The organism is Streptomyces sp. NPDC058685 (assembly GCF_042714725.1).
Taxonomy (GTDB): Bacteria; Actinomycetota; Actinomycetes; order Streptomycetales; family Streptomycetaceae; genus Streptomyces.
On sequence record NZ_JBHXSL010000006.1, the window covers coordinates 215,581 to 263,985 of the forward strand.

At 71.4% G+C, this 48,405-nt stretch carries 49 protein-coding genes and 1 pseudogene; 19 read left to right on the plus strand and 31 right to left on the minus strand.

Going from position 1 to position 48,405, the window contains the following annotated elements; translation table 11 throughout:
* Nucleotides 1-767: 767 nt before the first annotated feature.
* Together ACFWU3_RS08100 and mshA are read right to left on the minus strand one after the other, a co-directional pair.
* Nucleotides 768-1,262, minus strand: coding sequence for a YbjN domain-containing protein (locus ACFWU3_RS08100; RefSeq protein WP_384432882.1), 495 nt, complete (start codon nt 1,260-1,262; stop codon nt 768-770).
* On the minus strand, nt 1,255-2,595 hold the full coding sequence (gene mshA, locus ACFWU3_RS08105) for a D-inositol-3-phosphate glycosyltransferase (protein ID WP_384432885.1): 1,341 nt from the start codon (nt 2,593-2,595) through the stop codon (nt 1,255-1,257). Before mshA ends, ACFWU3_RS08100 begins: the two co-directional genes overlap by 8 nt.
* Before the next feature lie 150 nt (nt 2,596-2,745).
* On the opposite strand from mshA, the gene ACFWU3_RS08110 reads away from it, so the two are divergent.
* The 3 genes from ACFWU3_RS08110 to ACFWU3_RS08120 all read left to right on the plus strand — a co-directional run bounded on the left by ACFWU3_RS08110 (nt 2,746) and on the right by ACFWU3_RS08120 (nt 6,368).
* A complete protein-coding gene (locus ACFWU3_RS08110) occupies nt 2,746-3,528 on the plus strand; it encodes a class I SAM-dependent methyltransferase (protein WP_384432888.1) in 783 nt (260 codons plus the stop codon).
* Between the two features lie 177 nt (nt 3,529-3,705).
* The gene (locus tag ACFWU3_RS08115; RefSeq protein ID WP_384432891.1) at nt 3,706-4,776 is read left to right on the plus strand and encodes an NlpC/P60 family protein; all 1,071 of its coding nucleotides are present in this window, start codon (nt 3,706-3,708) and stop codon (nt 4,774-4,776) included.
* A 269-nt stretch (nt 4,777-5,045) separates the two neighbouring features.
* On the plus strand, nt 5,046-6,368 hold the full coding sequence (locus ACFWU3_RS08120; RefSeq protein ID WP_384432894.1) for a PP2C family protein-serine/threonine phosphatase: 1,323 nt from the start codon (nt 5,046-5,048) through the stop codon (nt 6,366-6,368).
* 47 nt (nt 6,369-6,415) lie between these two features.
* Here the strand turns inward: ACFWU3_RS08120 and ACFWU3_RS08125 are convergent, their stop codons facing one another.
* From ACFWU3_RS08125 to ACFWU3_RS08135, 3 genes are all read right to left on the minus strand, one after another.
* Nucleotides 6,416-6,751 carry a DUF2516 family protein gene (locus ACFWU3_RS08125; protein ID WP_384433081.1) on the minus strand — a complete coding sequence of 112 codons (336 nt, stop codon included), beginning with the start codon at nt 6,749-6,751 and terminating at the stop codon, nt 6,416-6,418.
* Nucleotides 6,752-6,916: 165 nt separating this feature from the next.
* Complete coding sequence (locus ACFWU3_RS08130; RefSeq protein WP_384432897.1) at nt 6,917-7,495, minus strand: hypothetical protein; 579 nt, start codon at nt 7,493-7,495, stop codon at nt 6,917-6,919.
* Nucleotides 7,496-7,521: 26 nt separating this feature from the next.
* A complete protein-coding gene (locus ACFWU3_RS08135; protein ID WP_384432900.1) occupies nt 7,522-7,956 on the minus strand; it encodes a helix-turn-helix domain-containing protein in 435 nt (144 codons plus the stop codon).
* Nucleotides 7,957-8,295: 339 nt separating this feature from the next.
* Between ACFWU3_RS08135 and ACFWU3_RS08140 the strand changes: the two genes are divergently transcribed.
* On the plus strand, nt 8,296-8,802 hold the full coding sequence (locus ACFWU3_RS08140; protein ID WP_384432903.1) for a DinB family protein: 507 nt from the start codon (nt 8,296-8,298) through the stop codon (nt 8,800-8,802).
* A gap of 15 nt (nt 8,803-8,817) precedes the next feature.
* On the opposite strand, the gene ACFWU3_RS08145 is transcribed toward ACFWU3_RS08140, so the two are convergent.
* The 3 genes from ACFWU3_RS08145 to ACFWU3_RS08155 are packed head-to-tail and all read right to left on the minus strand — an operon-like array spanning nt 8,818 to nt 12,463.
* Nucleotides 8,818-10,896: a HelD family protein gene (locus ACFWU3_RS08145; protein WP_384432905.1), complete on the minus strand. Its 2,079-nt coding sequence runs from the start codon at nt 10,894-10,896 to the stop codon at nt 8,818-8,820.
* 43 nt (nt 10,897-10,939) lie between these two features.
* A complete protein-coding gene (locus ACFWU3_RS08150) occupies nt 10,940-11,644 on the minus strand; it encodes a TetR/AcrR family transcriptional regulator (RefSeq protein WP_384432908.1) in 705 nt (234 codons plus the stop codon).
* Between the two features lie 39 nt (nt 11,645-11,683).
* Nucleotides 11,684-12,463 carry a TetR/AcrR family transcriptional regulator gene (locus tag ACFWU3_RS08155; protein WP_384432910.1) on the minus strand — a complete coding sequence of 260 codons (780 nt, stop codon included), beginning with the start codon at nt 12,461-12,463 and terminating at the stop codon, nt 11,684-11,686.
* A 103-nt stretch (nt 12,464-12,566) separates the two neighbouring features.
* Here ACFWU3_RS08155 and ACFWU3_RS08160 point away from each other — a divergent pair, with 103 nt between their 5' ends.
* The gene (locus tag ACFWU3_RS08160; protein ID WP_384432913.1) at nt 12,567-13,511 is read left to right on the plus strand and encodes an ATP-binding cassette domain-containing protein; all 945 of its coding nucleotides are present in this window, start codon (nt 12,567-12,569) and stop codon (nt 13,509-13,511) included.
* A gap of 46 nt (nt 13,512-13,557) precedes the next feature.
* Nucleotides 13,558-14,283 carry an ABC transporter permease gene (locus tag ACFWU3_RS08165; RefSeq protein ID WP_384433084.1) on the plus strand — a complete coding sequence of 242 codons (726 nt, stop codon included), beginning with the start codon at nt 13,558-13,560 and terminating at the stop codon, nt 14,281-14,283.
* Here ACFWU3_RS08165 and ACFWU3_RS08170 read toward each other — a convergent pair.
* From ACFWU3_RS08170 to ACFWU3_RS08180, 3 genes are all read right to left on the minus strand, one after another.
* Nucleotides 14,251-15,345 (minus strand): phosphotransferase, encoded by a 1,095-nt coding sequence (locus tag ACFWU3_RS08170; protein ID WP_384432916.1) that lies wholly within the window; start codon nt 15,343-15,345, stop codon nt 14,251-14,253. The two genes, ACFWU3_RS08165 and ACFWU3_RS08170, sit on opposite strands and share 33 nt — an antisense overlap.
* Before the next feature lie 232 nt (nt 15,346-15,577).
* Complete coding sequence (locus ACFWU3_RS08175) at nt 15,578-16,306, minus strand: HAD family hydrolase (RefSeq protein WP_384432919.1); 729 nt, start codon at nt 16,304-16,306, stop codon at nt 15,578-15,580.
* A 148-nt stretch (nt 16,307-16,454) separates the two neighbouring features.
* Nucleotides 16,455-17,336: a winged helix-turn-helix domain-containing protein gene (locus tag ACFWU3_RS08180; protein ID WP_384432922.1), complete on the minus strand. Its 882-nt coding sequence runs from the start codon at nt 17,334-17,336 to the stop codon at nt 16,455-16,457.
* A gap of 228 nt (nt 17,337-17,564) precedes the next feature.
* On the opposite strand from ACFWU3_RS08180, the gene ACFWU3_RS08185 reads away from it, so the two are divergent.
* Nucleotides 17,565-17,732, plus strand: a complete 168-nt coding sequence (locus ACFWU3_RS08185) for a hypothetical protein (protein ID WP_384432924.1) — start codon at nt 17,565-17,567, stop codon at nt 17,730-17,732.
* Between the two features lie 220 nt (nt 17,733-17,952).
* On the opposite strand, the gene ACFWU3_RS08190 is transcribed toward ACFWU3_RS08185, so the two are convergent.
* The 3 genes from ACFWU3_RS08190 to ACFWU3_RS08200 are packed head-to-tail and all read right to left on the minus strand — an operon-like array spanning nt 17,953 to nt 20,830.
* A complete protein-coding gene (locus tag ACFWU3_RS08190; protein WP_384432927.1) occupies nt 17,953-19,197 on the minus strand; it encodes a GNAT family N-acetyltransferase in 1,245 nt (414 codons plus the stop codon).
* 24 nt (nt 19,198-19,221) lie between these two features.
* Nucleotides 19,222-20,187 (minus strand): asparaginase, encoded by a 966-nt coding sequence (locus tag ACFWU3_RS08195; protein ID WP_384432930.1) that lies wholly within the window; start codon nt 20,185-20,187, stop codon nt 19,222-19,224.
* A gap of 43 nt (nt 20,188-20,230) precedes the next feature.
* The gene (locus tag ACFWU3_RS08200; protein WP_384432933.1) at nt 20,231-20,830 is read right to left on the minus strand and encodes an ABC transporter substrate-binding protein; all 600 of its coding nucleotides are present in this window, start codon (nt 20,828-20,830) and stop codon (nt 20,231-20,233) included.
* Nucleotides 20,831-20,979: 149 nt separating this feature from the next.
* Between ACFWU3_RS08200 and dtd the strand changes: the two genes are divergently transcribed.
* Nucleotides 20,980-21,417: a D-aminoacyl-tRNA deacylase gene (dtd, locus tag ACFWU3_RS08205; RefSeq protein WP_352210225.1), complete on the plus strand. Its 438-nt coding sequence runs from the start codon at nt 20,980-20,982 to the stop codon at nt 21,415-21,417.
* A 48-nt stretch (nt 21,418-21,465) separates the two neighbouring features.
* Here the strand turns inward: dtd and ACFWU3_RS08210 are convergent, their stop codons facing one another.
* From ACFWU3_RS08210 to ACFWU3_RS08240, 7 genes are all read right to left on the minus strand, one after another.
* A complete protein-coding gene (locus tag ACFWU3_RS08210; protein ID WP_384432937.1) occupies nt 21,466-22,449 on the minus strand; it encodes a YgfZ/GcvT domain-containing protein in 984 nt (327 codons plus the stop codon).
* Nucleotides 22,450-22,459: 10 nt separating this feature from the next.
* Nucleotides 22,460-22,897, minus strand: a complete 438-nt coding sequence (locus ACFWU3_RS08215) for a Fur family transcriptional regulator (RefSeq protein ID WP_384432940.1) — start codon at nt 22,895-22,897, stop codon at nt 22,460-22,462.
* On the minus strand, nt 22,891-23,406 hold the full coding sequence (locus ACFWU3_RS08220) for a response regulator transcription factor (protein WP_384432943.1): 516 nt from the start codon (nt 23,404-23,406) through the stop codon (nt 22,891-22,893). Before ACFWU3_RS08220 ends, ACFWU3_RS08215 begins: the two co-directional genes overlap by 7 nt.
* Nucleotides 23,407-23,496: 90 nt before the next feature.
* On the minus strand, nt 23,497-24,069 hold the full coding sequence (locus tag ACFWU3_RS08225; RefSeq protein WP_384432946.1) for an FABP family protein: 573 nt from the start codon (nt 24,067-24,069) through the stop codon (nt 23,497-23,499).
* Nucleotides 24,070-24,316: 247 nt separating this feature from the next.
* Nucleotides 24,317-25,330 carry a hypothetical protein gene (locus tag ACFWU3_RS08230; RefSeq protein ID WP_384432949.1) on the minus strand — a complete coding sequence of 338 codons (1,014 nt, stop codon included), beginning with the start codon at nt 25,328-25,330 and terminating at the stop codon, nt 24,317-24,319.
* On the minus strand, nt 25,327-26,112 hold the full coding sequence (locus ACFWU3_RS08235) for a hypothetical protein (RefSeq protein ID WP_384432951.1): 786 nt from the start codon (nt 26,110-26,112) through the stop codon (nt 25,327-25,329). Before ACFWU3_RS08235 ends, ACFWU3_RS08230 begins: the two co-directional genes overlap by 4 nt.
* Before the next feature lie 122 nt (nt 26,113-26,234).
* Nucleotides 26,235-26,981 carry a hypothetical protein gene (locus ACFWU3_RS08240; RefSeq protein WP_384432954.1) on the minus strand — a complete coding sequence of 249 codons (747 nt, stop codon included), beginning with the start codon at nt 26,979-26,981 and terminating at the stop codon, nt 26,235-26,237.
* A gap of 98 nt (nt 26,982-27,079) precedes the next feature.
* On the opposite strand from ACFWU3_RS08240, the gene ACFWU3_RS08245 reads away from it, so the two are divergent.
* Nucleotides 27,080-27,442 (plus strand): DsrE family protein, encoded by a 363-nt coding sequence (locus ACFWU3_RS08245; protein WP_313945539.1) that lies wholly within the window; start codon nt 27,080-27,082, stop codon nt 27,440-27,442.
* A 59-nt stretch (nt 27,443-27,501) separates the two neighbouring features.
* On the opposite strand, the gene ACFWU3_RS08250 is transcribed toward ACFWU3_RS08245, so the two are convergent.
* The 8 genes and pseudogenes from ACFWU3_RS08250 to ACFWU3_RS08285 form a co-directional block, all read right to left on the minus strand.
* The gene (locus tag ACFWU3_RS08250; protein WP_384432957.1) at nt 27,502-27,762 is read right to left on the minus strand and encodes a DUF3099 domain-containing protein; all 261 of its coding nucleotides are present in this window, start codon (nt 27,760-27,762) and stop codon (nt 27,502-27,504) included.
* A 97-nt stretch (nt 27,763-27,859) separates the two neighbouring features.
* Complete coding sequence (locus tag ACFWU3_RS08255; RefSeq protein WP_352210233.1) at nt 27,860-28,147, minus strand: DUF1416 domain-containing protein; 288 nt, start codon at nt 28,145-28,147, stop codon at nt 27,860-27,862.
* Nucleotides 28,148-28,175: 28 nt separating this feature from the next.
* Nucleotides 28,176-29,015: a sulfurtransferase gene (locus tag ACFWU3_RS08260; protein ID WP_384432960.1), complete on the minus strand. Its 840-nt coding sequence runs from the start codon at nt 29,013-29,015 to the stop codon at nt 28,176-28,178.
* A gap of 147 nt (nt 29,016-29,162) precedes the next feature.
* Nucleotides 29,163-29,246, minus strand: a complete 84-nt coding sequence (locus ACFWU3_RS08265) for a putative leader peptide (protein ID WP_350807544.1) — start codon at nt 29,244-29,246, stop codon at nt 29,163-29,165.
* Nucleotides 29,247-29,439: 193 nt separating this feature from the next.
* A complete protein-coding gene (locus tag ACFWU3_RS08270) occupies nt 29,440-30,189 on the minus strand; it encodes a DUF2993 domain-containing protein (protein ID WP_384432963.1) in 750 nt (249 codons plus the stop codon).
* Nucleotides 30,190-30,382: 193 nt separating this feature from the next.
* Nucleotides 30,383-31,639: a hypothetical protein gene (locus ACFWU3_RS08275; protein WP_384432966.1), complete on the minus strand. Its 1,257-nt coding sequence runs from the start codon at nt 31,637-31,639 to the stop codon at nt 30,383-30,385.
* A 10-nt stretch (nt 31,640-31,649) separates the two neighbouring features.
* Nucleotides 31,650-31,934 carry a MoaD/ThiS family protein gene (locus ACFWU3_RS08280; protein ID WP_328863412.1) on the minus strand — a complete coding sequence of 95 codons (285 nt, stop codon included), beginning with the start codon at nt 31,932-31,934 and terminating at the stop codon, nt 31,650-31,652.
* Nucleotides 31,935-31,940: 6 nt separating this feature from the next.
* Nucleotides 31,941-32,714: pseudogene (locus ACFWU3_RS08285) on the minus strand (alpha/beta hydrolase); the annotation flags it as partial.
* A gap of 264 nt (nt 32,715-32,978) precedes the next feature.
* On the opposite strand from ACFWU3_RS08285, the gene ACFWU3_RS08290 reads away from it, so the two are divergent.
* From ACFWU3_RS08290 to ACFWU3_RS08310, 5 genes are all read left to right on the plus strand, one after another.
* Nucleotides 32,979-33,758: a response regulator transcription factor gene (locus ACFWU3_RS08290; protein WP_384432969.1), complete on the plus strand. Its 780-nt coding sequence runs from the start codon at nt 32,979-32,981 to the stop codon at nt 33,756-33,758.
* A gap of 24 nt (nt 33,759-33,782) precedes the next feature.
* Nucleotides 33,783-34,805 (plus strand): LacI family DNA-binding transcriptional regulator, encoded by a 1,023-nt coding sequence (locus tag ACFWU3_RS08295; protein WP_313945532.1) that lies wholly within the window; start codon nt 33,783-33,785, stop codon nt 34,803-34,805.
* Between the two features lie 126 nt (nt 34,806-34,931).
* Nucleotides 34,932-35,993 carry a S1C family serine protease gene (locus tag ACFWU3_RS08300; RefSeq protein WP_384432972.1) on the plus strand — a complete coding sequence of 354 codons (1,062 nt, stop codon included), beginning with the start codon at nt 34,932-34,934 and terminating at the stop codon, nt 35,991-35,993.
* A gap of 20 nt (nt 35,994-36,013) precedes the next feature.
* The gene (locus ACFWU3_RS08305; protein ID WP_384432975.1) at nt 36,014-36,739 is read left to right on the plus strand and encodes a response regulator transcription factor; all 726 of its coding nucleotides are present in this window, start codon (nt 36,014-36,016) and stop codon (nt 36,737-36,739) included.
* Nucleotides 36,736-38,145 carry a sensor histidine kinase gene (locus tag ACFWU3_RS08310; protein ID WP_384432978.1) on the plus strand — a complete coding sequence of 470 codons (1,410 nt, stop codon included), beginning with the start codon at nt 36,736-36,738 and terminating at the stop codon, nt 38,143-38,145. The genes ACFWU3_RS08305 and ACFWU3_RS08310 overlap by 4 nt, the downstream gene beginning before the upstream one ends.
* Before the next feature lie 71 nt (nt 38,146-38,216).
* Here the strand turns inward: ACFWU3_RS08310 and ACFWU3_RS08315 are convergent, their stop codons facing one another.
* A complete protein-coding gene (locus tag ACFWU3_RS08315) occupies nt 38,217-39,083 on the minus strand; it encodes a phosphatidylinositol-specific phospholipase C (RefSeq protein WP_313945528.1) in 867 nt (288 codons plus the stop codon).
* A 251-nt stretch (nt 39,084-39,334) separates the two neighbouring features.
* Nucleotides 39,335-41,122: a bifunctional metallophosphatase/5'-nucleotidase gene (locus ACFWU3_RS08320; protein ID WP_384432981.1), complete on the minus strand. Its 1,788-nt coding sequence runs from the start codon at nt 41,120-41,122 to the stop codon at nt 39,335-39,337.
* 181 nt (nt 41,123-41,303) lie between these two features.
* On the opposite strand from ACFWU3_RS08320, the gene mshD reads away from it, so the two are divergent.
* The 5 genes from mshD (at nt 41,304) to pstS (ending at nt 48,303) form a co-directional block, all read left to right on the plus strand.
* Nucleotides 41,304-42,227: a mycothiol synthase gene (gene mshD / locus ACFWU3_RS08325; protein WP_384432984.1), complete on the plus strand. Its 924-nt coding sequence runs from the start codon at nt 41,304-41,306 to the stop codon at nt 42,225-42,227.
* A 716-nt stretch (nt 42,228-42,943) separates the two neighbouring features.
* On the plus strand, nt 42,944-45,172 hold the full coding sequence (locus ACFWU3_RS08330; RefSeq protein ID WP_384432987.1) for an RNA degradosome polyphosphate kinase: 2,229 nt from the start codon (nt 42,944-42,946) through the stop codon (nt 45,170-45,172).
* A complete protein-coding gene (locus ACFWU3_RS08335) occupies nt 45,159-46,238 on the plus strand; it encodes a CHAD domain-containing protein (RefSeq protein ID WP_384432990.1) in 1,080 nt (359 codons plus the stop codon). Before ACFWU3_RS08330 ends, ACFWU3_RS08335 begins: the two co-directional genes overlap by 14 nt.
* Before the next feature lie 71 nt (nt 46,239-46,309).
* Entirely contained in the window at nt 46,310-46,753 is a 444-nt protein-coding gene (locus ACFWU3_RS08340; RefSeq protein WP_384432993.1) for an NUDIX hydrolase, read from the plus strand.
* Nucleotides 46,754-47,169: 416 nt separating this feature from the next.
* Nucleotides 47,170-48,303 carry a phosphate ABC transporter substrate-binding protein PstS gene (gene pstS / locus ACFWU3_RS08345; protein ID WP_384432996.1) on the plus strand — a complete coding sequence of 378 codons (1,134 nt, stop codon included), beginning with the start codon at nt 47,170-47,172 and terminating at the stop codon, nt 48,301-48,303.
* The last annotated feature ends 102 nt before the right edge of the window (nt 48,304-48,405 follow it).

Sequence of the window (48,405 nt, forward strand, 5' to 3'; positions counted from 1 at the left end):
GTCCGGGTGCGGCCCGGGGGCGTCGGGTCCTTGTCCCGCGGCGGGTCCGGGGGCCCTCCGGGCTCGACTCCTCGGGGTCGGCGGCGTACAGGTCCCTTGCATCGAGCACCCAGGCTTTGCCGCCGATCCCCTGCGGGGCCGACCCTGCACGCCCCCTGCCAGGGGCCGAACATCATCACCCGCCGGTGTCACCCCGGAAGCGAACACGAGCCCGTTCGGGGCAACAGGTGGGATGCGGCGCGAAGCTGCCGCAGGCGGCGGGCGCTTGGGCGTCGGGGCCTTGTTCCGCGGCGGGTCCGGGGGCCCTCCGGGCTCGACTCCTCGGGGTCGGCGGCGTACAGGTCCCCTGTATCGAGCACCCAGGCTTTGCCGCCGATCCCCTGCGGGGCCGACCCTGCACGCCCCCTACCAGGGGCCGAACATCATCACCCGCCGGTGTCACCCCGGAACAGCAGGTGGGATGCGGCGCGAAGCTGCCGCAGGCGGCGGGCGCTTGGGCGTCGGGGCCTTGTCCCGCGGCGGGTCCGGGGGCCCTCCGGGCTCGACTCCTCGAGGTCGGCGGCGTACAGGTCACTTGCATCGAGCACCCAGGCTTTGCCGCCGATCCCCTGCGGGGCCGACCCTGCACGCCCCCTACCAGGGGCCGAACATCATGACCCGCCGGTGTCACCCCGGGACAGCAGGTGGGATGCGGCGCGAAGCTGCCGCCAGGGGCGTGGGGCGGCAGACCCACAACCCTTTCCGGACAGGCGGCGCTCAGCGAAGAGCTACCCCTTGCCGGTCAGGTTGGTGAACGCGTCCAGGTTCCGCGTCGACTCTCCCCGCGAGACCCTCCACGCGTACTCCTTGCGGATCGCGCTCGCGAAGCCCAGTTCCAGCAGTGTGTTGAACGCGCCGTCCGACGCCTCCAGGACCGTGCCGAGGAGGCGGTCCAGTTCGTCCGGGGTGATCACGGAGAGCGGGAGCGTGCCCGTGAGGTAGATGTCGCCGAGGGTGTCGATCGCGTAGCTCACCCCGTACAGCTTCAGGTTCCGTTCGAGCAGCCAGCGGTGGACCGCCGCATCGTTCTCGTCGGGGTGGCGGATCACGAACGCGTTCACCGACAGGGCGTGCTTGCCGACCCGCAGGGAGCAGGTCGTCGACAGCTTGCGGGTGCCGGGGAGTTGGACCACGTAGGTGCCGGGTGACGGGTTCTCCCACGCGAGGTCCGCGTCGCCCAGGGTCTTCTCGATGATCTCCGCGGCCTGCCGTAGGTCAGCCATGGTGCGAGCGTACCCGCCGGCGGTGTTCGTACATCGCCGCCGTGTAGACGTCCGCCGTCGCCGATGCCGCGGTGTCCCAGCCGAAGGACTCCGCGTGCCGGGCCGCCGCCGCGCCCATGCGTCCCGCGAGGTCGTTGTCCGCCAGCAGGCGGTGCAGTGCCTCCGCGTAGTCGGCGGGGTCGTGGCCGGGGATGAGGAGGCCGGTGACCTCGTCGCGTACGGCGACCGGCAGGCCGCCGACCTCCGCCGCGACCACCGGCGTGCCGGTCGCCTGCGCCTCGATGGCGACGAGGCCGAAGGACTCGCTGTAGGAGGGCATGACCAGGGTGGACGCGGCACGGAACCAGTCCGCGAGAGCGTCCTGGCCGACCGGCGGGTGGAAGTGGACGACGTCCGCGATGCCGAGGCGCGCGGCCAGTTTCTGGAGACCTTCGGGCTTGGCGAGGCCGCTGCCCGAGGGGCCGCCGACGATGGGGACGTAGAGCTTCGAGCGCAGCGAGGGCACGCGGTCCAGGAGCAGCGCCACCGCGCGCAGCAGGATGTCGGGGGCCTTCAGGGGCTGGATGCGGCCCGCGAACAGGGGGACGAAAGCGCCCTGCGGCACCCCGAGGCGGGCCCGCGCGGGTCCGCGGCCGTCCAGCGGACGGAAGCGGTCCAGGTTCACGCCGGGGTGGACGACCGCGACCTTCGCCGGGTCCGCGTCGTAGAACCGGACGAGTTCGTCCGCCTCCTCCGCGGTGTTCGCGATCAGACGGTCCGCCGCGTCGACGATCTGGGTCTCGCCGATGACGCGGGAGGCGGGCTCGGGTGTGTCGCCGTCGGCGAGCGCCGCGTTCTTGACCTTGGCCATGGTGTGCATGGCGTGCACCAGGGGGACGCCCCAGCGTTCGGCGGCGAGCCAGCCGACGTGGCCCGAGAGCCAGTAGTGGGAGTGCACGAGGTCGTAGTAACCGGGGCGGTGACGGGCCCACGCCTGCATCACGCCGTGGGTGAAGGCACAGAGCTGGCCGGGCAGCTCCTCCTTGGCGAGCCCCTCGTAGGGGCCGGCGTCGACGTGGCGTACGAGCACCCCGGGGGCGAGTTCGACGCGGGGCGCCAGCCCGCCCGTGGTGGCCCGGGTGAAGATCTCGACCTCGATGTTGATCGCGGCGAGCCGCTTGGCGAGCTCCACGATGTAGACGTTCATACCGCCCGCGTCGCCCGTCCCGGGCTGGTGCAGCGGTGAGGTGTGGACGCTGAGCATCGCGATCCGGCGGGGCTTGCGCTGGCCGCCGGGGAACCGGATGCGCGGAGTCACCAGGCTGCTGCCGAGGCGGGAGACGTACTGGCTCACGTCGGGTGTCCTCCTCGATCCGGGCACAGCAAACTGCGGGCACGCAGCCCTGCCAGCCACCTACAACAGCGGACTCTTCTCTTCCATTTCCCGCATCCCCCTGCTTTGCCAAATCATTACCGCCGCTTCGGCGCGTATACCCTCGCTGGCATGACCCGTCCCGTCGGCACCGCGACCCGCGGGACGACCAACCCCAACCGGCTGCGCCGGATGGACCGCTGGATCGCGGCCACCCACGGCGCCGCTCTGCGCCGCAGCGAGCGGCCGGTCGCCGTCGACCTCGGATACGGCGCTGCACCCTGGACCGCCGTCGAACTGCTCCAGCGGCTCCGTACGGCCGACCCCCGCTGCGAGGTCGTCGGCATCGAGATCGATCCGGCGCGGGTCGCGGCGGCGAAGCCGTACGAACGCGAAGGGCTCACGTTCCGGCACGGCGGCTTCGAGGTGCCGGCGGACCGGCCGCCCGCCCTGATCCGCGCGGCGAACGTGCTGCGCCAGTACGACGAGGGCGAGGTCGCCGCCGTCTGGGCGCGGCTGTGCGCGCGCCTCGCGCCCGGCGGTCTGCTCGTCGAGGGCACCTGCGACGAGATCGGACGGCGGCACGTGTGGGTGGCGCTCGGCCCCGAAGGGCCGCGGACGGTCACCTTCGCGGCCCGGCTGGCCTCCTTGGAGCGCCCCTCGGTCCTGGCGGAGCGCCTCCCCAAGGCCCTGATCCACCGCAATGTGCCGGGCGAACCGGTCCACGCCTTCCTGCGCGACTTCGACCGCGCGTGGGCGGCCGCCGCTCCGTACGCCTCGCTCGGCGCGCGGCAGCGCTGGGTCAGGGCGGTGGGTGAACTGGCGTCCGACTGGCCGCTGTCACAGGACCGGCGGCGGTGGCGGCAGGGGGAAGTCACGGTGAACTGGGCCGCACTGGCACCCGATTCCGGGTGAAACCTGCGCTCGCGGGGAACGTGCGCCCCTGATCGTTCGTCCCTGTGAAGTGGGTGTGATCTCCCGAATGGCTCTGTCGCTTTGACGGAGGCCGTGGCACCATCGCGACATCACGCACCAAGTTACTGACGGTAAATCAGGTTTCCTGGCCTACGCCCGGGTTACGGAGGGGAAGTCGTGAACCGACGCCACTGCGCCACTGCCGCGATCACTCTGGTCTGCGCTCTGACCGTGCTGGCGTCATCGGGACAGGCTTTCGCCGCCACCGCCGCGCCCGAGCCGCCGCCCGCCGCAGGCGCGCCGGCCGTGCCGAAGAAGACGCTGGAGCAGGTCCGCCTCGAACTCGACACCCTCTACCGGCAGGCGGCGTCCGCTGCGGACGCGTACGAACTCGCCGAGGGGAAGGCCGAGAAGCAGTCGGCAGAGATCGTCCGGCTGGCGCAGGAGACCGTCAAGGTCCAGGCCCGCGTCGACGACCTCAAGAGCCGTGCCGGCGCGGCCGCCCGCGCGCAGTACCAGGGCGGCGGGTTGCCGGCCGAGGCGCAGTTGGTCCTCACCGACGACCCGGGCCTCTTCCTCGACGGCATGGGCCGGATCCGGCAGAGCCAGAAGGCGACCAAGGACCTCCTCGGCGAACTGACCCGGGCACAGGCTGATTTGGCCGCGTACTCGAAGGACGCCAGCGCCCACTGGAAGACGCTGGAGGCGCACCGCGTCAAGCAGGCCGCCGCCAAGAAGAAGATCGACGGCAAGATCGCGGCGGCGAAGAAGATAGAGGACCTCCTGGAGAAGGAGGAGCGTGCGCGCCTTCTCGAACTGGAACGACAGGCGGAGTACAAGGCGCAGACCACCTGGCTGAGTTCGGGCGTGCTCAAGGGAATCGGCGGCGCGGCGACGGCACAGGGCAAGAAGGCGGTGCGGTTCGCCACCGCCCAGATCGGCAAGCCGTACGTCTGGGGCGCCGAGGGCCCGGGTTCGTTCGACTGCTCGGGACTCACCTCACAGGCGTGGTCGGCGGCCGGCCGGGGCATCCCGCGCACCTCGCAGGAGCAGTGGCGGCTGCTGCCGCGGATCGACATCAAGGACATGCGGCCCGGCGATCTGATCATCTACCACGCCGACGCCAGCCATGTCGGGATGTACATCGGCGACGGCGCGATCGTGCACGCACCGCGCCCCGGGCGGAATGTGACCCTCGCGGGGGCGGGTTCGATGACGATTCTCGGAGTCGTACGCCCCGACAAGTGAGCACGTCCGGCAGCCGTACGCCCCGATACGTGAGCACGTGACCTGCGCCACCGCCGGGTCCACGGGGCCAACAGGCCCGTCGATCATGGCCAGGGCGTGATGTTCGTCATGGCCCCGGCGTCAACTACCTCCCCATGCGCGGCATATGCCACCGGCTCTATGTCCTTCGCCATTCCGCTACGGCCGGGGCTACCGCTATGGTCCCCGTCGGGCGGGACGTCGATCGTCGTCCTGCCGCGCCCTCGGGGGGAGGGAAGGAAACCGAGTCAATGCCCGTACCCGTACCGCGACAGAGGAACGTCCCCGTCGCGGAGACCGCGCACGGCGCCGCCGCCGGCGCCGCCGGAGTCGTCGGCAGCCGCGCCGGCGGCAGCCTCGGCGGCTCCACAGGCGTATCCGGCGGCGGCAGCGGTGTCAGCGGCGGCGACCTCACGCTCCTGGTGATCGAGGACGACCCTGCGGGCTCCTTCTCCGTACCCGAGCTGCCCGACACGGCCGGCGCCCGCGTCAAGGTCCGCAGCGCGCGCAACCTCACCGAGGCCGCACGCCTGCTCACCGACGACGTCCACTGCATCCTGGTCGACCTCGCCCTGCCCGGCACCGGCGACGAGCCGCTCTCGCCGCTCAAGCACGTCCTGCGGCTCGCGCCGCGCCACGCGGTCCTCGCCCTGACGACATCGGGCGACGCCCAGCGCGCGGCCGAGGCGGTGCAGCTGGGCGCCCAGGACCATCTCTTCCGCGACGAGCTCGACGCCCGGCTGCTCAGCCGGGCCGTGCGGTACGCGGTGGAGCGCAAGCGCGCCGACACCGCCCAGATGAAGCTCGCCGAGTCCCGGCTGCGCGCGCAGGAGAACGCCCGGCTGGAGCGCGGCCTGCTGCCCACTCCCCTGCTGGAGGGTTCGAACCTTCGGTTCGCCGCCCGCTACCGCCCCGGCCGTTCCCGGGCGCTGCTCGGCGGTGACTTCTACGACACGGTCCGCACCCCGGACGGCACGGTCCACGCCATGATCGGCGACGTCTGCGGGCACGGCCCGGACGAGGCGGCGCTCGGTGTGGAGCTGCGCATCGCCTGGCGTGCGCTGACCTTCGCGGGTCTGTGCGGGGACGAGCTGCTCTCGACGATGCAGCAGGTGCTGGAGCACGAGCGGGAGAGCGACGAGATCTTCGCGACGCTGTGCACGGTCGACATCGCCCCCGACGGCCGTCGGGCCGGACTGTGCCTGGCCGGCCATCCGTCGCCGCTGATCGCCCGCAAGGGCAAGGCCGCGCAGCTGCTGCCGTACGAGAACGGCGGTCCGGCGCTCGGTCTGCTGCCGCGCGCCCGCTGGCCGCGCCGCCAGGTGGAGCTGGGCGGCGCGTGGAGCCTGATGATGTACACGGACGGGCTGATCGAGGGCCGGTCGGGGCCGGGTGAGAAACAGCGCCTGGGCCAGGAAGGCATGCTCGACATGATCAACCGGCAGCTGGGCGAAGGGCTCGAGGGCGAGGCGCTGCTGGAGTCGGCGGTGTCGGAGGTGCGCGACCTGAACGGCGGCGACCTCACGGACGACGTGGCGGTACTGCTGCTGAGCAGGGACCGGCAGACGGCCTGAGCCGTCGTGCGGCGGTGCTGCGACGGGGCTTCGGCTGCCCCCGCGCGCTACCTGCCGCCGTTGTAGGGGCCGTACGGTCCGTCGCTGCTGGAGCCGCCGCGGCGAGTCCGGCCGCCGCCCGCGAGGCCCCGGAGGGCCGGTCGCACGTCGACCATGTACACGATCGTGGCGATGAGGCCGATGATCGGGAGGAACGACAGGACGTCGAAGATCAGGTTCACCACGAAGGCGATCGCCAGGATGATCAGCCAGAAGGGCTTGGTCTTCTTGTCGGCCGCACGGTAGGCGTCGTCACGGCGCGTGGCGGCGTCGATCAGCGCGAAGCCGCTGAAAAGGATCAGGGCGACGCTCAGTAGCCACATGAACCCCGCGAATCCCTGCATCAGCACTTCGTCCACCGCCCGATTCGACTCGTCTTCACGGTCACCGTACCCGCTACGGCCCGTCCGCCACCCGTACAACGGGCCGGGCACTCTCGGAGTGCCCGGCCCGCTCGTTCACGCGACGGTGTCTGCCTCACCGGCAGGCGACCTGCTCGCCGCGCTGTCCTACTTGGCCGGCGGCGTGGCCTTCTTCGCCACGGGCTTGCGCGGACCGCTCTTCTTGGCGGCCGGAGCGGCCGCGGCGACCGGGGTGGGCTTCGCCTCGGCGGGCTTCGCGGCCTTCGGCTCCGGGTCGGGCTCGACGGCGACGGCGATCTCGTTGATCTCCTCGGCCGCCTCGCCGCGCCAGGTCTTCACGGTCTGCTCGCCGTGCTCGGCGACCTTCTCGTACGCCTCACGGGCCTTCACGGCGTACTCGGCGGCGACGCCGACGCTGCGCAGAGCCAGGTCCTGGGCGCTCTCGCCGAGCTTCTTCAGGTCGGCGTCGAAGGTGCCGAGCACCTCGGTGACCTTGGCCTGGACGGTCGCCTGGGCCTCCTTGGCCTGGACGGAGACCTTCTCCTGGACGGCCTTGGGGTCCGTGTTGCGCACGGCCTCGATGCGGCTCGGCGCCTCGGCGCGGAGCTGCTCGAGCAGCGCCGGGACCTTCTTCGCCTGCTGGACGGCGAGGTCGGCCGTGCCGGCCGCGAAGTAGAGGGGGGTCGGGTCGGTGAGGGTCTTGCGCAGGTCATCGGTGATGGCCATGACTGTGGTCCTCCCGGAACGCAGATTCAGTGTGAGGGTGGGTCGGCAACACTGCCGTCGGCCGTGCGGGGCCCTTCAACGTCGGTGTCCTCCGTGACCGCGCCGTCCTCGGTCTCGAATCCGTTCTCCTTGCGGAAGGACTCGTAGATCTGGAGCAGTACGGCCTTCTGGCGTTCGTTGATCGAGGGGTCGGCCAGGATGACGGCACGCGTCTCCAGCTCATCCCGATCCCGCTCATCGAGAATCCCGGCCCGCACGTACAGCGTCTCGGCGGAGATCCGCAGGGCCCTGGCGACCTGCTGGAGCACCTCCGCGCTCGGCTTGCGCAGCCCGCGCTCGATCTGGCTCAGATACGGATTGGACACCCCGGCGGCATCGGCGAGCTGCCGCAGGGAGAGCTGCGCCGTGCGCCGCTGCTCCCGCAGATACTCACCGAGACTGCCGACGTTGAGTGATGCCATGCTCTCGATGGTGCACAGTCGCGCTAACTATTGCAAGCAACTGCTTGCAATAGTGTTCCACGCAACACCCGTACGGCCCTGGGGACCGCTTACCCGGTGGCGGGCGACTCGCACTCCGAGCCTGCCAGAGGTTCGCGGGAGATCCCGCCGGTACGCGCCGCGACAACACCGCGGACCGTACGATTCCGGCCGCTTCCCCGGCATCCGTCGCCCAGGGTCCGCCCGCCCCGCTCCCCGTCCCGATAACCCCGTGCCCTCCGCCACCCGCCCTGCCACCATGGCCCGGTTCAGGCCGCCGGACCGACGCCCCCGACGGCCGACTCCCCGAAAGGACCGACCGTGACCGACGACCGCATCGACCCGCCCGTGCGGGGGGACGAACGCGAGACGCTGCGCGCCTACCTCGACCACCACCGGGCGACCCTCGCCATGAAGACCGAGGGACTCACCGACGACGAGCTGCGCCGCCGGTCGATGCCGCCGTCCACACTCACCCTGCTCGGACTGGTGCGGCACATGGCGGAGGTGGAGCGCGCCTGGTTCCGCCGGGTGATCAACGGCGAGGACATTCCGCTCGTCTGGTCGGACGAGGGCGACTACCAGGCGGCGTACGACGCGAGCGGGTCCACCGGCGCGGAAGCGTTCGCCGCCTGGCGGACCGAGATCGACCACGCGCGCCGGATCGAGAAGGAGGCCGAGTCCCTCGACGTGACCGGCTACCAGGCACGGTGGGGCGAGGACGTCTCGCTGCGGCTGGTGATGCTGCATCTGATCCACGAGTACGCGCGGCACAACGGCCACGCCGACTTCCTCCGCGAGGGAATCGACGGAGCGGTCGGCGCCTGACCGCGTGCCCGGTCCCTACGGGCCGAGTTCGCCCGGCAGCGGGCGGGTGTGCAGGACGTCGAGCCGGGACACCGCCCGGGTGAGGACGACATACAGCCGGTGCAGGCCACGGGCCTCCGCCCCGGCGATGGCGGCCGGCTCGGCGACGACGACATGGTCGTACTCCAGGCCCTTGGCCACCGCCGCGGGCAGCACGGTGACCCGGGCGTCCGCCGCGAGGTCGTCCGCGGCGGCGGTCGCGATGCCCGCCGCGGCGAGTGCGGCCCGCAGCCGGTGGGTGTCCGGCTCGTCCGCGATCACGCCGACCGAGCCCTCGTCCTCCAGCGCCGCCCGTACGGCCGTGACCGATGCGGCCGCCACGTCGTCGACCTCGCGGACCGTCAGGGCGCCGTCGCCGCGCAGCGACCGTGCCGGCGGCACGTCGACCCCGAGCGAGGGAACCAGCCGGTTCGCGAAGGCCACGATCGCCGCCGGGACACGGAACCCTTCCGTCAGCGGGACCACGGCCGCGTCCTCCTTGCCGAGATGGGCCAGTTGCTCGGGCCAGCTGCGGGCAGCCCACGGTGTGGTGCCCTGGGCGAGGTCGCCGAGCACCGTCAGCGATCCGAATCCGGCGCGCCGGGCGATCGCCCGGCACTGCATGGGCGACAGGTCCTGCGCCTCGTCGACGACGATGTGGCCGTAGCCGTCGGGGCGTTCGATGAGCCCGGCGAGTTCGTCGAGGAGTACGAGATCGGCCGCGCTCCACCGCGCGGATCTGTACGAGCGCGGAGGCCGGACCCACCTGATCGCGTCCTGCTCCGCCGCGGTGAGGAGCGGATCCTCGGGGTCGGTCAGCAGGCCGGTGAGGACCTCCTCCGGCTGCGTTCGCGGCCAGACCGCGTCGACGAAGGCGGACACCGGGCGGGAACGGCTGATCCGCTGCACCCAGGTGTTGCCCATCGGCCCCGCACGCCGCTCCGCCTGGAGCAGGATCGCCCGGACGGCCCGGGTGCGGACGCGTTCCCGCCCCACGGCGTACGGCGGCGCCTCCGCCCGCACCTCGTCGACGATGCGCCGCAGTTCGGCGAGCGGGACGCGCCAGCGGTACGAGCCGTCGGGCACGACGACCGGCCCGGCGGGCGGCATCACCCGTGCGTACAGGGCCCGGTGCAGCACCTCGGCCATCCGGGCGTCGTGCTTGACCGCCGCGGCGGCCACGCCGTCCTGTGCGCGTACCTCGTGACGGGCGATCTCGTCGTCGATCGTCGACTGCCGGACACCGGTCTCGCCGAGCGCGGGCAGGACGGCCGAAATGTAGGAGAGGAAGGTGCTGTTGGGCCCGAGGATCAGCAGCCCGCCGCGCCGGATGCGCTGCGGGAAGGTGTAGAGGAGGTAGGCGGCCCGGTGCAGTCCGACGGCGGTCTTGCCGGTGCCCGGAGCGCCCTGCACGCACAGCGATTCGGCGAGCCCGGACCGTACGAGGTCGTCCTGTTCGGGCTGGATGGTGGCGGCGATGTCGCGCATGGGGCCGACGCGGGGGCGCTCGATCTCGTCGGACACGATCGCGCTCGTGCGGCTCGTGCGGCTCGTGCGGGAGGGGCCCGGCGCGGAATCGTCGGCGCCGGGCGCCTCGGCGAGCCGTTCGTCCTCCATGCCGGTCAGATCCGCCGAGTCGCCCTTGCTCAGGGGCGCCCAGCCGAACCGGCGGCGAACGGCGACGCCTTGGGGGTCGCGAGGGCCCGCCTGGTAGAAGGCGCGGGAAACGGGCGCGCGCCAGTCGACGACGAGCGGCGGCGCGGAGGGATGTTCGGTGATCCGGCGGCGGCCGATGTGGTAGCTCTGCCCGCGGTGTTCGCCGGCGCTCGCCTCCTGCCCGAAGTCGAGCCGGCCGAAGAAGAGGGGGCTGTCCGGTTCCTCGCTCAACGCCTTGGCCCGGCTGCGCAGTTCGTAGCCCAGGACTTCGGCGTCGGCGCCGGAGGCGAAGGCGTTCTCGCCGTCGACGACGTCCTGGGCCGCACCGTCGACCATGCCGGTCAGGGCTGCGCGGCAGGCGTCGTGGAACGTGCGTTCCTGGGTGAGGGCATGGCTGAGTGCGTCGTCGGGTGCCGTCATTCCATCGAGAATAACGTAACCGAGTTACATTTTTAACCGAGACTCATCCGGTTGGCCTGTTGACCTGTCCGGACGGACCGGACGGACCGGACGGACCGAGGTGACCGAGTCCGTGGCGCAGCTGCGCGAAGGCCAGCCGCGCGGCGTCCACCGCGGACGGGCGCACCTCCTCGGCGCTCTCACCTGCGGCGATCCGGCGCCAGTTCTCCTCGGCCAGGATGCGGATGACGGCGATGATCTGCCCGGCGGCGAGCCTGGCGGTCACCGGGACGCCGGCACCGTCCGCGACTCCGGCCCGGGGTTCTCCACCGTCGAGCACCGCCGCCAGCGCCTCCTCGGACCGCGCCTGGTAGGCGTACAGCCGGGCCACCAGGCTGGGCGTGCCGTACAGCAGCCGGTGGAAGGCGAGCACCTGCGGGACGTCGCTGAGCCCGGTCACCGGGTCGCCGCGGTCGAGTCCGTCGAGGAAGTGCCCCAGCAGGGCGTCCAGCGCCGAGACCCCCGGCTCCCGTCCGGCCACCACACGGGCGGCCTCGTCCTCGTGGTCGGCGAACCGGTGGAGCGCCAGGTCCTCCTTGGCGGGAAAGTAGCGGAAGAGCGTGGGCTTGGAGACATCGGCCGCCGCGGCGATCTCGGCGACGGAGACCGCCTCGAAGCCCTTCTCCAGGAAGAGCGCGATCGCGGCGTCCGAGATCGCGCGGTACGTCTGCTGCTTCTTCCGTTCACGAAGGCCCGTCCCACCGCTCATGGTCCCGAGCCTACGCACCGCTGCGCGCGGCCGCGGTGATCACCCCGCCGCGCACGGGCCGCCCCGCCTGCGGATCAGAGCCTCCACCCCGTCCAGGATCGTCTCCAGCCCGAAGGCGAAATCGGCGCCCGGCTCGTCCGGCTCGAACATCTCCGTGGACTCCATCAGCCTGGCCACCGACGGATAGCGGGCCGGATCCGCCAGCCGCTTCACAGTGTTGGCCCAGCCGCGCATGGCCTCCTCCGGACCGGCGCCGCTCCTGGCGACCGCCGCCGCCAGGTCCGCCGTCAGCAGCGCCTCGTTCCGCACGAAGCCGCCGACCAGCATGATCACGGAGATCTTGTCGCCCTCGTCCAGGCCCGTGCCCTCCAGCGCCGCGAGGCCCTGATCCCACCAGGCAACCGAGTTGGGCGTGGCCGGCGGCCCGGAGATGGGGATGCGCAGGGCCCAGAGGTTGCGGTGGAAGACCTCGCGCTGCGCGCCCGCCCAGGCCGCGATCGCCTCCCGCCAGTCCGCGTCCGGGCCGGGCGGCTCGGGGGGCATGCCGACGACCGCCTCCTGCATCAGGATGTAGAGCTCGTCCTTGGCCGCGACGTACCGGTACAGGGACATCGTCGAGACGCCCAGCTCCTTGGCGACCCGCCCCATCGAGACGGCGCCGAGCCCCTCCGCGGCCGCGAGGGCGACGGCGGCCGCGACGATCCGTTCGAGACCGAGGCCCGGTTTCGGCCCCTTCGCCGGGCGGTCCCGCAGGCCCCACGCCGCCTCGATGCTGGCGGGCAGCCCGGTACCGCCGCCGTCGCCGCTGGTGTCCGTCATCGCTCTCCGCCTCGCCGCCCCGTCCGCCTTGACGCACATCCTAGTAATGCGTAACCCTTACGCAGTAGCGCGTATGGCATACGCATAAGAGGGGGAGCCCGTCATGAACCAGCCAGCCGCCGTCGAGGCCACCGGTCTCGTCAAGGTGTACGGGAAGGTCGACGTGCTCCGCGGCATCGATCTGCGGGTCGAGGCGGGCAGTGTCTTCGCGCTGCTCGGCCCGAACGGCGCGGGCAAGACCACCGCCGTCCGCATCCTCGCCACCCTGACCACCGCCGACGCCGGACACGCGCGCGTCGCGGGCCACGACATCGTCCGCGAGCGGACGCGGGTGCGCAGGGCCATCAGCCTGACCGGTCAGTTCGCGGCGATCGACGAGAAGCAGACGGGCGAGGAGAACCTCCGCATGATGGGCCGTCTGAGCGGACTGTCCCGCCCGGCCGCACGGCAGCGGGCCGCCGAACTCCTCGAACGCTTCGGCCTCACGGACGCCGCCCGCCGCCGGACCGTCACCTACTCCGGCGGGATGCGCCGCCGCCTCGACCTCGCCGCCGGACTCGTCGGCCGGCCCGGGGTGGTCTTCCTCGACGAGCCGACGACCGGCCTCGACCCGCGCAGCCGCGCCGAGTTGTGGCAGGTGGTGCGCGAACTGTCGGCCGGCGGCGCGACGGTGTTCCTGACCACGCAGTACCTGGAGGAGGCCGACCGGCTCGCGGACCGTATCGCGCTCGTCGACGGCGGCAGGGTCGTCGCGGAGGGCACGGCGGACGAACTCAAGGCCAGGGTCGCGGGCCACCGCCTCGACCTGGTCCTCGCCGACGCCGCGGCGTATCTGCGGATCGGGTCCCACGCGCTCCCCCGCTCCGTCCACCGCTCCCCCGAGACCTTCACCGTCGGCTTCCCGACGGACGGCACCGCCGCGGAGGTCCGCGCCCTGCTGGACGAACTCGACCCGCAGCGGCGCGACATCGTCCGCTTCTCGGTGCGGCAGGCCACGCTCGACGACGTCTTCCTCACCCTGACCGGCAAGGAGCCCGCCCGTGTCTGACGCCCTGAGCCGTACGGTGACGCCCGCGCTGACCGCCGCCGTGACGATGTCCGGCCGCAGCATCCGCCTCAGCCGGCGCAACGTCGACGCCGTCATCACGTCGATGATGCTGCCGCTGATGATGATGGTGGTCTTCATCTACTTCTTCGGCGGAGCCATCGACACCGGGACGGCGTACGTGACGTACGTGGTGCCCGGCATCCTCGTCCTGTGCGCGGCCTTCGGCGCGTCGACCACCGCGGTGGGGGTGAGCGAGGACATGAAGGGCGGCATCATCGACCGCTTCCGCTCCCTGGACGTCGGCGGCACCGCGATCCTGACGGGTCATGTCGCCGCCAGCACCCTGCGCAACCTGCTCTCCACGGCCCTGGTCCTCGCGGTCGCCCTGCTGGTCGGCTTCCGCCCCTCGGCGTCCCCCGCGGCCTGGCTGGCGGCCGGCGGCATCCTGATCGCGTTTCTGATCGCGATCTCCTGGCTCGCGGCGGCGGTCGGCCTGCTGGCGAGAAGCCCGGAGGCGGCGGGCGGCTTCACCTTCTTCATGTCCTTCCTGCCCTACCCGAGCAGCGCGTTCGTCCCGATCGACACGATGCCGGGCTGGCTCCACTCCTTCGCGGACCACCAGCCGGTGACCCCGCTGATCGAGTCCCTGCGCGGCCTGCTGCTCTCCCAGCCGGTGGGCACGACACCCTGGACGGCACTGGCGTGGTGCGCGGGGATCATGGCGGTGGCGACGGGGGTGTCAGGGGTGCTGTTCCGGGTGCGGACGCGGTGAGGACTTGAGCCAGTCGGCATGGACGGCCATCACCCGCTCCAGCGAGGGGACGGCGGTCAGACGGAGCGGTTCGCGCGCCGCGACCAGCGCCCGATGGACCCGGCTCGCCGCGTCGTGGAACTCCGGCCCGGTGGCGTCGGGCCGGGCGCCGATGGTCCGGGCGGCCCGGACGATGTCCGTGACGACGGACTGGACGCGCTTGTAGTCGAGCAGATGCGGCAGGTCCCTGTCCCAGCCGCGGGTGGCCCCCGTTCCGTCCAGAGCCTGCGCCCACAACCGGGCGACGCGGGTCTCCTGCTCGTCCGTGTAGCGCATCAGATGCAGATGGGTGGCCAGTTCGTAGAGGGGATCGCCGATCAGCGCGAGCTCCCAGTCGATGGTCCACAGGTCGCCGGACAGGTCGACGATGAAGTTGTCCCGGTGCAGATCGCCGTGGAGCAGGCTGAAGGGGCGGTCCGTCATCGTCCGGTGGCCGTTGCCGGGCCTGAGCGCCTCCAGGGCGCCGGACTCGACGCCGAAGGCCGTGAACAATTCGCCGTACTCCGGGTGGTACCGGCCGAGGACGTCATCGGCGGTGAATCCGATGAGCCGGTTCAGAAAGGCGCCCGAATCCCCGGGCTGCACACCGTGGTCCTCGTGACCGCCGGTGCGCCGCAGTCCACTGAGAGCGTCGGCGGGGACGGCGGCCAACTGCCGGAACAACAGCCCGAGCTGACGCAGCTGTCGTTCGGTCGGGGAGCGGCGGCCCAGCGGGCCGCCTTCGATGAAACCGGTGAGGACGACGCCCCGAAGGACCTCTTCCTGGACCGGGATCCGGTCGATCCGGTCCTGAAGGACCCTCAGGAGCTCGTCCTCGATCTCGAAGCACCGGCTGTCGAACCACACCACGTCCGGGCGCCGCACCCGCAGCTTGGCCCGCTCGAACCGGCCCTTCAGCGGGACCGGCAGAGGAAAGGCGTACGTCTCGTGGTGGTGGCCCTCCAGCGGACCGATGACCAGCCGGTCGTCGCGGCTCAGCGCGCCGGCCTGCCGGCGAACCTCCGAAGCCGCGTCCACTGTCATCGCTGGTGCCCTTGATGTTCCGGATCAGGAAGTGATTCGAGGAAGCTATCCGTCCAGGAAGTTCCGGGGCGGCCTTTTCGGCAAAGCCCCGCCCCCGCACAGTCTGAACTCACCCGCTCGAAGCACGCTCGAGGCGCCGGGTACCCCGCTCAGCCGCTCGAAGCGTGCTGCGAAGTTACAGCAGCGGCGGCCATCCTGGGGCCATCTCTCGAAAGGTGGCCGCACTTGGCCGCTATTCGACCGGAAGGCCCGCCCCGAGACCGTCGAGCACCGGCAGCAGCTCCACGATGGTGGAGACGACCGCGGCCTCGTCCGCGCCCGCGGCGATCAGTTCGCGGCGCTTCCTCGCGTGGGGCGCGTACCCGAGGAACGGCACGCCCAGCTCCGCCGCGGCCAGACAGTCCGCCGCCGAGTCCCCGATCATCAGGGACTCGGCAGGAGTGGAGCCGGTCGTCTCCAGGGCCCGGCTCAGGCAGTGCGGGTCCGGCTTCATCCGCAGCGGGTCGGCGACGCGGCCGTGTATGTGGTCGCCGAAGAAGTCGGCGAGGCCGGTGCGCAGGAGGTACCCCTGGGCCGCCCGCGCCGAGTTGTTGGTGGTGACCGCCAGCCGGAAGCTCGCCGCGCCGAGACGGCGTATCAGCTCGTCCACGCCCGCGGTCGGCTGCGCGCTCAGGGTCGCGGTCACCTCCAGCGAGGTGAGGTGGCGCTCCATCGACGACACCAGCTCACTGCCGGGGTACTCGACGGCCGCGGCCCGCAGCCAGGCGAGCGGATCGTCGACGGCCTGCGGCTGCGGCACACCGGCCGGCATGTTCCGCGCGATCCAGTGCCGCAGATCACGGGCCACATCGGATGCCGCGTGCCCGGCGAAGAGGTCGCACACGGGCCCGTCGAAATCGAAGAGCACGCACTTGGCGGCGGTGAAGAGGCCGGACACAGCGGTCGGGTGCGAGTCGGTCACATCGCTCCGTCCGTCGGGGCAGGGGGCAGGTCCGGACCGGCCGGTGCCGCTTCCCATACTGCCCGCAACACCGTTGCCGGAACGGGTGGTTGGCGAGGAGGGCCGGTCGCCCGGATCGCACCGGGCTCCTCGCAGGGCAGCCGTCGGGTCAGCCGGCGAGGGTGATGTCCGAGGCAAGCGTGCCCCACAGGCCGTCGAACCAAGCCTGCGACTGGATCACAAAGGAATCGTCCCGCGCCTCGCCGGCGCGCTCGAAGGCGAACAGCAGCGAGTCGCTGCCGAGCGCGTCGTAGATCACGGTGGGGGTGTCGCCGATCTGCTCCTCGCGCTTCTTCACGGTGTAGTACGCGAACAGCGCCTCGGAGCCATTCAGCAGATAGAGCTTCACGGGCGGGGTGAAGGGCAGCGCCTTCAGCGTGACGTCGACGGCGATGCCGCGGGTCGTCCGCAGCGCCCGCAGGCTGGAGCGCAGGACCTGGCCATGGCTGTTCCGCAGCGACAGCCAGTGCTCGTGGACCTTCCTCTCGTCCGCCGCGTTCTCGGCGGGCCGGGGGAAGGCGAGGTCCAGATCGCGCGAGGGCAGCAACAGCCGGACAGTCACACTCTCGGGGGTGACCTGGCCCGAGCGCATCAGCTGCAACGGGTCGGCGAGCGCCAGATTCAGCGACTCGGCGGTCAGACAGATCGCGTCGATGGTCACGTGCCGGGCCTGGAACGCCTCCATCACCCGCGGCCGCAGCCCGGCAGCCGTCTGCTGCGGTTCCGTCGAGGCCTCCGCCTCGCTCGGCGGCGCGATGCGCGCCGGGGCGCCCCGGACGCCGGCGGTGAGCAGACCTGCGTCCCGGAGCAGGTCGAGCGCCTGACGGATCGCCCGGCGCTCGACGCCGAATTCGTCGGCGAGGGTCTCCTGCGTGGGCATCCGCTCGCCCGCCCTGAGCAGGCCGGTCCGGATGCGCTCGGTCAGGATGTCGGCCACCTCGTGGGGCGAGGGTTTTCTGGTGCCGTTGAGTGCACTGTGCTCGTGGGTCACAACAGAACGCTACAACTTCTGACCATCTAGCGGGAGTTACCTGCAAGTTGTTTATGAACTGCAACCAAGTGGGGACAACTTCAATGAAGTTGGTCGCTACTTGGCCGGTCGGCCGACCCGCCCGGCTGTTCGTAGCTCCGCTGCTCCCCGTCCACCGTCGTACGGGTGCCGCGTGCGGACGACTCCGCACCTCTGCCGTTCCACTCCCCAGCCCGAGGAGGGATCGCCGTGCCCCTGATCGCCCTTTTTCTCGAGCAGTACGTGCAGCTGCGGTACGGCTTCGTCGCCGCCGTGGGGCTCGCTCTGCTGACCATCGGAGTCAAGGCCGAGAACGCCACCTGCGCCGGCATCGGCGGCATTCTCCTCATCACGCCCGCCATCAGCGCCGGCAGCTGACAGGCACAACTCCCCACGCACCACCGAGCGCACCGAGCGCAACCCCCCGCCCGGACATCACCGCGCGAGTGGCACCCGCGCCGCAGACGTCAAAGGTGTCCGGGCACTCCCATGCCCCTGACGTCAAAGGTGTCCGGGCACTCCCATGCCCCTGACGCAAAGGTGTCCGGGCACTCCCATGCCCCTGACGGCACAACTGCCCGGGCACACCTCGCAGATGTCAGAAGACGTCCGGGCACCACGCCCGCCGCGACGTGCGGAACACCCCGTCCGCCACGTGCGCCGCTCCCGCCGTGTTCTCCTCCACCCGGCCGAGCGCCGTCAGTCGTACCGCCGACTCGTCACCCAGGTACAGCGTCCCCAACTCCGCGATGTCCAGGGTCAGATCCGGGGCGTCCGACGACGGGGCGCAGGTCGCGCCCTCCGGGGACGCCTCCAGGCGGAAGCGGCCGTCCGCCAGGCCCATCCGGTCGTGGAGCTCCAGCACCAGCGTGCCCGAGCCCTCGTAGCTGCGCGCCTCCAGCGCCCGTACGACATCCAGGATCCGCACCCACAGGAAGTCGGCGTGCGTCACGATCCGCGCCGCCCTCGGGTCCGGGAGGAGCAGAGGGAGCAGGTCGTCCGGGGCGCGTCCGCCGGACTTCACCCTCGTGATCCAGTCGACCGAGCAGACGAAGTGCCACAGCGCGCGCTCCGCCGCCGGGGAGAGGGCCAGCAGTTCGCGCACCGACGCCGTGTTCAGCGGCTGCTTCGCGTCTCCCCAGTGGTCGTCCGAGCGGTAGGAGAGCAGGCCCTCGATCTCGCCGGACGCCGCGCGGTAAACAGCGTAGAAGGGCTCGGTCCACGGGTCGCCCGGCGGCAGGGCCTGGCCCGTGTGGAGCTGCCACCAGCGCTCGTCGCGGCTCACGAAGCCCGGCTGCACGGCCGCGAGGCGCTGATGCAGTTCCGGGCCGAGCTTGCGGACGTCCGTGCCGTCCACCAGGTCGACACGGCCGCCGTCGGACGGACCCGACCAGCGCGGGTCGATGCCCGTGCGCGGGACGTCGACGGACCACTCGGTGAGCCAGGCGGCGGGCCCGAAGCCGTAGCGGCCGTAGATCGGGTACTCCGCGGCGATCAGCGTCGACACCACGTCACCGCGCTCCTTGGCCTCCGCCAGGTCCGCGGTCATCATCCGGCTGAGCAGCCCGCGGCGGCGGTGGGTGGGGCTGACGGTGACGTTCGAGACGGCGTTCGCTGCCACCGTGCCGCCGCCGGGCACGGTCAGCCGCTGCTCGAAGGTGCGGTACGTCGCGACACAGCGGCCGTCGTCGAACGCGCCCCGCACCCGGCTGAGATCCGTGTGCGCACGGCGCAACGCGATCTCCTCGTCGGTGATCGCGGGCGGGCGCAGAAAGCCGGTGGCCAACGCCCGCAGCCAGTCGGGGTATTCGGACTCGGTCGCGATACGGGTCTCGACGCTCATACACCCACGCTAAGCACGCGGCCGTCAGAAAGTCGCGCGAATTTCCCCGACCTCGGCCCCGCCGCCGAGCAGCGGCATCCGGCCGATCCTCGCCACCACCGGCGCGTCCACACCCATCAGACGCAGCGCCCTGGCCAGCACGGGCCCGAGCGCGCGGCTCGCGCCGTCGTCGACCTTGAAGGCCAGCGCGCGGCCGTCCTCCAGCGCCACCGCCTGCACGGCCTCGGCTCCCATCTTGGACAGCGCGCCCGGCACCTCCCGCATCAGCCAGGTGTCGGCCCTGCGGGTGCCGGCCACGTACTCCGGGTGCGCCCGCATCGCGTCGGCGACCCGTCGTTCGGCCGTGCCGGCGCCGGCGAGCACGAAGGAGCGGAAGGACCGGGCGAGCCCGGTGAGGCTGATCGCCATCAGCGGCGCTCCGCAGCCGTCGGTGCCCACCGCACCCACCTGCTCGCCGGAGACGTCCTCGACGACCTCGTGCACCAACTGCTGGAGCGGATGCGCCGGGTCGAGGTAGGTCGTACGGTCCCAGCCTGCCCGGGCACAGGCGGCGAGCATCGCGGCGTGCTTGCCCGAGCAGTTCATGGTGACCCGGTCGCGCACATGCCCCGCGGCGAGGTACGTCTCGGCCTCCACCGGGTCCAGCGGCAGGTCGGGCGGAGTCCGGAGCTCGTCCGCCGTCAGGCCGTGCTCGGCGAGCATCTTCCGTACGAGATCGAGGTGAAAGCTTTCTCCTGAGTGACTCGCGGCCGCCAGCGCCAGCCGCTCCCCCGAGAGGTCGAGCCCGGCCCGGAGGACCGCGGCCGCCTGCATCGGCTTGTTGCTGGAGCGCGGGAAGACGGGGGTCGCCGGGTCGCCGAGCGCGAACTCCACACTGCCGTCGGCCGCGAGGACGACGAGAGATCCGCGGTGATGGCCCTCGACAAAGCCGGAACGTACGACTTCGGCGAGGACCGGCGGTATGGCGGTGCTGGCGGAGGTGGAGCTCATCGTCGGCCTTCCGGGGCGGGAACCCGCTCCCGGCAGGATCGCCTCAGGTGAGCAGGTCGTCTACTTGCGCTTCGCCCTCACGGTACCTGCGGGCGATCTCCGCACTGCAATCGTCCGCCGTGCGCTGGAGCAGCTGCCGGCGGCGGGACACCTGCTGTTCGTAGCGGATCAGCTGTCCCATTCCCGCGTGCAGCTCTTCGTCCGTACGGGCGTCGAGATCGGAGAGCTCCACATCGGAGAGCATGTCGGCCGCGAGCCGCCGGTACTCCTCGCCGTGCGGCGTCGAGAGCGTCACATGGCGGGCGGAGGAGCGGTGCCGGGACGGGGTGTCGGCGAGGATCTCCGACAGCCGGTCCACGACGGGGGTCTCCGGGTCCGTACGCCGCGCGAGTTCCGCCCGCAGGATGTCGATCCGGCCCTGGAGCAGCCGCCGCACATAGCTGAGGTCCGCCTCGTCGCGCTGCGCGTCCCGGCGCAGCACCCGCAGCTCGGCCAGGCGCAGGGCGGGGAGGTCGTACTGCGGCGGCTCCGGCAGGGCGTCCGCGGTGCGCTGCTGGGGCGGGCGGGCGGCACGGGCCGCCGCCGGTGGGAATGCGGGAATCGAAACGGGACCCGTCGTCTGCCCGGCGCCAGATGTGCTCATGTGCGTATGTCCGTCCCCTCGACCGGTGCATGGGGTCTCCGCAGGCCCGGAAGGGCCGGGGGGATGCACCGCCTCATGGCATCGTGCCACTCCCGAACCGTCCGACGCAGGCGCTCTGCACCCGTTCAGCCCCAGATAGGTTGGTCTGTATGCGTGCAGTGGTGCAGAGGGTCGACGGCGCGAGCGTCGACGTGACGGAGGAGTCCGGCTCCGAGACGGTCGGCGAGATCATCGGCGAAGGCCTGTGTGTGCTGGTGGGAGTCACCCACGAGGACACCGCGGAGAAGGCGGCGCAGCTCGCCCGCAAGCTCTGGTCGCTCCGGATCCTGGAGGGCGAGAAGTCCTGCTCGGACGTGAATGCGCCCTTGCTGGTGATTTCGCAGTTCACTCTCTACGGGGACGCCCGGAAGGGCCGCCGCCCCACCTGGAACGCGGCCGCGCCGGGGCCGGTGGCCGAGCCGCTGGTGGACGAGGTGGTGGCGCAGCTGCGGGCACTGGGGGCGACCGTACGGACGGGCCGGTTCGGGGCGAGCATGCGGGTCTCGCTCACCAATCACGGCCCGTTCACCGTACTGATCGAGATCTGACCGGTCCGAGGACCGGTCAGAGCCTGCGGACATGGCCTCTCCCGGACCCTAGGGTTCGACGACCGTCTCCTGCGCGGCGGCCGTGTCGCCCGCCAGCAGCTCCGCGTCCACCGGCACATTGCGCTTCACCAGCGCCAGCGCGATCGGGCCGAGCTCGTGGTGGCGGGCCGAGGTGGTGATGAACCCGAGCTTGCGGCCCTCCTCTCCGTCGGCCGCGAGCCGGATCGGAGTGCCGGGGCCGGGCAGATGGACCTCGCTGCCGTCCAGGTGCAGGAAGACCAGCCGGCGCGGCGGCTTCCCCAGGTTGTGGACGCGCGCCACGGTCTCCTGGCCGCGGTAGCAGCCCTTCTGGAGGTGGACCGCGGAGCCGATCCAGCCCAGCTCGTGCGGGATGGTGCGGTGGTCGGTCTCGAAGCCGACGCGCGGCCGGTGGGTCTCCACGCGCAGGGCCTCGTAGGCCAGGATCCCGGCGAGGGGGCCGTTCGCGTCGGCGTACGTCTCCAGGTCGGCGCGCGGCAGGAACAGATCGCGGCCGTGCGGCGTCTCGCGTACGACCACGCCGTCCGGGACCTCGGCGATGGAGCCGGCGGGCAGATGCACCACGGCGATCTCGGCGGTGCGCTCGGCGACCTCGACCCGGTAGAAGAACTTCATCGACTCCAGGTAGGCGATGAGCGCCTCCTCGGTGCCCGGCTCCACATGCATCCACACCGTCTCGCCGTCGTCGACGAGGTACAGCGCGTGCTCGATGTGGCCGTGGGCGGAGAGGATCAGCGCCTCCGTGGCCTGTCCCGTCGGAAGGTCGCTCACATGCTGCGTGAGCAGCAGATGCAGCCAGCTCAGCCGGTCGTCACCGGTGACGGCGACGACACCGCGGTGGGAGAGGTCGACGAGACCCCGGCCGTCCGCGAGGGCGCGCTGCTCACGGAACAGGTCGCCGTAGTGCGCGGCGACCCCTTCGTCGTGCCCCTCGGCGGGGACGGCGCCGGGCCGGGACAGCAGCGGGCTGGCTGTACGTGAATGTTGCAGCATGCGCCCCAGCCTACGACTCGGTGGTCGAAGCCTCGGCGGAGCACTTCTCACAGCGGCCGAAGATCGCGAAGTGCTTCATGTCGGTGTCGAACCCGAAGGTCTCGCGCAGCTTCGCGGTGAACTCCGAGGCGACGGAGACGTCCGCCTCGATCACGGTCGTGCAGTCGCGGCACACCAGGTGGATGTGGTGGTGCCGGTCGGCGAGGTGATAGGTCGGAGCGCCGTGGCCGAGATGGGCGTGCGAGACCAGATGGAGTTCCTCCAGGAGCTCCAGGGTCCGGTAGACGGTGGAGATGTTCACGCCGGACGCGGTCTTGCGCACCTCGGCGAGGATGTCGTCCGGCGTCGCGTGCTCCAGGGAGTCGACGGCCTCCAGGACAAGCTGCCGCTGTGGGGTCAGCCGGTAACCGCGCTGCCGCAGATCGCTCTTCCAGTCGATGCTCACCACGGGACCCAGTGTAGGTCGGCCGCCGGGCGGCGGACGGGGCTATGAACGGGCTGCTCGGCCGACGGCCCGTCCGGGCGGGGCGGCGGCGAGCCCGAGAGGGCCGTGGGGCGTCCGAGCGGGGGACGTGGGGCGTCCCTGTCCCGCGTCCGGCCGAGCAGGGCCCTGATCCGCAGCACCACGTCTTCGAGGCTGAACGGCTTGGCCACGCACTCGTCCGCATCGCCCGCGGGCCCGGTGCAGCGGTCGGCCGCGCCCGGGGCGGTGAGGAAGAGGACCGGCATGTCGTGCCCGGCCCTGCGCATCATGCGGGCGATCTCGAACCCGTCGAGATCAGGCAGCAGCACGTCCAGGACGACCAGATCCGGGTCGCGGCCGCCGAGCTGCTGCATGGCCTCGATGCCGGTGGCCGCGCAATCGACGTCGAAGCCGGCGAGGCGCAGCGTCTGGGCGAGGAGTTCACGGATGTCCGGCTCGTCGTCGACGACGAGCACGGAGGCGGCTCTGGTCACATTCCAGAGCTACCGGCCGTGCCTCAGAGGATTCTGAGAATCCTCTTCGGGTTGCTTGAGGATCGCGGTCGCCCGAGGCGGGCCGCTCGGCTACTTGAAGAAGGCGATGCCGTCGTCGGGGAGGTCACCGAGGTCCTTCGCCCAGGACTCGACCTGCTCCGGGGAGACGACCTTCTTCAGATGCGCCGACATGTACGGCCGCATCGGCACCTCGGGCGTGGACTTCTCGCCCACCCACATCAGGTCGCTCTTCACATACCCGTAGAGCCGCTTGCCGCCGCTGTACGGGCCGGCGGACGCGGTCCGCGCGACCGCGTCCGTCACGATGTCGATCTGCGGCTTCTGGTCGGCGAGTTCGCCGTACCAGACCTCGATCACGCCCTGATCGCGGACCATGACGACCTCGACCTTGCGGTCCTTGTCGATGCGCCAGTAGCCGTGCTCGCTCTCCAGCGGCCTGACCTTGTTGCCCTCGGCGTCCAGCACCCAGGAGTGCGAGACGTACTCGATGAAGTCCCGGCCGTCGTGGCTGAAGGTGACGGACTGGCCGAAGTTGCACTTCTCGGCGCCGGGGAAGTCGGAGACACCCGCGCCCTCCCAGGTTCCGAGGAGGAAGACGAGGGGGACGAGGTCCGGGTTCAGGTCGGACGGAATCTCGATCATGAGCAGCTCAGGCGATCTGTAGTGATGGGGCTGTCGTCACAGGGCTCGGACGGTACGGCTCGGTTAGCGCTGGCCCTGGTAGAGCTTCTTCACGGTCAGCCAGGCGAAGGCGGCGACGCCGACGCAGACCAGGACCAGAAGGGCTTCGAAGAATGCCTCAAGCACGGGGTGCTCCTCGGATGAGCGATGTGGCGGAACAGGGCCGGTGCCCAGCCTAATGGGTTGACGGTCCCGTCTCTCTGCGAGGTCAGCCGAGCAGCTGATTCTGCAGGACGACGGTCTGGTGGAAGGGGACCGCCGCGGACGTGCCCTTCCGGGACTGGACGATCAGCGCGACGGTGTCGCCGGCCGTGATGTAGGCGTGGCGCACATGCACCGCCCCGGGCTCCGACTCGCCGTACACAAAGCGGTCGGTCGAGGGAACGCCGGCGGTGGTGGACGGGTAGGACTCGTCGACCGGCGCGACCTGGTCCACCCCGTTCAGCGGCGCGACCGCCTCCGGCTCCCCGCCCAGATGCGCCGAGAAGAACGCGTCGGCGAACACGCCCGAGTGGAAGCGCAGCAGGTAGATCCGGGTACTGGTGGAGTCCCCCATGGTCCAGCCCCGCGCCACCACGTGTCGCAGCCCTCCATCGGTGAGATCCTGCTCCAGGTCCTCGCGCTGGTGCCCGGGGAACTCGGCGAGGAATCGGCCGGCGGGCACCCGCCCGCCCTTGAGCTGCTTGTCCGGGCGGGCCCCCGCAGGCAGGGGGAGCAGCAGAGCGCTCAGATCCGCGTAGTGGACCCGGCCCTCGTTGGTCCGGTCGAACGGATCGACCGCACCGGCCGGCAGCACCGGCTTGGCCAGTTTCGGGTAGGCCCAGCGGCCGTCGTCCTCGGTGGCGAGCCCGGGCACGTCGGTGCGCTCCTGCTCGGTGATGCCGTACGCGACCCCCGTTCCGAGCGCGGCGAAGACCACCGTGGCGGCGGTCCAGCGGAGCACGGTCCGCAGGCGCCTCCGACGGCCGGGCGCGGCGGACTCAGCGGGCGCGGCGGGCTCGGCGGGCTCGGAGATCGTGGCGGACTCGGCGATCGTGGCGGACTCGGCGGGCGCGGCCGGCGCGGCGATCGTGGCGGGCTCGGAGGACTCGGAGATCGCCCGGTCTCCGGGAGCCTCCGCCTCCGGGGCCTCCGGCGGAACGCCGCCGTCGGCCTGCGGCGCGGACAGCTCGGGCTCGTGCACGGAGCGCACCTCGGGTGCCGTGCGGGATTCGTCGATCACACGGACTCCCCGGGGGATTCGAGATGCTCCAGCTGGAGCCTCAGCAGCTCGGTGGCGGATGCGGTGCCCAGCGGCCGGAGGCCGTAGGCGTACACGTTGACCAGCACATCGCCCTCATAGGCGCTGCAGAACATGGCGTCGAACTTCGTCCCGGTGCTCTTCGGCGTCAGGAAGCATCGGGCGTTCTTGAAGCCGGGGACCGCGGGGCCCTTGCGCAGGACGCCGAGCGCGTCGGCGAACTCGCTCTGGAACGCGGCCAGCATCCGGCCGTCCTTCGCGTTCTCGATCTGCGCGAGCCGCATCTCGACGATCAGCCCATGGTCGAGGGAGACATAACTGCGCGCGGCGAGGCCCTGGAGCCGCAGCTTGTCGATCGCCCTGTCCCGGGCCTTGCGCTGGGCGGGGGTGAGGCCGCGGGTTCCTTCCTTGAACTTGACGACCGCCTGCTTCCTGCCGAGGACCGTGTTGTTGCCCAGTCCGTCGACATCCGGTCCCAGCCGGTACTCGTACGGCACCGGCGGCAGTTTGGCGGCGAGGCCCGTGGGCTCGGCCGCCGGGTTCTCGGGCCGCTGCGGGGGATTGGCCCACACCACGGTGGGCGCTGTGCGGTCCGCGTCGCCGAGCCGGTCGAAGGCCAGAGTGCCCAGACCGGCGACCACGGCGAGCGCGAGGGCCCCCGACACCGCCGCGATCAGTTTGGGGTGGACACGCCGCGGCTCCCGGGCAGAGCCGAGAACCTCGGGAAGCGGCTCCGGCGAGGCGGGCACGGAAGGCGGCAACACCGGCGGACCCGGGACGGAAGGCTCCTCGACCGGCGGACTCGGGACGGAAAGCTCCTCGGCCGGCGGCGCGGTCGAGGCGGAGGGCTCGCCCGCCGGAAGCCCCGGAATCGAAGGCTGCTCGCTCACAGGCGCCCCAGTTGCTGCTCGGCGAGAGCCATCACGGCCTTCTCGGAGATCTTGCGGGTGTTGTCGACGTACCAGATCTCCATGGCCACATCACCGCGGTGGGCGAGGACCCGGGCCTGGTACAGCGGTTCGTAACCCGCCTTGCGGACGGGCTCGTTGAAGACGTACACCCGGCCGTTGCCACTCCCCGCGATGAGTTCGCCGGCATGCCCGGCGAACTCCTGCGACGGCATGTAGAACTGCTGGGCGGAGACCCAGTCCGCGGCCCCGGTCCTGGCCGTGTCCCGGAACTGGATGAGATTGACGGTGACGAAGATGCCGCCCCGCTGCTCCCAGGCGGTCGTGGCGATGCGCCGGATGTCGCTCTCGGCCAGGTAGGTGAACTGCCGGTCGGGCTTGTCGTAGTCGCCCGCGAACGTGACGACGTCGGTCCACCCGTCGGACGTCACCCCCCGGTCCGTCTGGGCACCCTTCGGCTTCTTGACGAGCAGCTGACGCAGATCGCCGTCCGTCGCATGCCGGCGGTTCGCGCTGACCGTCAGCGGTGTGGTGTCCGGGCCCGCCGCGACCGTCCTCGGCGTCCTCAACTCCGGCTGGGACAACGGCCCCAGCGGAGTCGGCTCGCGTTCGATCTGCACGGCATAGCCGGTCACCGTTCCGGCCAGCACCCCCAGCACCGCCGCCGCCCCCACGACCAGCGCCGTACGGCCCCGTCCGCGCGGTGCCGCCGCCTCGGGAGCCACAGGCTCACCGGGCTTCTCCTGATCTTCCGGTATGTGCACACACAGCAGACCCACAGGCCCCGGAGTGGGTTGCACCGCCGCGCATTACAGTTCGGCATATGGCGAAGAAGCTCGTGATCAAGGTCACCGCTGGTTCCGATGCGCCCGAGCGCTGCTCGCAGGCGTTCACCGTGGCGGCCGTGGCCGCCGCCAGCGGGGTGGAGGTGTCGCTCTGGCTGACCGGTGAGTCCGCGTGGTTCGCGCTGCCGGGGCGGGCCGCCGAGTTCGAACTGCCGCACGCGGCGCCGCTGCCGACGCTCATCGAGTCGATCCAGGCGGTGGGGCTGATCACGCTCTGCACGCAGTGCGCGGCACGCCGGGACATCACGGAGAAGGACGTCATCGAGGGCGTACGGATCGCGGGCGCGCAGGTCTTCGTCAGCGAGATCATGGGCGACGGCGTACAGGCTCTCGTCTACTAGACGCCTGCTGACGGTGCGTCACGAGCGGGCGCCGGGACCTGCCGGGGCCGCCGGGCCCGTTACTGCCGCCGGTTCTTTCCGTCCAGCTCGTCCCACCAGTCGTCGGACTGCTTGTCGCCCGTCGGGTCGTCCCACCAGCGGTCGTCGGGCCCCCGCCGGTTCGCGATCATCGCCGCGAACGGCGGGATGACCATGGCGACGACACACATCCCCACGGCCACCGGCACCGACCACAGCCGCACCACGGCCCAGGCGGACACGAACAGGACCACGCATCCGCCCATCAGCCAGAAATAGCCACGCCGACGCCGTGCGTACATGTCTCCAGCGTACGACCGAAGGGCCGCACCCCCATCCGGTGGCGTCCAACCCCCGGGGGTGCGGCCCTTGGCCGTTCGCATGTGCCCGATCAGCGGCTCAGACCGCGATCGCGACCTCGGAGAGGCCGCCGGTCCGGGCGACGACCGTACGGTCCGCCGTACCGCCCGGCACCAGGGCGCGCACGGTCCACGTGCCCTCGGCGGCGTAGAAGCGGAACTGTCCGGTCGCCGAGGTCGGGACCTCGGCGGTGAACTCGCCGGTCGAGTCCAGCAGACGCACGTAGCCGGTGACGGGCTCGCCGTCGCGGGTCACGTGGCCCTGGATGGTGGTCTCACCGGGCTTGATCGACGAGGCGTCGGGGCCGCCGGCCTTCGCTCCACACATACTGCTCTCCAGAAAGGTCGGGGTTCGGTTACTTGTTGGCGCCGAGCTCGATCGGCACGCCGACGAGGGAGCCGTACTCGGTCCACGACCCGTCGTAGTTCTTGACGTTCTCCTGGCCGAGCAGCTGGTGCAGCACGAACCAGGTCAGCGCGGAGCGCTCGCCGATGCGGCAGTACGCGATGGTGTCCTTCGACAGGTCGACCTGCTCGTCCTCGTAGAGGGCCTTGAGCTCGTCGTCCGACTTGAAGGTGCCGTCGTCGTTGGCGTTCTTGGACCACGGGATGTTGCGGGCGCTCGGCACGTGGCCGGGGCGCTGCGACTGCTCCTGCGGGAGGTGCGCCGGGGCGAGCAGCTTGCCGCTGAACTCGTCGGGCGAGCGCACGTCGACCAGGTTCTGGGAGCCGATCGCCTTGACCACGTCGTCACGGAAGGCGCGGATCGAGACGTCCTGGGGCTTGGCCTTGTAGTCCGTGGCCGGGCGCTCGGGGACCTCGTCGACCAGGTCGCGGGAGTCCAGCTCCCACTTCTTGCGGCCGCCGTCGAGAAGGCGGACGTCACCGTGGCCGTAGAGCTTGAAGTACCAGAACGCGTACGAGGCGAACCAGTTGTTGTTGCCGCCGTAGAGGACGACGGTGGTGTCGTTCGCGATGCCCTTCGCCGACAGGAGCTTCTCGAAGCCCTCCTGGTCGATGAAGTCACGGCGGACCGGGTCCTGGAGGTCCTTCGTCCAGTCGATCCGGATCGCGTTCTTGATGTGGTTCTTGTCGTACGCCGAGGTGTCCTCGTCGACCTCGACGATGGCGACCTTCGGGTCGTCGATGTGGGCCTCGACCCAGTCGGCGTCTACCAGGACGTCGCTGCGGCTCATGCTGTTCTCCTCCGGGGCAGTGTGCGGCGGGTGATGCGAAGAGGCGGGGGCGCGGTTACGCGGATGCGCGAATGCACTGCGCGGAGCGCCGGGGGCGGCCCTGATTGACCATCGAAGGGCCCGGGGGAAACGGGAGAGATATCCCGCTCAGACAGCGCGACAGAGCATGGCGGCGACGCGGCACAGGTCTACTGCCCGCCGCTTCGTGAGGTCCGCCTGTCGCTGCTTCATGCCACCGATCGTAGGGACGAGTCGGCCGCCATGTCACCGGCGTGTCGGATGCTGAGACGCGATCGTCCAGCATGCGGTACGCAGACCGGTCCGGACCGCTCCCCCAGGGTCTCCGGACCGATTTCCGCCTCATGTTCATCTACCCAGCGGACACGGCCGTCTCACCATGCGGCCGTGCCCCGGGCGGCGCGGGTCAGCCCGCGAGCGACACGTCCTTGCCGATGCCGGAGAACCTCAGGCCCTCCTTCGTCGCCTCCAGCTTGTCGAGCTTGATGCTGGACGGCAGACCGTCGATCTTCAGGTCGTAGTCGACGAGCTTGCGCAGCTTCTCGTCGAAACCGGGCAGCGGCAGGGAGGGCAGGGTCTCCGCCTTCAGCCGGACCGTGGTGCCGGCGTGGAGCGAGACCTTGCTGTACGTCGAGACGGTCCGGCCCTTGACCAGTCCTTCGAGCGCGCCGGGAATCTCGATGCCCGCGCCCTCCAGCAGTTCGTCGAGCGGCCCGGTGAGCTTGACCTGGCCCTGGGCGGCCCGCTCGGGGCCCGCGTAGGAAACAGTGGCGCCCTTCGGGGCGGCCTTCGTGAGATCCGCGTACGAGATACGGGCGGAGCCGTCGGCGCGGCTCGCGGTGGCGGAGGAGAAGCTGCTGTTGATCCTCACATCGAGCAGTTCGGCCTTCACCTCGGTGACGTTCACCGTGTGGCCGCCGGCGCTGCCGGTGATGCCGCTGATGCTCACGTCTATCTCGTCGAGCTCCTTGCCCAGCACCTGGGTGAGGAACGGGAAGCCCTTGATGGAGACCTCGGGAGTGGAATTCAGTCCCTGGCTGCTCTTGATCTTGTCGGCCGCCTCGGACTCGGCCATGTTCACCGCGATCCGGTCCGCGGCGACGAATATGCCGCCGAGGACGACGGCCATGATGAGCAGTATTCGCAGTGCGCGCATTGCTTCGGTGTCCCCCACCCTTATTCGTCAGACCCCCGTGACGCCCGTGAGCCTAACCAAGACCGGACGACGCCCTCTCGTCTGTGATCGACGTCCGGGCGGGGGCAATGGTTCCGCACACACGTTCCCCACGATCTCGGGCGGGTGCCCCACGACCTCGGGCCGGGCCCCGCCCTCGAACCGGGCCCCGGCCTCAGACCAGGACGCGGCCGATCAGATAGACCGCGGGCGCCGCGGCCGTCAGCGGCAGCGCCACCCCGGCGGTGAAGTGGACGAAGCGGGACGGGTAGTCGTAGCTGGCCACCCGCAGGCCGACCAGCGCGAGGGCGCCCGCCGTGAGGCCGAGCAGCGCGCCCGAGGTGCCGATGTCGGTGGCGCCACCCGCGGCGACGCCCGCACCCGTGGCCGCGAGCAGCGACAGCACGACGGAGGCGACGGGGGGCAGCGGCAGCGCGCGGGCCACGGTGGCCACGGCGACGGCGACCCCGCCGATCACCACGGCGTCGTCGGCGGCCGCCAGATGACCGGTCGCGAGGATCGCCAGAGCTGCCGACGCCACGGTCGCCATCAGACCCTGCATCCGCTCGTCCGCACCCGCGCGGCTGCGCAGCTGGAGGACGAGGGTGATGAGCACCCACACGCCGAGCGTGCCGACGATGGCCGCCGGTGCGTTCTCCCGGCCGACCGAGAGCAGGACGACGTCGGCCGCGAGACCGCCCGCGAAGGCGAGCGCGATGCCCTGCCGGGCGGGCCACATGCCGTTCAGCCGGAACCAGCCGGCGGCAGTGACGGCCTGGAGCAGGACGAGCGGCACGAGCAGTGCGTACGGGCCGATGGCCGCGCCGGCGGCGAGGAGCAGTCCGAGAGCGGCGGTCAGCCCGGCGGGCTGGATGCCGGGCGGGATGATCGGCGAACGGCCCTCGGCGCGGGCGCGCTGGGCGTCGGTGATCCGGGCGTTCCCGCCGACGGTGGGCGTGCTGTAGCCCTCGCCGGCCGGGGTGCCGGGGGCCGCGTCGGAGGCGACCGGCTCGGCCGCGGGCTCGGCGTACGCGGGGGTCTCGGGCGGCAGCGGGTGGGCGCCCTGCACCGGCAGATACGCGGTGTCGGCGGCGGCCGGGGTCTGCGCGGGAGGCAGGACCGGCTGGTACTGCGTGTCCCAGGTCTCGCCCTCCCAGGTCTGCGCGGCCTGCGGGTGGGGCTGCTGGGGATACCCCGGCTGCTGGTGCTGCTGCGGGTACCCCTGCTGCTGGGGGTGGGACTGCTGCGGGTAGGGCTCCTGCGGGTAGGGCTCCTGCGCGTACGACCGGTCGTAGGACGGGTCGTGGGACGGGTCGTACCGACCGTCGTGCGGCTGCTGCCCCTGGTAGGGGTCCTGGTACTGCTGCTGCGGCGGGTACGGCTGCTGCTGCCCGTGCTGCTGCCCGTACGGATACTGCTGGTCGCTGCTCATGGTGTGCGGTTCACCCTCCTGCGAACGGCGGGAGCACCTCGACCGTGCCGCCCTCGGCAAGGCGTACGGTCTCATGGTCACGGGTCCCGACGGGATCACCGTCGACGAGGAACGAACACCGTTTCAGCACGCGCGTCAGCTCTCCCGGATGCCTCTCGCGTACCGCGTCGAGCGCTTCGGCGAGCGTCTCCGCCGCGTACGGCTCCTCCGCGATCCCGGCCGCCGCCTTGGCCGCGGCCCAGTAGCGGATCGTTCCCGCTGCCATGGCGCCCTTCCTTTCGTCGGCATCCATCATGGGCCACGCGGGGACCAGCCAGTCCGCGAGACGGCCCAGCAACCGGTCGTCGGCGGCGTTCTCGGCGTGCCCCATGCCCGCTTCGATCCACAGTTCGGCGTCCCCGGCCGCCGCCAGCATCCGGGGATGGTCCAGCGGGAAGTACGGATCGCGGTCGCCGTGCACGATCAGCAGCGGGGTCGGCGCGATCAGCGGCACGGCCTCCACCGGCGAGAGCGGCACAGGGTCCCAGTCCTCGGCGTGGATACGGGTCCGCAGCCCGTACCGGCCGACCACACGGCCCAGCGGCCGGGTCACCACCCAGTGCAGCCGCCGCATCGGAGCCGTACCGCGGTAGTACCAGCGGGCGGGGGCGCTCACCGAGGCCACGGCGTCGGTTCGTGCCTCACTGCGCCCCCCGTGCATCGCCGCGTGCCGGAGCACGACCGAGCCGCCCATCGAGAAACCGATCGTGACCACCCGGCGGTGGCCGCTCGCACGCGCCCACTCGACCGCGGCGGCGAGATCGAGCACCTCGCGGTCGCCCACCGTCGAGCGGCCGCCCGAGTTCCCGTGGCCGCGGAAGGAGAAGGTGACCACGGCCGCACGCTGCGCGAAGACGGCCGCGGCCCGGCGCACGGCCGGCCGGTCCACCGAGCCCGTGAAACCGTGCGCGACGACGATTGCGGTGTCACTGTTGCCTTGTACCCATGGCGTGTGAAGCGCCTCGATGCGGACCCCGTCGACGGTCAGCAGGGTTGCGCGCCGAGGGCCATGGGTGATCGAGGAAACATCCACCATGTGAAATCAGCCCTCTGCCTCGGAACTCATGTGGGCTATTGTGCTGGGCAGAGGATCCGGGCAACGCAGCCCCCGGGTCCTTTTGTGTTTTCCGGCCGTTGTTACAGGCAGGTGAACAAAGGCTCTCAATGGGCGCGCGGGAGCCGAAGAACGAAGCAGGGCCGCATCACGTCCTCGCAGGGACCGAGGAGGAACCGACGTTATGGGCGAGCGAACCGTGCACGAACCCCGTCAGACGCAGACGACCTGGGCAGGTGGAGCCCGATGAGCTCACTGTTGCTCCTGACCAATGCCCTCCAGCCGTCGACGGAGGTGCTCCCCGCCCTCGGACTGCTGCTGCACAACGTGCGGGTCGCCCCCGCCGAGGGCCCGGCTCTCGTCGACACCCCCGGTGCCGACGTCATCCTGGTCGACGGCCGCCGCGATCTGCCACAGGTGCGCTCTCTGTGCCAGCTGCTGCGGTCCACCGGACCCGGCTGCCCGCTGATGCTCGTGGTCACGGAGGGCGGCCTCGCGGCCGTCACCGCGGACTGGGGCATCGACGACGTGCTGCTGGACACGGCGGGCCCCGCCGAGGTCGAGGCACGGCTGCGTCTCGCGATGGGCCGCCAGCAGATCACCTCCGACGACTCCCCCATGGAGATCCGCAACGGCGACCTGTCGGTCGACGAGGCGACGTACAGCGCGAAGCTGAAGGGCCGGGTCCTGGACCTGACCTTCAAGGAGTTCGAGCTGCTCAAGTACCTCGCACAGCACCCCGGCCGGGTCTTCACCCGGGCGCAGCTGCTCCAGGAGGTCTGGGGCTACGACTACTTCGGCGGCACCCGGACGGTCGACGTCCACGTACGGCGGCTGCGGGCCAAGCTGGGCCCGGAGCACGAGTCGCTCATCGGCACCGTGCGGAATGTGGGATACCGCTTCGTCGCGCCGGAGAAGGTCGAGCGCGCGGCCGAGGAAGCCAAGGCGAAGGCGGCGACTTCGGCCACCCGTAAGGAGCAGGAGACCCCGGAGCAGGAAGCGGCTGTACGCCCTGCACACAGGTAGGTCACCACGCGTAGACTGCCGCGCGTGGCCAAGGTGACGCGGGACGATGTTGCGCGACTGGCGGGTACGTCGACCGCCGTCGTGAGCTATGTCATCAACAACGGACCCCGGCCGGTCGCCCCGGCCACGCGCGAGCGGGTTCTCGCAGCGATCAAGGAGCTGGGGTACCGGCCCGACCGGGTCGCCCAGGCCATGGCGTCGCGGCGCACGGACCTCATAGGAATGATCGTCCCGGACGCGCGGCAGCCCTTCTTCGCCGAGATGGCACACGCGGTGGAACAGGCCGCGGCCGAGCGCGGGAAGATGGTCCTCGTCGGCAATTCCGACTACCGCGACGAGCGCGAGGTCCACTATCTGCGGGCCTTCCTCGGCATGCGGGTCTCCGGCCTGATCCTCGTCAGCCAGGGGCCCAGCGAGCGGGCCGCGGCGGAGATCGAGGCGTGGGACGCGCGGGTGGTGCTGCTGCACGAGCGGCCCGAGGCGATCGACGACGTCGCGGTGGTCACCGACGACGTCGGCGGCGCACAGCTGGCCACCCGGCACCTCCTGGAGCACGGCTACGAGTACGTCGCCTGTCTCGGCGGCATGGAGTCCACCCCGGCCGTCGGCGACCCCGTCGCCGACCACGTCGAGGGCTGGCGCCGCGCGATGCTGGAGTCCGGCCGCTCGGTGGAGGACCGGCTGTTCCAGGCCCCGTACAACCGCTACGACGCGTATCTCGTGGCTCTCAAGCTGCTGGCGGGCCCCGACCGGCCGCCGGCCATCTTCTGCTCGACGGACGACCAGGCGATCGGTGTCCTGCGGGCCGCCCGTGAACTGCGGATCGACGTGCCGGGCGAGCTCGCGGTGGCGGGCTTCGACGACGTCAAGGAAGCGGCCCTGACGGACCCGCCTCTGACAACGATCTCCTCGGACCGCCCGGCGATGGCACGGGCCGCGGTGGACCTGGTGCTCGACGACGGTCTGCGGGTGGCCGGTTCGCGGCGCGAGAGGGTGAAGCAGTTCCCCTCGGGCCTGGTGATCCGCCGGTCCTGCGGCTGCGCCTAGGGCCTGTCCGACGTCGGGCGCCGTCGAGGTCCCGTCCGGTGCGGGGGGGCAGGCTCTCACCGGTTCTCGGGTGGTTCTCAGCGGCGCCTCAGACTCTTCTCATCCGGCAGGAGAACAGTCTGAGGCATGACGGACCACTACTCAGCGCAGTCGCATCCGCAGCCGTACACCACCGGCGCGCACCCGTACGACACCGCCGCCCCGTCGTTCGACGGCGGCCCCTCCTACCCGCCGCCCCCGCCGTACGCCCCCGTCGCCCCTGAGGAGCCCGCGCAGCCGGCCGCGCACCGGGCCAGGGCCAGGCGCCCCGTCACCCTCATCGCGGCCGTCGCGCTCATCGCGGCCGTCGTGGGCGGCGGAACCTCCGCCCTCGTCCAGCACTTCGCCGACAACGGCAGCGACTCGGCCGGCTCCACGGTCAGCGGGACCACGGTGTCCCGTACGACCGCCGGCACCGTCGCGGGCGTCGCCCAGGCCGTGTCCCCGAGCATTGTGGAGATCAACGCGTCCACCTCCGCCGGTGAGTCCACCGGCTCGGGCGTGATCATCACCTCCGACGGCGAGATCATCACGAACAACCACGTCATCGCGGGCGCCGACACGGTGAAGGTGCGGCTCGACGACGGCAGGACGTACACCGCGAAGGTCGTCGGCACCGACCCCGACAAGGACCTGGCGCTCATCAAGCTGGACGGCGCGAAGGGTCTGAAGGCGGCCGCGCTCGGAGACTCCGGCAAGGTCAAGGTGGGTGACGAGGTCGTCGCGATCGGCTCGCCCGAGGGTCTGACCGGCACGGTCACCAGCGGCATCGTGTCCGCGCTCGACCGCGATGTGACAGTCGCGAAGGACCAGGGGCAGGGCCAGGGCCAGGGACAGGGCCAGGACCAGGGTCAGCAGGGTGGCGGCGGGAACTGGCCGTTCGAGTTCGGCGGACAGGAGTTCAACGGCGACACCGGCTCCTCGAAGACCACGTACAAGGCCCTCCAGACGGACGCCTCCCTCAACCCCGGCAACTCCGGCGGCGCCCTCATCAACATGAACGGAGAGATCATCGGCATCAACTCGGCCATGTACGCACCCAGTTCCGCGACCGGTTCCACCGCGGGCAGCGTCGGCCTGGGGTTCGCCATCCCGATCGACACCGTGAAGGGCGACCTCGACGCCCTGCGCGACGGCGGCAGCAGCTGAGTGCGTGCGAGGCTGGTGCCATGACGACCCCCCGTGAAGGCGAACGCATCCTCATCGTGGACGACGAGCCCGCCGTCCGAGAGGCGCTCCAGCGCAGTCTGGCCTTCGAGGGGTACGCCACGGAGGTCGCCGTCGACGGCATCGACGCGCTGGAGAAGGCGGAGGCCTGCGCCCCGGACCTGATCGTGCTCGACATCCAGATGCCGCGGATGGACGGTCTGACCGCGGCCCGCCGGGTGCGCGCGTCGGGATCGACGGTGCCGATCCTGATGCTGACCGCCCGCGACACCGTCGGCGACCGGGTCACCGGACTGGACGCGGGGGCCGACGACTACCTGGTCAAGCCGTTCGAACTGGACGAGCTGTTCGCCCGGATCCGCGCGCTGCTGCGGCGCAGCTCGTACGCGTCGGCCGCGGGCGCGGCCGGCGAGGACGACGTGCTGGCCTTCGCGGACCTGCGGATGGACCTGGCGACCCGCGAGGTCCACCGCGGCACGCGCCCGGTGGAGCTGACGCGTACCGAGTTCACGCTCCTGGAGATGTTCCTGGCCCATCCGCGCCAGGTGCTGACCCGTGAGCAGATTCTCAAGTCCGTATGGGGGTTCGACTTCGAGCCCAGTTCCAATTCGCTGGATGTGTATGTGATGTACCTGCGACGCAAGACGGAGGCGGGCGGCGAGCCGCGCCTCGTGCACACGGTGCGGGGGGTGGGGTACGCGCTCCGCACCGGCGGCGGTGAGGGGTGACGGGCCCGGTCCACCGGTTCCGTGCCCTGCCGATCCGGTCCCGGCTCGCGCTGCTGGTGGCCACCGCCGTCGCGGTCGCCGTCGCGGCCGTGTCCGTCGCCTGCTGGCTGCTCACCCGCGCGCAGCTGAACGACGAGCTGAACACCTCGCTGAAGAACATCGGCGCGCCCCGGCAGGCGCTGGTCCAGGCGTACCAGGAGTGCCTCCAGGGGCAGAGCCCCATCGAGAACACCCCGACGTCGAGCTTCGCGTACGTCCAGATCGTGGCGCCGGACGGCCGTCGCTGCCCGGTCGCGTACTCGCAGCCCGTGAAGGTGCAGGACGAGGACCTCGCCGTCGCGGACGGCACCTCGCGCATCGGCCTGCACGACAGCACCACCGACGCGGGCGCCGAGGTGCGCGTGCGCACGGAGCAGGAGGACATCGGGGGTATCAGCGTGGCGGTGTCCGTCTCCCGCCCGCTCGCCGAGATCAACACCTCGCTGAACCGTCTCGCACTGTTCCTCACCGCCGTCGCCGGCATCGGTGTCGTCGGCGCGGGCGCGGCCGGCCTGTGGGTGGCCCGCACCGGACTCAGGCCCGTCGACCGGCTCACCGGCGCCGTCGAGCACATCGCCCGCACCGAGGATCTGACCGTCCGTATCCCCGTCGAGGGCGAGGACGAGATCGCCCGGCTGTCGCGCTCGTTCAACTCGATGACCGCGGCCCTCGCCTCCTCGCGCGACCGCCAGGCGCAGCTGATCGCGGACGCGGGTCACGAGCTGCGGACGCCGCTGACGTCGTTGCGGACGAACATCGAGCTGCTGGCCCGCAGCGAGCAGACCGGACGGGCGATCCCGCCCGCGGACCGGACCGCGCTGATGGCGTCGGTGAAGGCGCAGATGACCGAACTGGCCGCACTGATCGGCGACTTGCAGGAGCTGTCCCGGCCCGACGCGGTCGAGGGCGGGCCGCTCCAGGTGGTCGCCCTGCACGAGATCGTGGACGCGGCGCTGGAGCGGGCGCGGCTGCGCGGCCCGGAGCTGACGTTCACGGCGGACGTCTCGCCCTGGTACGTACGGGCCGAACCCGCCGCACTGGAGCGGGCGCTCGTCAACGTCCTCGACAACGCGGTGAAGTTCTCGCCCCCGGGCGGCGTGGTCGAGGTGCGGCTCGAGGCCGGCGAGCTGACGGTGCGGGACCACGGGCCCGGCATCGATGCCGAGGATCTGCCGCATGTCTTCGAACGCTTCTGGCGCTCGTCCTCGGCGCGGGCGCTGCCCGGATCGGGGCTCGGCCTGTCGATCGTGGCGCGCACCGTGCAGCAGGCGGGCGGCGAGATCGAGCTGGAGCCGGCGGCGGGCGGCGGCACACGGGCGCTGATCAGGCTGCCGGGGGCGGCCGAGCCGCCCCCGGCCTCGCTGTGACGCTCTCGCCGTGGTCTCCGTCGGTCGTGAACGTGGTCTCCGTCGGTCGTGAACGCCGGCGGTCAGGGGTGTCAGTTGTGCCGGATCAGTGATTCGACGAGGCCGCCGCGGGTGGCCGGGAAGTCGAGGGGGACGATCCCGAGCCCGCGCCAGCCGCTCGCGGTGCCGTCGATGAACGAGTGGACCCGCGGGTTGAGGTTGTCGGAGTTCCAGCGCGGCGGCAGGCTCGCGGATGTGCTGACGTAGTTGATGAACAGCTTGCCGGGCTGTTCGGAGGCGCGCCGGAAGTGCGCCTCGATCTTGGGGTACTTGGCGCCCGGCAGCGCGTTCCAGTCGTCCTGGATGTCGAACAGCGCGCCGTCGGCGTAGCGCACTCCGGGCAGTCCGCCGTTGTCGCCGAGGAGCACGACCTTGCCACGGGCCTCGCCGAGGGACGGAATCCCGTCGCCGATCCGGAACAGCGGCCGCCAGCCCTTGGTGTCCAGATAGGTGTCGAAGATCCGGCGGAAGGTCGCGTCGCTGTCGCTCGAGTACTCCTGCTTGACACGCATGAGCACGGTCTCGGACGGGTGTGCCTGGAGGAAGTCCCGGCAGGCGATGAGGACGTCGCCGAACATCATGTTCTGGAAGGCCGGGCCGTGGTGGATGGCGAACGAGTCGCCGGTGACCCGGCAGCGGACGTCGAGGAAGCGGATTCCGCTGGTCAACTGCTGGGCGATGGTGGTGTTCTGGCACTCGGCCCACGGGCCGCCGAAGCGGGCACCGGAGTCGTGGGTGCCGGGGATCGTCAGACGCTGCAGTGCGGTCGAGTCACCGTGACCCGCCATCCAGTCCTGAGGGGAGAGGATGCGGCGCGGTGCCGCGACTGCGGCCGGTGGGGGGATGAGGGCGGTCGCGGTCAGAACTGCGGCCCCCGCGAGAAAGCTGCGTCGGTCCATGGCCCCGGATTATGGCGGGGTCACGTCAAGCACCACCAGCCTCCGGACTGGCCAGTAACAAACAGCGGTTTTCGGCCGGAACGGCCGTGACGGGGCGCCGGATAGCGGCGGACGGCGAACGGACCGGGGCCCTGAAAGCCGCCGGGCCCGCAGGACCCGCGGCCCACAGGACCCGCGAGGCGCCGACCCGGCGAACGCCGGTGGGGCGGCGCGCCCGAAGGCCCGCCGCCCCACCGTCCCTGCTTCTGCCGCTACTTGACGACCGTGATCCGGCCGGTGGCCGGCGGCGCCAGCGGGGAGGCCGCCGTCGAGTGCGCGGCGAGGTAAGCGGTCAGCACATCCAGGTCGGAGGCGCCGACGAGCTTGTTCTTGTGCTCCTTCAGCACGGCGAACCCGTCGCCGCCGCCCGCGAGGAACTCGTTCATCGCGACCCGGTAGGTCTTCGCCGGGTCGAGCGCCTCGCCGCCCAGCTTCACCGACGACGTCACGATCCGGTCGGCGCCCGACTTCGTCATGTCCAGGGTGTACGTGAAGCCCTTGGACACCTGAAGGATCTTCGGAGCGGCCTGGTTCGCGCCACTGACCTGCTGCTGGAGCATGGTGACCAGCTGGGCGCCGGTCAGGTCGACGACGTTCATCATGTTGGTGAACGGCTGCACGGTGAACGCCTCGCCGTACGTCACGACACCGTCGCCCTCACCGCCGGACGCCTTGTGCACCAGACCCGCACGGACACCGCCCGGGTTCATGACGGCCAGCTGCGCCCCGCCCTTGTCGGCCGGCGCGAGGCCCTCCAGCTGGGCGTCCGCGATCAGATTGCCGACCGGCTTCTCGGGGGCGTCCGCCGGGTTCTCGATGTCGGCGGAGATGTAGCCCACGGGACGGCTCGCGATCGGCGCGGCCAGCGTGTTCCAGCGCTGGATCAGGTTCGTCATGTCCGCGGCCTTCGCCACGTCACGGGTGACGACGTGGTTCGCGGAGGCCACGGCCGTCCGCACGATGTCGTTCGTGCGCCGGTCGTAGGTGAGGGTCGTGTCGGTGTAGAGCTTGCCGAACGACGCGGCCGAGGTGACGGTGCGCGGCTTGCCCGACGGGTCGGGGACCGAGCACGCGTACGCCTGGTGGGTGTGCCCGGTGACCAGCGCGTCGACCTGCGGGCTGACCTTCTTGGCGATGTCCACGATCGGACCGGAGATGCCGTCACCCGGGCCCGGGCTGTCGCAGTTGTAGTTGTACGACGCCGAGGCGGGCGCGCCACCCTCGTGGATCAGGGCGACGATCGACTTGACGCCCTTGCGCTCCAGGACCTTGGTGTACTTGTTGATCGTCTCGATCTCGTCGCCGAACTTCAGGCCCTTGACGCCCTCGGCGCTGACGATGTTCGGCGTGCCCTCCAGGGTCACCCCGATGAAACCGATCTTGACGCCGTTCTTCTTCCAGATGAAGTACGGGTCGAGCAGCGGCTTGCCGCTCTTCTCCTTCGTCACGTTGGCCGCGAGGTAGGGGAAGTCCGCGCCCTTGAACTTCTTCCCCTTCTCGTAGCAGCCCTCGGTCGGGTGGCAGCCACCGTTCTGGAGACGGCCCAGTTCCTTGGCGCCCTCGTCGAACTCGTGGTTGCCGACGGAAGTGACGTCGAGCTTCAGCTTGTTGAGCGCCTCGACGGTGGGCTCGTCGTGGAAGAGACCGGACAGCAGCGGAGACGCGCCGACCATGTCACCGGCCGCGGCGGTCACCGAGTAGCGGTGGTCCTCGCGCGCCTGACGCAGGTGCGTGGCGAGGTACTCGGCACCACCCGCGTCGATCGTCCTGGTGGTGCCGTCCTCGTTGGTGTGCGTGACCCGCCCGGCCGAGCCGGCGGGCGGCTCCAGGTTCCCGTGCAGGTCGTTGAAGGACAGGAGCTGGACGTCAACGGTACGGCCGTGTCCGTGGCCGCTCTCGGAGGCTCTTGCCGGCATCGCGGCGACCAGAGCGCCGACGGTGGTCAAGCCGGCGACCGCGGCGAGTATGCGGCTGCGGTTTCTGTGCGGTGTCGCTGACATCTGTCCCCTTGTAGGTCTCAGCGCGTCTGAGGGTGCGAGCGGCAGCCTAGAGTCAACGCGCGTAGCGCGACAGGGGTGTACGGGTTACGACCTGATTGCCTTCGCGTTGAACGCCCCCGGCCGGACCATTGCCGCCCGGCGTGCCACCCGCGGTCCGCGCCCCCCGCCGTACGCTCTCCTCATGACGACTGACGCGGTGATTCCGGAGCCCGGCCGGCAGATCCTGACCTATGACGAGCTGACTCCCGAGCAGGCGGAAGCCGTACTGGGTCTGCTCGCCGAGGCCGCCCGCAACGACGGGATGCAGGCCGTCTCCGAGCAGGGCCGGCTGCAACTGCGCGGCGGAAAGCGGGAAGGCGTACGGCACTTCCTGCTGACCGTCGGCGACGAACTGATCGGCTACGCCCAGCTGGAGGACACCGACCCGGTGGAGGCCCCGGCCGCCGAACTCGTGGTCCACCCGCGCCACCGCGGCCGCGGCCACGGCCGGGCCCTGGGCAGCGCGCTGCTCGGCGCCTCGGGCAAGCGGCTGCGGGTGTGGGCACACGGCGGGAAGTCGGCGGCCCGGCACCTGGCACAGGTCCTCGGGCTCAGCCTCTTCCGCGAACTGCGCCAGCTGCGGCGGCCCCTGAGCCCGCTCGACACCCCCGAGCCGGTGTTCCCGGCGGGCGTCACGGTGCGCACCTTCGTCCCGGGCCAGGACGACGCGGCGTGGCTCGCGGTGAACGCCGCGGCCTTCGCCCACCACCCGGAGCAGGGCTCGCTCACCCAACGGGACCTCGACGACCGCAAGAACGAACCGTGGTTCGACCCAAAGGGCTTCTTCCTGGCGGAGCGCGACGGCGAGATCATCGGCTTCCACTGGACGAAGGTGCACGCGGAGGAACACCTGGGCGAGGTGTACGTGGTGGGCATCCGCCCCGACGCCCAGGGCGGCGGCCTCGGCAAGGCCCTGACCGCGATCGGCCTCCGCCACCTGGCGGCGCAGCAGATGCCGACGGCCATGCTCTACGTGGACGCTGACAACACCGCGGCGCTGGCCGTGTACGAACGGCTGGGCTTCGTGACGTACGAGGTGGACCTGATGTACCGCGCGGAGTCCTGAACGCGCCTGAGGAGGAGGGCGGTTGACCCCGCCCTCTTCTTCGCGCGAGCCCTACGGGAGGGCCGTGAGCGCCAGTTGCGGTGCGCGGGGGAGGGCGGTACGACCCCGGCGTCGTCGTCCGCTCCCCTCGCGCACCGACGGCACGCACCGACGGCTGCCGCCATGTGCCACCCGTCGCCGCCGGACGCATCCGGCTCGCCGCCGTGATCCGCAGCAGGATGATCGCTCCCCCTGTCACCGTCCCGGCCGGAACCTCGCCCGCGGCACCGACGGTCCCCACCGGTTCCCGGACAGCCCCGCCCCCGCCGCCCCGCCCCCGGTCCGCCGCACTCATCCGGTTCGGCGCGGCCGACCCGCTTCCGGCCGGCCCGCCCGTCCGGAGCGGTCCCGCCCTCGCCCTTGCCCCCGGAGTCACCGCCGTCGCATTCTGGCTGCCGCGCCGACGCCACGGCCGCCCCCGCACCCCCGGGGACCCGGCGACGCACGCCGCCGACCCGTCGGAATGCCCCCGGAATCCCGGGCCGGACCCTCGCGCGACCCCGGGGAGCCCTGCCGCGCTTTCCCACACGTCATGTCGTCGTTACCGGCCATTCAGACGCCCTTGCGACCCTCTCCCAATGCAGCCCGCCCTGCCCGCCTCCCCCAACGGCAGATTCCACCTCGATCCGGCACCCTCCGACGCGCCCGTCATGCCCACTACGCGGAAGAATGGGTCCATGAGTCAGCAGCCCGCCGAGGTACCGGTCCAGCACCCCCAGCCGTCCGTCGGTTCCATAGCCGCGCACCGCCCGCACACCGTCGCGGCCACGGTGTCCGAGCTGGAACCCGACCTCGACGCCGATCTCGACGGCTACGAGGAGGATCACGACGGATCGGGCGCCGAACTGCCCCAGGGACGGTTCCTGGACCGGGAGCGCAGCTGGCTCGCGTTCAACGAGCGGGTCCTGGAGCTCGCCGAGGACCCGGCGACTCCGCTGCTCGAACGGGCGAACTTCCTCGCCATCTTCGCGTCCAACCTGGACGAGTTCTTCATGGTCCGGGTGGCCGGCCTCAAGCGCCGTATCGCCACCGGCGTCGCCACCCGTTCGGCCTCCGGCCTCCAGCCGCGCGAGGTCCTCGACCTGATCTGGACCCGCTCCCGCGAGCTCATGGCCCGGCACGCCGCCGCGTACCAGCAGGACGTCGCCCCGGCGCTCGCCGAGGAAGGCGTGCACCTCATCCGCTGGCCGGACCTCACCGAGAAGGAGCAGGCGCGGCTGTTCACGCTGTTCCGGCAGCAGATCTTCCCGGTGCTGACGCCGCTGGCCGTCGACCCGGCGCACCCCTTTCCGTACATCTCCGGGCTCTCGCTGAACCTCGCGGTCGTCGTCCGCAACCCGGTCAGCGGCCACCGCCACTTCGCCCGGGTGAAGGTCCCGCCCCTGCTCTCCCGCTTCCTGGAGGCCTCGCCGCAGCGGTACGTACCGCTGGAGGACGTCATCGCGGCCCACCTGGAGGAGCTGTTCCCCGGCATGGAGGTGCTCGCGCACCACATGTTCCGGGTGACCAGGAACGAGGACCTGGAGGTCGAGGAGGACGACGCCGAGAACCTGCTCCAGGCGCTGGAGAAGGAGCTCATGCGGCGCCGCTTCGGGCCGCCGGTGCGCCTGGAGGTCGAGGAGTCCATCGACCCGTACGTCCTCGACCTGCTGGTGCGCGAGCTGAAGGTGTCCGACGCCGAGGTCTACCCGCTGCCGGGCCCGCTGGACCTGACCGGGCTCTTCGGCATCGCGGCGCTGGACCGGCCTGAGCTGAAGTTCCCCAAGTTCGTCGCCGGCACCCACCGGGAACTCGCCGAGGTCGAGTCTGCCTCCGCACCCGACATCTTCATGGCGCTGCGCGAGCGCGACGTCCTGCTGCACCACCCGTACGACAGCTTCTCCACGTCCGTGCAGGCCTTCCTGGAGCAGGCCGCCGCCGACCCGGACGTGCTCGCGATCAAGCAGACCCTGTACCGGACCTCCGGCGACTCGCCCATCGTGGACGCGCTGATAGACGCCGCCGAGTCGGGCAAGCAGGTCCTCGTCCTGGTCGAGATCAAGGCCCGGTTCGACGAGCAGGCCAACATCAAATGGGCGCGCAAGCTGGAGGAGTCCGGCTGCCACGTCGTCTACGGCCTCGTCGGTCTGAAGACCCACTGCAAGCTGTCCCTGGTGGTGCGGCAGGAGGGCGACACCCTGCGCCGCTACTCCCACGTCGGCACCGGCAACTACCACCCGAAGACCGCCCGGCTGTACGAGGACCTGGGGCTGCTGACCGCGGACCCGCAGGTCGGCGCCGACCTGTCCGACCTGTTCAACCGGCTGTCGGGCTACTCACGGCGCGAGACCTACCGCCGGCTGCTGGTCGCGCCCAAGTCCCTGCGCGACGGTCTCATCGCCCGCATCAACAAGGAAGCGGCGCACCACCGCGCCGGGCGCCCCGCGTACGTCCGCATCAAGGTCAACTCGATGGTGGACGAGGCGGTCATCGACGCCTGCTACCGGGCCGCGATGGCGGGCGTGCCGGTCGACATCTGGGTGCGCGGCATCTGCGCGCTGCGCCCCGGAGTCACCGGGCTCTCGGAGAACATACGAGTGCGCTCCATCCTCGGACGCTTCCTCGAACACTCCCGGATCTTCTCCTTCGGCAACGGCGGAGAACCCGAGGTGTGGTTCGGCAGCGCCGACATGATGCACCGCAACCTCGACCGTCGAATCGAGGCTCTGGTACGGGTCACCGACCCCGCCCACCGCGCGACCATCACCCGTCTCCTGGAGACCGGTATGTCCGACGCCACGTCCTCCTGGCACCTCGGCCCGGACGGCGCATGGACCCGGCATGCGACGGATCCGGAGGGCCAGCCGCTGCGGAACGTGCAGGAGATGCTCATAGACGCCCGGAGGCGCCGGCGTGCACAGCCCTGACCTGTCCCGGGAGGACGCACCCGCCGTCCCGTCCGGTCCCCCCACCGCGGTCACCGCGGGCGAGGCTCTCGCCCGGTACCTGAACGCGCGGGCGGGCGACTTCCTGCGCAGCCTGCGGCTGCACAGCGAGAGCGGTTCGGACACGGCGGGCGTGGCCGAGGCAGCCCGGTCGCTGCGCATGGCCGCCCGCCGTATCGGCGGGACCCTGCACACCTTCCGGCCGCTGCTCGACCCGGGCTGGGCGGACGATCTGCGGACCGAGCTGGCCTGGCTGTCCGCCACGCTGGCACAGGAACACGCCTGCACCTCGCGGCTGAACCGGCTGCTGAGCGCCCTGTCCCGGCTCTCGGGCGCCACCCCCGTGCCGTCGGCCCGGGGCGAGTTCCGGGTGCTGGACGGTGCCACGGGCCCCGAGGCCACGGACGTGCCCCGCCCCTCCGGCAGTCTCACGGTGGGCGCCGCCCGCGCGGGTGCCCTGCTGGAGCGGCAGCTCACCCTCGCCCGGACGCGCGCCCACTCCGCCGCCCTCCAGGCGCTGGGGTCCTCGCGCTTCCACGGCGTCGCCGACGCCGTGGCCGTACTCGCCTCCGAGCTGCCGCTCGGCCCCGTCGCGGGCGCGGCGGCCGCCGAGGCCCTGACCCCCGCCGCCGAGGTCGCCGAGCACCGGCTGGTGGACGCGGTCGCCGCACTGCCGCTGTCACGCGCGGGCCACCCGTACAACGCCGAGGCCCTCGTGCACGGCCTCGCCACCGCGTCGGCCGGAGAGGCCCAGGACGCGCCCTGGCACCAGGTCCGCCAATTGCTGCGGCTGCACCGGTACGCCCAGGAGGTGCTGTGCCCGAACGCGGATCCGGTGCTGTGCCGCGCGGGCCTGGTCCTCGACCGGCACCGCGACGCCGCCGAGGCGGCCGCCGCTGCCGCCGCAGCGGCCCGCACCCCCCGGATCGCTCCGGCCACGGCCTACGCGCTGGGGGTGCTGCACGCCGACCAGCGGCACGAGGTGGAGGCGGCCCGGTTCGCCTTCCAGGAGGTGTGGCGGACCACCACCGCGGTATCCGCGCCATGAAGGACCCGGGCCCGGGTCCTCGATGCGGTTCATGAGGACGGGTTCATGGGACCGGGCACAGGAGGCGAGCCATGGAGGCAGCTCATGAAGGCGGGCTTCTGATGGGCGACGGCACGGTCCGGGCGGCGGGGTGCGTGCTCTGGCGCCGGGCCCCGTACGACGAGGGCCTGGAGATCTGTCTGGTGCACCGGCCCAAGTACGACGACTGGTCGCACCCCAAGGGCAAACTGAAACGCGGTGAGGACACCCTCGCCGGTGCGTTGCGCGAAGTGCTGGAGGAGACCGGTCACGCGTGTGTCCCCGGCGCCCGGCTGCCGACCGCGCGCTACTTTGCGAACGGGCGCCCCAAGCAGGTCACGTACTGGGCGGCCGAGGCGACGACGGGGTCCTTCACCCCGAGCGAGGAGGTGGACCGCATTCTGTGGCTGCCGCCCGCCGCGGCACGCAACCGGCTGACGCAGCCGCGGGACCGCCAGCTGCTGGACGCGCTGCTCGACGCGCTGCACTCGGCCTGATGCCTGAGGCTGGAACCTGAGGGCTGATGGTCGATGGCCCGAGAGCGGAGACCGGCGTCCTGGAGCACGGGACCCAGCCGCCGGGACCGCCGCCCGGAACCATCCCTCCGGCAGTCCTCGTACGCCCGCAGACCGCCCGTGGGCCCGTGCCGGACAGACGTACGGACGGTCACCGGGACAGAGGTACAGGGCAACGGAGCGCGACCGTCCGAACCACCGCGCCACCAGGCACCCAGCCGCCCGACACGGTTCACCTTCCGTTCACTCTCCACCTTGGGCCGCTTCACCTGATCTGCCTAATTTCGGCCCTACACGGTGACCGGCAAAGGGCCGGCTCCCCCCACCCCGACACACGCCGCACTGAACGTCCCCGACTCAGGTCAACGTCCGGCGGCTCCTGGAAGGAACACCCGAAAGTGAAGCTTCAGCGCAAGAACGGGCTTCGCGCCACCGCGCTCGGCGCCCTCGCCGTGACCGGCGCCCTGGTCCTCACGGCGTGTGGTTCGGACGACAACGCGGGCGGAACCGGCGGCACCGGCGAGAAGACCAGCGCCGCGTCGAACATCAAGTGCGACGACGCCAAGGGCAAGCTGCCCGCCTCCGGTTCCAGCGCGCAGAAGAACGCCATGGACCTGTGGGTCAAGAACTACATGGCGGCCTGCTCGGGCGTGGAGGTCAACTACAAGTCCTCCTCCTCCGGTGAGGGCATCGTCGCCTTCAACCAGGGCACGGTGGGCTTCGCCGGATCCGACTCGGCCCTCAAGCCCGAAGAGGTCGAGGACTCGAAGAAGATCTGCAAGGGCGGCCAGGGCATCAACCTGCCCATGGTCGGCGGCCCCATCGCCATCGGTTACAACCTGTCCGGTGTCGAGGGTCTGACCCTGGACGCCCCGACGATCGCCAAGATCTTCAACAACAAGATCAAGAAGTGGAACGACCCGGCGATCGCCGCTCTGAACAAGGGCAAGTCGCTTCCGGACAAGGCGATCCAGGCCTTCCACCGCTCCGAGGACTCCGGCACCACGCAGAACCTCGGCAAGTACCTCGGCAAGACCGCCAAGGCGGAGTGGCCCTACGAGGCCGAGAAGAGCTGGCCCGCCCCCGGCGGCCAGGCCGCGTCCGGTTCCTCCGGTGTCGCCGCCCAGGTCAAGCAGGTCGACGGCGCGATCGGCTACTTCGAGCTCTCCTACGCCAGCTCGCAGTCCATCCCGACCGTGGACATCAACACCGGTGCCGCCGCTCCGGTGAAGGCCACCTCCGAGAACGCCTCCAAGGCCATCGCCGCCGCCAAGGTCAAGGGCACCGGCAAGGACCTCGCTCTCGACCTGGACTACACCACCAAGGCCGACGGCGCCTACCCGATCGTCCTCGTGACCTACGAGGTCGTCTGCGACACCGGCAACAAGGCCGAGACGCTGGGCACGGTCAAGTCCTTCCTGACCTACACCGCCGGCGACGAGGGCCAGAAGGTCCTCTCCGAGGCCGGCTACGCGCCGATCCCGGCCGAGATCAACGCCAAGGTCCGCGAGACCGTCGCGGGTCTGAAGTAACGCAACCGGCCGGCGGGGGCCGTAGGGGCCCCCGCCGGCCCCCCATAACGGGGCCCGCCCCCCGGGGGGTGGGGGCGCGCCCCCCCCCCACACCGGGCAGGA

What these genes read in the sequence shown, in the direction of transcription:
- ACFWU3_RS08195 (WP_384432930.1), bottom strand. Translation starts at nt 20,187, where the DNA reads ATGAGCTCCACCTCCGCCAGCACCGCCATACCGCCGGTCCTCGCCGAA.
- ACFWU3_RS08265 (WP_350807544.1), bottom strand. Translation starts at nt 29,246, where the DNA reads ATGAAGCAGCGACAGGCGGACCTCACGAAGCGGCGGGCAGTAGACCTG.
- dtd (WP_352210225.1), top strand. Translation starts at nt 20,980, where the DNA reads ATGCGTGCAGTGGTGCAGAGGGTCGACGGCGCGAGCGTCGACGTGACG.
- ACFWU3_RS08210 (WP_384432937.1), bottom strand. Translation starts at nt 22,449, where the DNA reads ATGCTGCAACATTCACGTACAGCCAGCCCGCTGCTGTCCCGGCCCGGC.
- ACFWU3_RS08160 (WP_384432913.1), top strand. Translation starts at nt 12,567, where the DNA reads ATGAACCAGCCAGCCGCCGTCGAGGCCACCGGTCTCGTCAAGGTGTAC.
- ACFWU3_RS08270 (WP_384432963.1), bottom strand. Translation starts at nt 30,189, where the DNA reads ATGCGCGCACTGCGAATACTGCTCATCATGGCCGTCGTCCTCGGCGGC.
- ACFWU3_RS08150 (WP_384432908.1), bottom strand. Translation starts at nt 11,644, where the DNA reads ATGAGCGGTGGGACGGGCCTTCGTGAACGGAAGAAGCAGCAGACGTAC.
- ACFWU3_RS08305 (WP_384432975.1), top strand. Translation starts at nt 36,014, where the DNA reads ATGACGACCCCCCGTGAAGGCGAACGCATCCTCATCGTGGACGACGAG.
- ACFWU3_RS08340 (WP_384432993.1), top strand. Translation starts at nt 46,310, where the DNA reads ATGGAGGCAGCTCATGAAGGCGGGCTTCTGATGGGCGACGGCACGGTC.
- ACFWU3_RS08100 (WP_384432882.1), bottom strand. Translation starts at nt 1,262, where the DNA reads ATGGCTGACCTACGGCAGGCCGCGGAGATCATCGAGAAGACCCTGGGC.
- ACFWU3_RS08260 (WP_384432960.1), bottom strand. Translation starts at nt 29,015, where the DNA reads ATGAGCCGCAGCGACGTCCTGGTAGACGCCGACTGGGTCGAGGCCCAC.
- ACFWU3_RS08300 (WP_384432972.1), top strand. Translation starts at nt 34,932, where the DNA reads ATGACGGACCACTACTCAGCGCAGTCGCATCCGCAGCCGTACACCACC.
- ACFWU3_RS08280 (WP_328863412.1), bottom strand. Translation starts at nt 31,934, where the DNA reads ATGATGGATGCCGACGAAAGGAAGGGCGCCATGGCAGCGGGAACGATC.
- ACFWU3_RS08145 (WP_384432905.1), bottom strand. Translation starts at nt 10,896, where the DNA reads ATGACGGCACCCGACGACGCACTCAGCCATGCCCTCACCCAGGAACGC.
- ACFWU3_RS08250 (WP_384432957.1), bottom strand. Translation starts at nt 27,762, where the DNA reads ATGTACGCACGGCGTCGGCGTGGCTATTTCTGGCTGATGGGCGGATGC.
- ACFWU3_RS08110 (WP_384432888.1), top strand. Translation starts at nt 2,746, where the DNA reads ATGACCCGTCCCGTCGGCACCGCGACCCGCGGGACGACCAACCCCAAC.
- ACFWU3_RS08165 (WP_384433084.1), top strand. Translation starts at nt 13,558, where the DNA reads ATGTCCGGCCGCAGCATCCGCCTCAGCCGGCGCAACGTCGACGCCGTC.
- ACFWU3_RS08155 (WP_384432910.1), bottom strand. Translation starts at nt 12,463, where the DNA reads ATGACGGACACCAGCGGCGACGGCGGCGGTACCGGGCTGCCCGCCAGC.
- ACFWU3_RS08135 (WP_384432900.1), bottom strand. Translation starts at nt 7,956, where the DNA reads ATGGCATCACTCAACGTCGGCAGTCTCGGTGAGTATCTGCGGGAGCAG.
- ACFWU3_RS08290 (WP_384432969.1), top strand. Translation starts at nt 32,979, where the DNA reads ATGAGCTCACTGTTGCTCCTGACCAATGCCCTCCAGCCGTCGACGGAG.
- ACFWU3_RS08275 (WP_384432966.1), bottom strand. Translation starts at nt 31,639, where the DNA reads ATGAGCAGCGACCAGCAGTATCCGTACGGGCAGCAGCACGGGCAGCAG.
- mshD (WP_384432984.1), top strand. Translation starts at nt 41,304, where the DNA reads ATGACGACTGACGCGGTGATTCCGGAGCCCGGCCGGCAGATCCTGACC.
- ACFWU3_RS08315 (WP_313945528.1), bottom strand. Translation starts at nt 39,083, where the DNA reads ATGGACCGACGCAGCTTTCTCGCGGGGGCCGCAGTTCTGACCGCGACC.
- ACFWU3_RS08255 (WP_352210233.1), bottom strand. Translation starts at nt 28,147, where the DNA reads ATGTGTGGAGCGAAGGCCGGCGGCCCCGACGCCTCGTCGATCAAGCCC.
- ACFWU3_RS08130 (WP_384432897.1), bottom strand. Translation starts at nt 7,495, where the DNA reads ATGGCCATCACCGATGACCTGCGCAAGACCCTCACCGACCCGACCCCC.
- ACFWU3_RS08320 (WP_384432981.1), bottom strand. Translation starts at nt 41,122, where the DNA reads ATGTCAGCGACACCGCACAGAAACCGCAGCCGCATACTCGCCGCGGTC.
- ACFWU3_RS08225 (WP_384432946.1), bottom strand. Translation starts at nt 24,069, where the DNA reads ATGATCGAGATTCCGTCCGACCTGAACCCGGACCTCGTCCCCCTCGTC.
- ACFWU3_RS08125 (WP_384433081.1), bottom strand. Translation starts at nt 6,751, where the DNA reads ATGCAGGGATTCGCGGGGTTCATGTGGCTACTGAGCGTCGCCCTGATC.
- ACFWU3_RS08190 (WP_384432927.1), bottom strand. Translation starts at nt 19,197, where the DNA reads ATGAGCGTCGAGACCCGTATCGCGACCGAGTCCGAATACCCCGACTGG.
- ACFWU3_RS08200 (WP_384432933.1), bottom strand. Translation starts at nt 20,830, where the DNA reads ATGAGCACATCTGGCGCCGGGCAGACGACGGGTCCCGTTTCGATTCCC.
- ACFWU3_RS08330 (WP_384432987.1), top strand. Translation starts at nt 42,944, where the DNA reads ATGAGTCAGCAGCCCGCCGAGGTACCGGTCCAGCACCCCCAGCCGTCC.
- ACFWU3_RS08245 (WP_313945539.1), top strand. Translation starts at nt 27,080, where the DNA reads ATGGCGAAGAAGCTCGTGATCAAGGTCACCGCTGGTTCCGATGCGCCC.
- ACFWU3_RS08170 (WP_384432916.1), bottom strand. Translation starts at nt 15,345, where the DNA reads ATGACAGTGGACGCGGCTTCGGAGGTTCGCCGGCAGGCCGGCGCGCTG.
- ACFWU3_RS08120 (WP_384432894.1), top strand. Translation starts at nt 5,046, where the DNA reads ATGCCCGTACCCGTACCGCGACAGAGGAACGTCCCCGTCGCGGAGACC.